43 protein-coding genes and 1 pseudogene (2 of these 44 cut by a window edge) are annotated in these 57,671 nt (G+C 70.8%); 15 read left to right on the top strand and 29 right to left on the bottom strand.

Annotation, left to right across the window (positions count from 1 at the left end):
• From ACIP89_RS26085 to ACIP89_RS26015, 15 genes and pseudogenes are all read right to left on the bottom strand, one after another.
• A protein-coding gene (locus tag ACIP89_RS26085) for an oxygenase MpaB family protein (RefSeq protein WP_401932802.1) crosses the window boundary here: on the bottom strand, window positions 1–749 show its 5' portion. 424 nt of this gene lie to the left of the window's left edge; only the first 749 of its 1,173 coding nucleotides appear in the window; its start codon is at window positions 747–749; the stop codon falls past the left edge of the window.
• A gap of 93 nt (window positions 750–842) precedes the next feature.
• Window positions 843–1,898: a polyprenyl synthetase family protein gene (locus tag ACIP89_RS26080; protein ID WP_402117030.1), complete on the bottom strand. Its 1,056-nt coding sequence runs from the start codon at window positions 1,896–1,898 to the stop codon at window positions 843–845.
• Window positions 1,895–2,167 carry a polyprenyl synthetase gene (locus tag ACIP89_RS26075; RefSeq protein WP_402117028.1) on the bottom strand — a complete coding sequence of 91 codons (273 nt, stop codon included), beginning with the start codon at window positions 2,165–2,167 and terminating at the stop codon, window positions 1,895–1,897. The genes ACIP89_RS26080 and ACIP89_RS26075 overlap by 4 nt, the downstream gene beginning before the upstream one ends.
• A 225-nt stretch (window positions 2,168–2,392) precedes the next feature.
• Complete coding sequence (locus ACIP89_RS26070; protein WP_402117026.1) at window positions 2,393–4,624, bottom strand: protein kinase; 2,232 nt, start codon at window positions 4,622–4,624, stop codon at window positions 2,393–2,395.
• Window positions 4,625–4,828: 204 nt separating this feature from the next.
• Window positions 4,829–5,105, bottom strand: a pseudogene (locus ACIP89_RS26065) (MerR family transcriptional regulator).
• A 73-nt stretch (window positions 5,106–5,178) separates the two neighbouring features.
• Complete coding sequence (locus ACIP89_RS26060; RefSeq protein ID WP_401928864.1) at window positions 5,179–6,117, bottom strand: aldo/keto reductase; 939 nt, start codon at window positions 6,115–6,117, stop codon at window positions 5,179–5,181.
• A 34-nt stretch (window positions 6,118–6,151) separates the two neighbouring features.
• The gene (thpR, locus tag ACIP89_RS26055) at window positions 6,152–6,760 is read right to left on the bottom strand and encodes an RNA 2',3'-cyclic phosphodiesterase (protein WP_401928862.1); all 609 of its coding nucleotides are present in this window, start codon (window positions 6,758–6,760) and stop codon (window positions 6,152–6,154) included.
• A 112-nt stretch (window positions 6,761–6,872) separates the two neighbouring features.
• Complete coding sequence (locus ACIP89_RS26050) at window positions 6,873–7,199, bottom strand: hypothetical protein (protein ID WP_402117025.1); 327 nt, start codon at window positions 7,197–7,199, stop codon at window positions 6,873–6,875.
• 49 nt (window positions 7,200–7,248) lie between these two features.
• Entirely contained in the window at window positions 7,249–8,601 is a 1,353-nt protein-coding gene (gene phnA / locus ACIP89_RS26045; RefSeq protein ID WP_402117023.1) for a phosphonoacetate hydrolase, read from the bottom strand.
• A gap of 263 nt (window positions 8,602–8,864) precedes the next feature.
• Complete coding sequence (locus tag ACIP89_RS26040; protein ID WP_402117021.1) at window positions 8,865–11,702, bottom strand: glycosyl hydrolase family 95 catalytic domain-containing protein; 2,838 nt, start codon at window positions 11,700–11,702, stop codon at window positions 8,865–8,867.
• A gap of 330 nt (window positions 11,703–12,032) precedes the next feature.
• The gene (gene phnE, locus ACIP89_RS26035) at window positions 12,033–12,851 is read right to left on the bottom strand and encodes a phosphonate ABC transporter, permease protein PhnE (protein WP_402117019.1); all 819 of its coding nucleotides are present in this window, start codon (window positions 12,849–12,851) and stop codon (window positions 12,033–12,035) included.
• Entirely contained in the window at window positions 12,848–13,561 is a 714-nt protein-coding gene (locus tag ACIP89_RS26030; RefSeq protein ID WP_401928855.1) for a phosphonate ABC transporter ATP-binding protein, read from the bottom strand. The genes phnE and ACIP89_RS26030 overlap by 4 nt, the downstream gene beginning before the upstream one ends.
• Window positions 13,561–14,469 carry a phosphate/phosphite/phosphonate ABC transporter substrate-binding protein gene (locus tag ACIP89_RS26025; protein WP_401932822.1) on the bottom strand — a complete coding sequence of 303 codons (909 nt, stop codon included), beginning with the start codon at window positions 14,467–14,469 and terminating at the stop codon, window positions 13,561–13,563. Before ACIP89_RS26025 ends, ACIP89_RS26030 begins: the two co-directional genes overlap by 1 nt.
• Window positions 14,470–14,681: 212 nt before the next feature.
• Window positions 14,682–16,793 carry an alkaline phosphatase D family protein gene (locus tag ACIP89_RS26020; RefSeq protein ID WP_402117017.1) on the bottom strand — a complete coding sequence of 704 codons (2,112 nt, stop codon included), beginning with the start codon at window positions 16,791–16,793 and terminating at the stop codon, window positions 14,682–14,684.
• Between the two features lie 229 nt (window positions 16,794–17,022).
• Window positions 17,023–18,102, bottom strand: a complete 1,080-nt coding sequence (locus tag ACIP89_RS26015; RefSeq protein WP_402117015.1) for a zinc-binding dehydrogenase — start codon at window positions 18,100–18,102, stop codon at window positions 17,023–17,025.
• A 297-nt stretch (window positions 18,103–18,399) separates the two neighbouring features.
• Here ACIP89_RS26015 and ACIP89_RS26010 point away from each other — a divergent pair, with 297 nt between their 5' ends.
• Complete coding sequence (locus ACIP89_RS26010) at window positions 18,400–19,131, top strand: GntR family transcriptional regulator (protein ID WP_401928847.1); 732 nt, start codon at window positions 18,400–18,402, stop codon at window positions 19,129–19,131.
• A 24-nt stretch (window positions 19,132–19,155) separates the two neighbouring features.
• On the opposite strand, the gene ACIP89_RS26005 is transcribed toward ACIP89_RS26010, so the two are convergent.
• Together ACIP89_RS26005 and ACIP89_RS26000 are read right to left on the bottom strand one after the other, a co-directional pair.
• Window positions 19,156–21,909 (bottom strand): beta-galactosidase, encoded by a 2,754-nt coding sequence (locus ACIP89_RS26005; RefSeq protein ID WP_402117014.1) that lies wholly within the window; start codon window positions 21,907–21,909, stop codon window positions 19,156–19,158.
• 14 nt (window positions 21,910–21,923) lie between these two features.
• Window positions 21,924–24,209: a right-handed parallel beta-helix repeat-containing protein gene (locus tag ACIP89_RS26000; protein WP_402117012.1), complete on the bottom strand. Its 2,286-nt coding sequence runs from the start codon at window positions 24,207–24,209 to the stop codon at window positions 21,924–21,926.
• Between the two features lie 439 nt (window positions 24,210–24,648).
• Here ACIP89_RS26000 and ACIP89_RS25995 point away from each other — a divergent pair, with 439 nt between their 5' ends.
• Window positions 24,649–26,397, top strand: a complete 1,749-nt coding sequence (locus tag ACIP89_RS25995) for a glycoside hydrolase family 35 protein (RefSeq protein ID WP_402117011.1) — start codon at window positions 24,649–24,651, stop codon at window positions 26,395–26,397.
• A gap of 64 nt (window positions 26,398–26,461) precedes the next feature.
• On the opposite strand, the gene ACIP89_RS25990 is transcribed toward ACIP89_RS25995, so the two are convergent.
• Both ACIP89_RS25990 and ACIP89_RS25985 read right to left on the bottom strand, forming a co-directional pair.
• Window positions 26,462–28,543, bottom strand: a complete 2,082-nt coding sequence (locus ACIP89_RS25990; protein WP_402117008.1) for a glycoside hydrolase — start codon at window positions 28,541–28,543, stop codon at window positions 26,462–26,464.
• A gap of 157 nt (window positions 28,544–28,700) precedes the next feature.
• On the bottom strand, window positions 28,701–30,146 hold the full coding sequence (locus ACIP89_RS25985) for an RICIN domain-containing protein (protein WP_402117006.1): 1,446 nt from the start codon (window positions 30,144–30,146) through the stop codon (window positions 28,701–28,703).
• Between the two features lie 404 nt (window positions 30,147–30,550).
• Between ACIP89_RS25985 and ACIP89_RS25980 the strand changes: the two genes are divergently transcribed.
• The 7 genes from ACIP89_RS25980 to ACIP89_RS25950 all read left to right on the top strand — a co-directional run bounded on the left by ACIP89_RS25980 (window position 30,551) and on the right by ACIP89_RS25950 (window position 39,344).
• Complete coding sequence (locus ACIP89_RS25980) at window positions 30,551–31,534, top strand: LacI family DNA-binding transcriptional regulator (RefSeq protein WP_401928835.1); 984 nt, start codon at window positions 30,551–30,553, stop codon at window positions 31,532–31,534.
• A gap of 405 nt (window positions 31,535–31,939) precedes the next feature.
• Complete coding sequence (locus ACIP89_RS25975; RefSeq protein ID WP_401928833.1) at window positions 31,940–32,866, top strand: carbohydrate ABC transporter permease; 927 nt, start codon at window positions 31,940–31,942, stop codon at window positions 32,864–32,866.
• A 3-nt stretch (window positions 32,867–32,869) separates the two neighbouring features.
• Window positions 32,870–33,859, top strand: coding sequence for a carbohydrate ABC transporter permease (locus tag ACIP89_RS25970; RefSeq protein ID WP_402117004.1), 990 nt, complete (start codon window positions 32,870–32,872; stop codon window positions 33,857–33,859).
• A 62-nt stretch (window positions 33,860–33,921) separates the two neighbouring features.
• Complete coding sequence (locus ACIP89_RS25965) at window positions 33,922–35,253, top strand: ABC transporter substrate-binding protein (protein ID WP_402117002.1); 1,332 nt, start codon at window positions 33,922–33,924, stop codon at window positions 35,251–35,253.
• 332 nt (window positions 35,254–35,585) lie between these two features.
• The gene (locus ACIP89_RS25960) at window positions 35,586–36,626 is read left to right on the top strand and encodes a substrate-binding domain-containing protein (protein WP_401928829.1); all 1,041 of its coding nucleotides are present in this window, start codon (window positions 35,586–35,588) and stop codon (window positions 36,624–36,626) included.
• A gap of 97 nt (window positions 36,627–36,723) precedes the next feature.
• Window positions 36,724–38,310 carry a sugar ABC transporter ATP-binding protein gene (locus ACIP89_RS25955; protein WP_401928827.1) on the top strand — a complete coding sequence of 529 codons (1,587 nt, stop codon included), beginning with the start codon at window positions 36,724–36,726 and terminating at the stop codon, window positions 38,308–38,310.
• The gene (locus ACIP89_RS25950; RefSeq protein WP_401928826.1) at window positions 38,307–39,344 is read left to right on the top strand and encodes an ABC transporter permease; all 1,038 of its coding nucleotides are present in this window, start codon (window positions 38,307–38,309) and stop codon (window positions 39,342–39,344) included. Before ACIP89_RS25955 ends, ACIP89_RS25950 begins: the two co-directional genes overlap by 4 nt.
• A gap of 116 nt (window positions 39,345–39,460) precedes the next feature.
• Here the strand turns inward: ACIP89_RS25950 and ACIP89_RS25945 are convergent, their stop codons facing one another.
• The 8 genes from ACIP89_RS25945 to ACIP89_RS25910 form a co-directional block, all read right to left on the bottom strand.
• Window positions 39,461–41,449 (bottom strand): hypothetical protein, encoded by a 1,989-nt coding sequence (locus ACIP89_RS25945; RefSeq protein WP_402117000.1) that lies wholly within the window; start codon window positions 41,447–41,449, stop codon window positions 39,461–39,463.
• A 69-nt stretch (window positions 41,450–41,518) separates the two neighbouring features.
• Complete coding sequence (locus tag ACIP89_RS25940; protein ID WP_402116998.1) at window positions 41,519–42,190, bottom strand: ThuA domain-containing protein; 672 nt, start codon at window positions 42,188–42,190, stop codon at window positions 41,519–41,521.
• 77 nt (window positions 42,191–42,267) lie between these two features.
• Window positions 42,268–43,239, bottom strand: a complete 972-nt coding sequence (locus tag ACIP89_RS25935; protein ID WP_402117078.1) for a hydroxyacid dehydrogenase — start codon at window positions 43,237–43,239, stop codon at window positions 42,268–42,270.
• Window positions 43,240–43,299: 60 nt separating this feature from the next.
• On the bottom strand, window positions 43,300–44,247 hold the full coding sequence (locus tag ACIP89_RS25930; RefSeq protein WP_402117076.1) for a carbohydrate ABC transporter permease: 948 nt from the start codon (window positions 44,245–44,247) through the stop codon (window positions 43,300–43,302).
• A gap of 8 nt (window positions 44,248–44,255) precedes the next feature.
• On the bottom strand, window positions 44,256–45,152 hold the full coding sequence (locus ACIP89_RS25925) for a carbohydrate ABC transporter permease (RefSeq protein ID WP_401928820.1): 897 nt from the start codon (window positions 45,150–45,152) through the stop codon (window positions 44,256–44,258).
• Window positions 45,153–45,264: 112 nt separating this feature from the next.
• On the bottom strand, window positions 45,265–46,569 hold the full coding sequence (locus ACIP89_RS25920) for an ABC transporter substrate-binding protein (RefSeq protein WP_402116997.1): 1,305 nt from the start codon (window positions 46,567–46,569) through the stop codon (window positions 45,265–45,267).
• A gap of 113 nt (window positions 46,570–46,682) precedes the next feature.
• Window positions 46,683–47,771, bottom strand: a complete 1,089-nt coding sequence (locus tag ACIP89_RS25915; protein ID WP_401928816.1) for a substrate-binding domain-containing protein — start codon at window positions 47,769–47,771, stop codon at window positions 46,683–46,685.
• 237 nt (window positions 47,772–48,008) lie between these two features.
• Complete coding sequence (locus ACIP89_RS25910; RefSeq protein WP_401928814.1) at window positions 48,009–48,614, bottom strand: class I SAM-dependent methyltransferase; 606 nt, start codon at window positions 48,612–48,614, stop codon at window positions 48,009–48,011.
• Between the two features lie 297 nt (window positions 48,615–48,911).
• Here ACIP89_RS25910 and recA point away from each other — a divergent pair, with 297 nt between their 5' ends.
• A complete protein-coding gene (gene recA / locus ACIP89_RS25905; RefSeq protein ID WP_401928812.1) occupies window positions 48,912–49,988 on the top strand; it encodes a recombinase RecA in 1,077 nt (358 codons plus the stop codon).
• 37 nt (window positions 49,989–50,025) lie between these two features.
• Window positions 50,026–51,291 carry a DUF6357 family protein gene (locus tag ACIP89_RS25900; protein ID WP_402116995.1) on the top strand — a complete coding sequence of 422 codons (1,266 nt, stop codon included), beginning with the start codon at window positions 50,026–50,028 and terminating at the stop codon, window positions 51,289–51,291.
• A gap of 77 nt (window positions 51,292–51,368) precedes the next feature.
• Here the strand turns inward: ACIP89_RS25900 and ACIP89_RS25895 are convergent, their stop codons facing one another.
• Window positions 51,369–52,298: a LysR family transcriptional regulator gene (locus ACIP89_RS25895; RefSeq protein WP_401930670.1), complete on the bottom strand. Its 930-nt coding sequence runs from the start codon at window positions 52,296–52,298 to the stop codon at window positions 51,369–51,371.
• A gap of 89 nt (window positions 52,299–52,387) precedes the next feature.
• Between ACIP89_RS25895 and ACIP89_RS25890 the strand changes: the two genes are divergently transcribed.
• Complete coding sequence (locus ACIP89_RS25890; protein ID WP_402116993.1) at window positions 52,388–52,939, top strand: sugar O-acetyltransferase; 552 nt, start codon at window positions 52,388–52,390, stop codon at window positions 52,937–52,939.
• 130 nt (window positions 52,940–53,069) lie between these two features.
• Here ACIP89_RS25890 and ACIP89_RS25885 read toward each other — a convergent pair whose 3' ends face one another.
• Window positions 53,070–55,124, bottom strand: a complete 2,055-nt coding sequence (locus tag ACIP89_RS25885) for an MMPL family transporter (protein ID WP_402116991.1) — start codon at window positions 55,122–55,124, stop codon at window positions 53,070–53,072.
• Between the two features lie 271 nt (window positions 55,125–55,395).
• Between ACIP89_RS25885 and ACIP89_RS25880 the strand changes: the two genes are divergently transcribed.
• The 3 genes in view from ACIP89_RS25880 to ACIP89_RS25870 are tightly spaced (each overlapping or abutting the next) and all read left to right on the top strand, a layout consistent with a single transcriptional unit that may run on beyond the window.
• Window positions 55,396–56,655, top strand: a complete 1,260-nt coding sequence (locus ACIP89_RS25880; protein ID WP_402116989.1) for a lycopene cyclase family protein — start codon at window positions 55,396–55,398, stop codon at window positions 56,653–56,655.
• Window positions 56,652–57,380: a class I SAM-dependent methyltransferase gene (locus ACIP89_RS25875; RefSeq protein ID WP_401928802.1), complete on the top strand. Its 729-nt coding sequence runs from the start codon at window positions 56,652–56,654 to the stop codon at window positions 57,378–57,380. The genes ACIP89_RS25880 and ACIP89_RS25875 overlap by 4 nt, the downstream gene beginning before the upstream one ends.
• On the top strand, window positions 57,377–57,671 hold the beginning of the coding sequence (locus ACIP89_RS25870) for an FAD-dependent oxidoreductase (RefSeq protein WP_402116988.1). Its footprint extends 1,265 nt past the window's final position; only the first 295 of its 1,560 coding nucleotides appear in the window; it begins with the start codon at window positions 57,377–57,379; its stop codon lies beyond the right edge, outside the window. The genes ACIP89_RS25875 and ACIP89_RS25870 overlap by 4 nt, the downstream gene beginning before the upstream one ends.

Raw genomic sequence — 57,671 nt, 5'->3', positions numbered from 1 at the left:
CGGACCATGTAGAGGTCGAGGTACGCGCGGGCCTCGTCGAGCGTCTTGGGCACGGCTTCCTGGTCGACGCCGAGCATGGCGCCGACGACCCGCCAGGCGTAGTAGTAGGCCTCCGCGCCCTCCACCGACATGTGGATGCCCAGCCGGTGCAGGCTGTCCAGCACGAGCATCGAGAAGAACATCTGCCCGCCGATCATGTCCTCCTGGCAGATCGGCGTTCCGAGCACGTCGGTGTCCCACCGGCCCTCGCGTCCGAGGTGATGGCGGATGGACGCGTGCAGGAGGCGGACCTTCTGGGCTGCCGGGATGAAGCGGCTGCCGGCCTCGAAGGCGTCGGGCCGCATCAGGTAGACGGTGAACTGCCCGGTCTCCGCCATCCGTTTGGAGGGGTACTTCAGCCCGTGCGCGGCCGACAGCAGCTTCGCCACGTGCGGGACGACGTAGCAGGCGGGCATGGAGGCGAAGGACAGTGCGGTGGAGATGTGCACGTTGTTGTCGATGAAGAACAGCCGGGCCCTCTCCATCTCCTCCCAGTCCACCCAGGCCGGTGGGGTCCGGGTCGCCTCCAGGTACTCGCGTGCGACGTCGGGCAGCCCGTCGGGCAGCGGAGCGCCCGCGGTGGAGACGTAGCGCATCAGGGTGTTGAACGTGCCCACCTCCCCGCGTGCGAAGAGGGCGGCGACGGTGGCGTCGGCGAGCTCGTCACCGCCTGTGCGCAGGGCGTCCATCGAGGCATCGGTGTAGGTCATGGCAGGGTTCCTGCTTTCCACGGAATCGTCCGCGGCCGGCGGGAGCGCCGGCCGCGGAGGGCGGCACGGCCTTGAGCCGCCCCGGTGCGGGCGTCAGGCGGTGCGGAGCGCCGCGGAGCGGGTCAGCGCGGTCAGGGCCGCGACGGCGTGCGTCGGCACATCCAGCTCGCTCAGGGCGTCGAGCGCCTCCTCGACCCGCGCTTTGATCATGTCCTCGATGCGGGCGGGCGCGCCGAGCCGACGCATCACCTCGCGGACCTCCTCCAGTTCCTCGCCGCTCAGGCCGCGTCGGCCCATGAGGGCGCGCAACCGCTTCCGATCGCCGTCGGCGGCCAGCCGCCAGGTCTCCGCCAGCAGGGCCGTGGGGCGGTGTCCCCGCACATCGTCGGCGCCGGCCTTGCCGGTCAGTGCCGGGTCTCCGAACAGGCCGAGCAGGTCGTCCCGCAGCTGGAACGCCTCGCCGAGCGGCAGCCCGTAGGCGCGGTAGCCGTCGCACAGCCGCGTCCCGGCCCCGGCCAGGGCCCCGCCGATGAGCAGGGGCTGCTCGACGGTGTACTTGGCGGTCTTGTAGCGGATGACCTTCAGCGACGCGGCGGTGTCCGGACCGGCTCCGGTGCGCAGGATCTCCAGGCACTCCCCCGCGATCAGTTCGCGGGCCATCAGCGACCACAACGGGCGGGCCCGGGACAGATAGGCGGCCGGCAGACCGCTCGTGGTGAAGAGCTGCCCGGCCAGCGCCATCAGCAGGTCCCCGACCAGCATCGCCAGTGACCTGGCCGAGGCGTCGGCGCGCGGGCGGCGGCTCACGGCACCGCGCAGGGCGATGTGCGCGGTGGGCCGCCCGTGCCGCAGCGGGCTGTCGTCGATGAGGTCGTCGTGCACGACGGCGGCGGCATGCACCAGTTCCATGGAGGCCGCCGCCCGCACCAGTGCGTCACTGTCCGGCTGCCCCGCCCCGCGCCAGCCCCAGTAGCAGAACGCCGCCCGCAGCCGCTTGCCGTCCGCGACCGCCGCCTCCAGCTGCCCGGCGACCGGGCCCAGCAGCGGGTCGATCGCCGCGAACCCGTCGGCCTCCTCGGCGACGAAGCCGTGCAGTGTCCCGTCGACGCGGGCCCTGAACGCGGCGGGATCCCACCGGCCGGACGTCATCGCCCGGCCTGCCGGTCCTGGGCACGCCTGGCCAGGATCTCCAGGTGGGCCGGCGGGACGGCCGCGTACCGGTCCAGCACCAGGCGCCCGCGCGCCGTGAGCTCGTGCTCGGCGTCAGCGGCCAGCTCCGCACCGTCGGAGCGGCGCAGCAGTCCCCGCACCGCCCCCAGGGCCGTACCCAGCGTGCTCACGGCCAGATCCGCCAGCCCTGCCGCCAGCAGCACCGCCTGGCCGTCCGGGCCGCCCCACCGGTCCTCTTCCCGCGTCATCCCGTGTTCCCCCACCCTGCGCGCGTCCAGGCGGCACCGGTCGCGCACCGCCCCTGCGAGCATCGCGCCCTGGCCGGCCGGGGAGCGGAACAACTCACGATCGAGTGATCACGTCGCTCAACCGTGCGGATCTCGCACCGGACGGAATCTCTCCGCACAGGCGGCCGAGCGGGTGGCGGGGATGCCCCGCCCGGCCCGGGAGACCCCGGCGGGTGCCGCCGGGGGTCAGCCCGACTTCGGCGGGTGCTGCGCGTCGAAGGCGAAGAGGGTGTTCTTGTCCGCGGCCACCACCAGCGCCCGCCCCACGACGGTCACCCGCGGGTCTGCGCCCGACTCGCCCGTGAGGCCGTCGGCCTGCGGGTCCGTCGACCACAGGGCCTTGCCGTCGGACGGCGACAGCGCGACCACCCGGCCGGTGGCCGAGCTGAAGTACAGCGCGCCGCCTCCCGCGACGGGACCCGACGCGCCCTCCACGTTCGTCTGCCGCGACCACTTCTCCCGGCCGGTGGCGGGGTCGAACGCGGTGACGAGCCCGGTCTGTCCGCTCACGCAGAGGGTGCCGCCGGCCATGCCCGGCGTTCCCTCGTACGTCCTGGCCAGTGGGGCGTACGTGACCTTCCGCGAGCTCGGGTCGACCCGAGCCACACCCCGGTAGCCGACCATCGCCGCGCCCTCCCTGCGCTCCTGGAGGAGTACGAGCCTGCCGTCGGCGACGCCCACCGGGACGGCGGGACCGTGGACCTCGATGGGCCTGCCCAGCGTCCCCGAGGCCCGGTCGACCGTGTACAGGGCGGGGTGGCGCACCTCCAGGGCGTCCACCTCCGCGTTCGTCGCGCACATCGCCATGAGCCGCGGGCCGGCCGGGACGGAAGCGCACTGCGTACCCGAGGGGAACGGCGTCGTCCAGACGGTCTTCCCGCTGTGCGCGTCCCGGGCCTCGAAGCGGGAGTTGGAGGCGTCCACCGTCACGACGGCGGAGCCGGCCACCACGGCGTCCTGGGTGCGGCCCGTGACGGCGGTCGACTGGGCGCCGGAGGGCACGGACCACAGCTCGCGGCCGGTGTCCGCGTCGAGGGCCACCACCTCGCGGGGCGGGCCCTGCGGGGCGTCCTCGTCGGCGAAGCGGTAGCCGAGCACCGTGTCGTCGGTGGCGCCGACCAGGTGCATGCCCTGGACGGGCACCCCCGGACTCTTCGCCGTCCACACCCGCGAGCCGTCCTGGGCCCGGACACGGGCCGCGACCACGCCGCCGCCACCGCAGAACAGCGCCTCGCCGCGCGAGACGCACCGCAGTTCGTCGGGGATGTCCGCGCGGCCGCCCGGCACGGTCTTGTGCCACGGCCGGAAACCGGCCGGAAGAGCGGCACCCGGCGCCGCGACGGTGGTGCCCCTGTCGTCATCGCTGTCCGCGCCGAAGCCGCCCGCGTTCAGCGCCGCGGCTCCCCCGCCGATCGCCGCGACCGCCACGGCGGCGGCCAGCACGGGGCGCCAGTTGCGCCGCAGCCGGCGGGCGACGGGGCTGCCGGTACTGCCCGTACCGGGACCGTTCGGGCCGGACCGCGCCCCGGTGTCACGCGTCGCGAGGTGGTGCTGGGTGATCATGTCGCGGGTACGGCCCGCGCCGGCTCCGTTCGCCTCGGTGCCACCGAGGTCGGCGGGCAGGTCCCGCAGCAGCACGAGGAGTTCGTCCGCCGAGGGGCGCCCCTCGGGATCCTTGCCCAGGCACGACTCGACGACCGCGCGCAGGGCCGTCGGCACGGCGCCCAGCGACGGTTCCTCGTGCACCACCTGATATGCCGTCATGTACGGGCTGTCCGCGTCGAAGGGCCCGTGTCCCGTCGCCGAGTACACCAGCAGGGTCCCCAGCGAGAAGACATCGGAGCGCGGCCCGACCCCGCGCGGGGCCTGGAGCTGCTCCGGCGACATGAAGGGCGGCGTCCCGATGACCCGCCCCGTCATCGTCAGCGTCTGCTGGTCCGCGGCGCGCGAGATGCCGAAGTCGATGACGCGCGGCCCCTCGGGCGAGAGCACGACGTTGGAGGGCTTCAGGTCACGGTGGACGACCCCCGCCCGGTGGATGTCGCGCAGCGCCTCCGCCAGCCCGATGGCGAGCAGCCTCAGCTCCGCCCCGTTCAGCGGGCCCTTCTCCGCGATGTGCTGGGCGAGCGTGTGGCCCTCGATGTAGGTCGTCGCCATCCACGGCTGCTCGGCCTCCGGGGCGGCGTCGACCACGGCGGCGGTGAACGCGCCGCTCACCCGTCTGGCCGCCGCCACCTCCTGCCGGAAGCGGATCCGGAACTCGTCGTCCCCGGCGTACTGCTGGTGGATCAGCTTGATCGCGACGGGCCGCCCCGAGCTGGTACGGCCCAGGAAGACCGTGCCCATGCCACCCGAGCCGAGCCGCGCCTCCAGCGGATAACCGCCGATCTCGGCTGGATCACCTCCGCGAAGCGACACTCTCCCCGACCTCCCGTCCCCCGTGCACCTCTGCCACCACGGGCCTGCGTACCTGTGCTGCACACAAACTAGCCGCTAGGCGGTCCGCGGGAGCAAAGCGGGGGACGAAAGGGGAGCTCAGAGCTGTTTCACAGCCGGATCCTGGGTGCGACGAGCGGGCGCCGGAGCCCGCCCGCGGGGCCTTTGGCGCTCAGCTGTGGCTGCTCAGCCGCGGTAGGCGATCTTCCCGTCGAAGACCGCCATCGCCCGCCGCAGCGCCGCCACCCGGCGCTCCAACGCGGCACGGTGCCCGCGCGGGGTGCCCGGCGCGCAGGAGGGCGACGAACCCCCGCGGTTCCGCGATCCCGAGGCCGGCGTCGCGGAAGCAGGTGACCGGGCCGGGCCAGAGGACGTCGTCGCCGGTGTACTCGCGGCGCCCGCCGGCGGAGGCCCGGATCGGGCCGATGAGCGCCTCGCGTTCCCAGTAACGCAGGGTGCCGATGGAGACACCGGTGCGCCCGGCGGCTGCCGCAGGGGGACGGCGGCGGTCATGGACTCTCTCTGTGTGGCTACCGCTATCGCGCCCGGACGAAGCGCTCCATGTGGTCGTCACCGAGCCGCACCTCGCGTGCGGCGAGTGCCTGTTCGATCTGCTCCACCCGGCTCACGCCGACGATGGGATCGATGCCCTGCCGCATCAGCCAGGCGAGCACGACCTGGTTCCCTGAGGCCGAGACGTCCTCGGCCGTGTCGTCGAGGACCGAGAGCACCCGGGTGTTCCCGGGGTGGTCGTAGGTCTGCGGCAGGGGCCTGTCCGCGCGCGCGTAGGAGCCCCACATCAGCGAGGTGTACGACCACACGGTGAGCCGGTGCGCCTCGGCGAGGTCCAGGTCGTCGGCGGTGAGCAGCCGGTGGCCGGCCTCCGCGAGCGGGGTGAGGGGGCGGGGCTGGACGAGTGAGTGGCGCAGCTGGAGGGCCGTCCACGGTTCCACGCCCTGCTCCTGTGCGAGTGACCGGGCGCGCTCGACCCGCCAGGCCGGGTGGTTCGCCGCGCCGACCCGTAGCGCCGTTCCCTTGGCGACCAGTTCGCCGAAGGCACCGACCGTCTCCTCCAGCGGCACGCCCCGGTCCTCGGCGTGGGCCCAGAGCATGTCGACGTGGTCGACCCCGAGACGCCCGAGGCTCGCCTCCGCTCCGGCGCGGACGGCGTCGGCGGAGAGCCCTTCGGCGCTCTGCGGCCAGGAGTGCGCGACGAGCGGGTTCTGCCGGACCTTCGTGGCGATGCGCACCGTGTCCCGGGCGCCGGGGCGGGCCCGGAGCCACGCGCCGATGACGCGCTCGCTGGCGCCGCCGACGCCGCTGGGGTCGGCCCAGAAGGAGTAGCAGTTCGCGGTGTCCAGCCAGACACCGCCGCCCGCGACGAAGGCGTCGAGGATCGCGAAGGCCTGTCCGGGGGCGACGTGGGTGCCGAAGCCCATGGTTCCGAGGACGATCTGAGGAGCTGTGGTGTTCATGTCCTCCACTCTCGGATCTGGAGCGCACTCCAGGTCAAGTGCCTTCGCGGGAAAGGTTCTGCGCCTCGCCCCCGAGGGCCCAGGCCTCGATGTCGCGGTAGCGGATCGGTCCGGCGCCGCGGCCGGCGTTGCTGCCGACCAGGTGCAGATGTCCGGCCGGCCACGGGCTGCCGGTGAATCCGGTGAGCCGGGCGGCGATCTCCGCCGTCGAGGACCGGTCGTCCCGTCGCGCGCGGGCCAGGGTCAGGTGCGGGCGCAGCGGCCGGTCCTCGAACGCGACTCCGCAGTTCCTGACCAGGGCGCGTACGTCGGCGGCGAGCGCCTGCAGCCCGTCCAGGTCCCCGTCGACGCCGCTCCACAGCACCCGGTCGTCGAACGTCCCGCTGCCGCGCAGTGCCAGCGAGAGGGGCCGGCGGGCCGCCGCGAGCCCGGCCAGCGGCGGGCGCAGGAGCGGGACGGTGGAGACGGGGAGCTCCCCGAGGAACGCCAGGGTGATGTGCCAGTCCTCGATGCGGTTCCACCGCATGTGGGGGTGCGTGTCGTAGGCGGGGCGGAGCTCCCGGGCGAGTTCGGCTTTCGCGTGGTCGGGCGGGGCCAGGGCGATGAACACGCGAACGGTCGTGGGCTGGGTCTGTTCGTTCACACCGGACTTCGTATCGCATGGCGCCCGGTTGTGGCGAAGCCGGTAGCGGCGTCGGTGCCGGGCGACCGCCGCCCGGCACCTCGTTTCGCACCGCCCCCGGGGCCTTCGGGCGTCACTCGGCGTGGAGCCGGGACCCGTCGATCGCCCGGAAGAAGCCGTTGTCACCGGTGTAGTGGAAGCGGACGTGCGCCGAGGTGGCGCCCGGCGGGATCGGGACCTCGATGGACTGCTCCTGCGAGGTGTGACGCACTCCGTCCGGCAGGGCCGGGGCGGCGTGGGCGGCGGGCACGTGGACGGGCGTCGTGGTGGCGGCCGCGACCGTGGCTGCGCCTGCCGCGAGCACCGTGCGGCGGGCTATTCCGGCGAACGCCTGCACCAGCAGGGCCGATGTCCACGGAGTCAGCGGCGAGGGCTTGAGCACCGCCGTGCAGCCGGCCACCGGATCCGGGGACGCCGGGTCCTCCTGGCGGTGGCCGCGTCGCGTCGCGTCAGCCGGTCGGGGCCGGGCCGCTCTCCTGCTCGGCGACCAGCGTGGTGGCCACCCAGAGGGCGTCGTAGTTGTGGATGCGGGCCGGGTCGCCGAACGGCTTGTCCAGCAGCTCGGGCCGCGCCGGACGCCGGTTGATCAGGAACGGGATCTGGAGTTCGCCCAGGGCACCGTGGGACCGCAGGGGCGCGTCGAGCCCGCTGAGGTCGTGCCAGGAGGGGGACCGGCCGAGCGCGGTACCGGCCTCCGCGAGGACCACGATGTCGCCGATGCGGTCGGCGGGCAGGGCGTAGCGCTCTGCGGCCTCTTCACGGCCGTACACCTCCTGCACCCCCTCGATGGCCCGCAGCGACGCGATGGTGGAGGTGCGCGCGGCCCCGGCCGGCAGGTAGACGCTCGCGAAGGAGCCGAGCGCTCCGTGGTGCACGGTGTACGGGTCGGTGATCGGCAGGATGACCCGCAGGCCCTCCGGCTGGACGCCCTCGGCGATGCGGAGAATCGCGCGGACCTCCTCCTCGACGTAGACGACCCGCGCCACGCCCGCGTCGTCCGTCTTGGCGCTCATGCCGTGATCGGCCGTCAGGAGGACGGTCGCGCCGAGGCCGGCCAGCCGGCCGGCGTAGTGGTCGATCTTCTCGTACAGGTCGTTGGCCGCCTCGGTGCCGGGCGCGTTCTTGTGCTGGATGTAGTCCGTCAGCGACAGGTACATCAGGTCGGCGCCACGGGTCTCCATGATCCGTACGCCCGCGGCCAGGGCGAATTCGCTGAGGTCTGCGGAGTAGACGCTCGGCAGCGGCCTGCCGACGAGTTCGAGCACCTGGTCGATGCCGTTGTCCTCGACGGTGGCCAGGTCGGCCTTCTCCGCCGAGAAGCAGATGCCGCGGCGGGACGGCGCGACGAACTCGCCGGAGCCGTCGAGCGAGGGCCCGTCCTCGACGAGCCCGGCGCCGAGCAGCCTGCGGAGCTTGTCCTTGGCGGTCACGACGACCACGTCGAGGCCGGCCTCGTTCGCCGCCCCGAAGACGGTGGGGACCCGCAGGAACCGCTTGTCGTTCATCAGCACCTCCTCTCCCAGCTCGGTGTCGAAGATGTAGTTGCCGCTGATCCCGTGCACGGCCGGAGGGCAGCCGGTGGCGATGGACACGTTGTTCGGATTGGTCAGGGCGGGCATCGCGCAGTGGGCGGGCCAGGACGTGCCCTCTCCTTCGAGCACCTTGGTGAGCCAGGGCATGCGTCCGGCCGCCATCGCCTCGATGTGGTAGTCGGGCTCGCTGCCGTCGATGCAGATCACCACCACCGGCCGGCGGGGTTTCGCGTAGGTCCTGCCGTTGACGCTGAACGTCCCTGATGTCACGAAGAGCTCCCTGCTGCGTGCGGTGTGGCCGACATCCTGCTGCCCCATGAGCGTGCTGGCAGGAGCTGCCAGCAGGAACCCGTCTTTCGGCTATCGCCCCATAGTCCGAGCCCACGGCCCGTCCGGCGCCGTTCCCCGCGCTCCCCCTGCCGGCCCCTCGGCCAGGGCGGTGGGCGGCGTGATCCGGCCACTGCCAGCGCAGCCCGAGGGCCCGGCCGCCGGAGCCGGGCCCTCGGGCTGACGTACGGAGAGCGCTCGTCATTTCACTTGCCGACGCGCCGCCACTGCTGGCCCGTGCCGCCATCGGCCTCCTGCTGCTCGACCGCCGCGCCGTTGGCGGTCGAGCCGTCGGCTATGCCGAGGACCTTGCCGCTGCGCACGCAGGTGAGTGTGACGTAGCCGTCGCCCGCGTCGGCGATCGTCCAGCGCTGGCTGGTGCTGTGCTCCGGAGTCCACTGGGTGATCTTCGCGCCGGCCTCGGAGACGCCGCCCCAGACCGCCCAGACCATGGGTGTACTGCCGTGGGTGGTGTAGATCTCGTACTGCTCCGAACCCACCGGGATGAACCGGAACTGCTGGTTCACAGCCGGACTCGGGGTGTACTGGATCAATGCGGCGCCGTTCTCGGTGGAGGCACCGGAAACGTCGGCCGCCTTGCCCGAACGGCGGTTGACCAGCTGGAAGACGGAAGTCTGGGCGGGCGGTGCGACCGTGACGGACCCGGCGGCGGGGATCGTGATGTGACTGCTCCACTCCCCGAAGACGATGTCGGTGGACCTGCCCGCCGCGCCGCGCAGTGTCGCCTCTGTGACCTGGCCGTCCTTCCACCGCATATCGAGTGTGAAGCCCCCGCGCACCCCGGCCCCGGTGACGGACCCGGCAGCGGCCCAGGCTCCCGGGAGGGCCGGCAGCAGCTCCACCCGTCCGGGGCGGGACTGCACCAGCATCTGGATCATCGCCACGGGCGTGCCGAAGTTGGCGTCGATCTGGAACACGGAGCTGCTGCCGAAGCTGTACATGTCGAACATGTTGATCGCGCTGCCGTTGCTGAAGTCGACCGACGGCCGCAGCACGTCGAGGACGAGTTCGTACGCCAGGTCCGCGTGCTTCAGCTTCGCCCAGCAGATGGCCCGCCAGGCGCTGGCCCAGCCGAAGCTCGCCATGCCGCGCGCCTCAAGCAGCTTCGTGGCCGCCATGACGAGCTCGGCCGGTGAGTCCTGGAGGTTGATGCGGTCGCCGGGGAAGAGCCCGGCGAGCGGTGACAGGTGGCGGTGCGTCGTCTCACCGAGGTTGTCGTCGCTCATCCACTCCTCCAGCCAGCCGCTCGTGGCGCTGACCTCCGGCAGGTAGAGCTTGCCCTGGAGTCCGGCGACCGTGGAGGCGTACGAGGCGTCCTTGCCGAGTTCGGCGGCGGCGGCGCGGTAGTTGGCGAACAGCTGTCTGACCAGTTCCTGGGCGTACGTGATGCCCCGGGCGTCCTCCGGGCCGTGCTCGGGCGACCAGTCGTGGTCGTCGACCAGGACCTCCCGTCCCGCCACGGTCGTCGTGACGAGCCGGGACTCCCAGAACTCGCAGGCGCCCTTGAGCAGCGGGTAGATCCTGCTGAGGTGGGCACGGTCCTGGGTGTACTCGTAGTGCTCGTACAGGGAGTTGCACATCCACGCGTTGCCGGCCGGGTGCCACCACCAGCCGTTGCCGCCCCAGACGTTGGTGGAGATGCCGAGGGTCCAGCCCGCCACCTTGCCCGAGGTGTTGCGGAAGCGGTTGCGGGAGTCCTGGAAGAGGTTCTTGGTGGCCGCCCGCCATCCGGGCAGCTGGGCTACGCAGTAATCGGTGAACGCGTCGAAGCACTCGGGCAGTCCCGCGCGGTCGGGCAGCCAGTAGTTCATCTGGACGTTGATGTCGCTGTGGTAATCGCTCATCCAGGACGGGGCGTTGGTGTCGATCCACAGACCCTGGAGGTTGGTGGGGAGACTGCCGCGGGAGCCGCACACCGCCAGGTAGCGTCCGAACTGCAGGTAGGTGGCCTCCAGTTCCGGGTCGGGCGCGGAGCCGGTGGCGGCACGGGCCGCGAGCCGCTCCGGCGTCTCCATCGCCCGCTGCGCGGCGGACGAGGTGCCCAGGTCCACGGCCATCCGCCGCTGAAGGCGCTGGAAGTCGGCTACGTGTGTGGCGAGCAGGGCCGTGCCGGCGGCCGCCGCCGCCCGCGTCGCCTTGGCGCGGGCGGCATCCAGGGGTACCAGGGACGCGTCCTTGTACTCCACGGCCGCGTCGGCCTTGTAGTTGGTGCCTCCCGAGACGATCAGGACCACCTCGGAGCAGCCGCTGAACGTCACCTTCGTGCCCGACGCCGACACGGTGCCGCCGGTCCCGGCAGCCTTCACCACGGTGGCGTACTTCAGGGTGTTCGGCAGCGACGCCGAGAACGACACCTCCGCGGCGCCGGCGTTCGCGACGACGGTCTCGCCCCGGGTCCCGGACAGGGTCAGCGAACCCGTGCAGGAGCCGCCGCCGCTCTGCGTCAGCCGGATCACCACCGCGTCGTCGGGGTGGCTGGAGAACACCTCGCGCCGGTAGGTGACGCCACCGGTCCGGTACGAGACGGTCGCCAGGCCGTTGCTGATGTCCAGCGTGCGGCGGTAGTCGCTGACCGTCCCGAGGCCGTGGGCCGGGATCTCCAGCACCGTCCTGGCCAGCGTCCCGAAGGTGCCGAAGTCGCCCGTGCCGTAGGGAAACTGCCCGTCCGACTGGAGTGCGGCATTGGCGTGACCGGTCCACAGCGTCGCGTCCGCCAGCACCATCGTGTCGCGCGAGGGGTCACCGGTGAGGAGCGCCCCCAGCCGGCCGTTCCCGATGGGCAGGCCCTCCTCCGTCATCCGGTTCACGTCGCCGGGCCGGGAGTACCACAGCGTCAGCGCCTCGCCCTCCGGCACGAGCGACAGCGCGTCGGGGCGCGATACGGCGGCGGCGCCGGCGGTGAACTCGGGCAGTGACGACAGTGCGACCAGCGCGGTCATCGACGCGGCGGCGCGCAGCAGGCCGCGACGCGACATCCCGGCCTCGTCCTGGGCGGGATGCTGTGCGGGTGTTCGAGGGGACATGGACTGCGGCTCCTTCTGGGGCAGCGGTGCTCGAATCGTGGGGGTACGGCGGCTGCGAGGTGGTGCCTCGGCAGAAGGGCAGCGGCGCTAGCGCGCCCTGTCAATCCCTTCAACCGAGATTTCCTATATGATTTACCGCCGACATCACGCTCCCTGAGGGCCCCTGTCCGCACCCCGGAATCATCGGGACCGGGGGCTGTACGAGGGGACCACCTAAGGATCTGACGCCAGGAAAGTCTTGACGGCGCGAGCCGCCCGGTCAACCATCACGTCACCAATTTCCTATCTGATTCGAGAAGATGACGTCTCTGACGACGGAGTGCTGTGAGGTCAGGCCAGGCGCTGCCGCACCCACGCCGACAGCCGGTCGACGGCGACGATCAGGACCAGCACGACCAGGATGTGGGTCAGCATCTCGTCGAACTGGAACAGTTTGATCGACTGGTTGATCAGGAAGCCGATCCCGCCCGCGCCGACCAGTCCCAGCACCAGCGACGCCCGCACATTGACGTCGAGCCGGTAGAGCAGCAGTCCGATCAGCTGGGGCGTGACGGACGGCAGCAGGGCGTGCGCCGCGGTCTGGATCCTGCCCGCCCCCGCCGAGCGCAGGGCCTGCACGGGGCCGGGGTCGGCGTCCTCCAGCGTCTCCGCCCACAGCTTGCCCATCACACCGGTGTTGTGGAGGAGCAACGCCAGGACGCCGGGGAAGGGGCCGAGTCCGACAGCGGTGACGAAGATCAGGGCGAAGACCACGTCGGGCACGGCGCGCAGGAACGACAGCAGGGAACGCGCGGCCTGGTAGACCGCCGCGGAGGGGGCGGTCCCACGTGCCGCGAGCAGCGCCAGGAGCAGCGAGAACGGCACGGACAACGTCGTGGCGAGCAGGCCGATCCACAGCGTGACCAGAGCACCGTCGAGACTGGGTTCCAGGACGCCCCAGCTCAGATCGGGCGGGATCGCGTCACCCAGGAAGCCGGCGATGCCGCCCCAGCCCTCGGCCAGTGCGCCGAAGGACATCTCGGTGGTGTTCCACGCGATGACGTGAGCGGTGACCACCACGGCGGCGGCCACGGCTCCCACGGCGGCGGCCCGTGGCCGGGCTGGCTTCGCCGGGACGGGAAGCATCCGTATCTTGTTGAGTTCGGTCATGAGACGGCCTCCACGGCCGCGGCCCCGTACAGGGCGTCGACGTTCTGGCCGGGCGGCCCATTCAGGATCACCCGGCCGCTTCGCAGGCCGACCACGCGGTCGGCGTAGCGGGCGGCGAGCGAGGGCTGATGCAGGACGGCGAGGACGGCCAGGCCCGCGTCGTGGGCGAGCTCGGCCAGCAGTGCGAGTACCTGCTCGGAGGCGGCCGGGTCGAGCGCGGACACCGGTTCGTCGGCCAGCAGCACGCGGGGGCGCTGGCACAGGGCACGGGCCACCGCGACCCGCTGCTGCTGGCCGCCGGAGAGGCTGCCCGCGCGGTCGTGCGCCCGGTCGGCGAGACCCACCCGGTCCAGGCAGGCCATCGACTCCTCCCGCAGTGCGCGCGGGAACAGGGCGGGAAGGAGCGAGTGCCGCAGCCGGAGCCGGCCGAGGGCGCCCGCGCACACGTTCTCCAGGACGGTGCGCCGGCGCACGAGGTGGATGTGCTGGAAGACCACGGCGGTGTCCAGCGGTGCGCACGGCTTCCCGTCGATGCTCACGCTGCCCGCCGCCATCGGTTCCAGACCGGCGGCGGCCCGCAGCAGGGTCGACTTGCCGGAACCGTTGGCCCCGAGTACGGCGAGCAGCTCACCCCCGGCGACGTCGACGTCCACCCCGTGCAGCACCTGCCGCTCTCCGTACCGCACGGTGATACCTGACAGGGCGAGCATCAGACGTCCTTCTCGGTCAGGTCGAGGGCGGCCGCCAGGTCGAACAGCGGCTGGTACGTGGACTTGTCCACGGCGATCAGCGGCGCCGGCGGGTCGACGTCGAGGAGGGCGCCGATCTTGCCGACCTTGTCCGGCGGCAGCTTCAGCAGGGCGTCGGTGACAGCCTTCTTGAACTCCGCGTCGAGTTCGCCGCGCACGGTGATCGGGTCGTTCGGGATCGGGGCCGATTCCCACACCTTGCGGAACCGGGACGGGTCGAAGGTGCCGGCGGCGGTGGCACTCGCCAGCTGCTGGGAGTTGATCTCGGCTGCGTCGACCGTGCCCTTGGCGAGGGCCAGCAGCGCCTCCGGGTGGCCTCCGGCGTAGTTGACCTTCACGTCGTCCTTCTTCAGGCCCGCGTCGAGCATCGCCTGGCGCGGCAGCGCGTCGCCGGACGTCGATCCCACGGACGCCAGCGCGAGGGAGTGGCCCTTGAGATCCGCGACCGACCTGACGGCTTCGTCCTTCGGCACCCAGATACCGGCCGTGTAGCTGGACACCTTCCCCTTGCCGTCGCCGAAGGAGGCGATGGCCTCGGCCTTGGCCCGCCCGCTGGCGAAGACATAGCCGAGGGGGCCGAACATGGCGATGTCGAGCTTGCCGTTCTCCATGGCGAGGACCTCGGCGGAGTAGTCCTCCGTGACGGTCAGCTCCACCTCGCAGTCCAGGCTCTCGCCGAGGGCGTCGGCAAGGACCTCGGCGGCCGGGGTGAGCTTGGCGGGGTCCTCGAAGGGCTCCACGCCGAAGCGGATCTTGCCGCCGGGGCAGCCGGCGGACTCTGCCGCGTCCGAACTGCCGCCGCAGGCGGTCAGGGTCAGCGCGGCGGCAACGGTGAGCGAGGTGGCGAGGAGGAAAGGGCGGACGAGCACGGTGAGCTCCGGGTTCGAGGGCAGCGCGGGAGAAGGAGGCGGTGGTGCGAGAGGTGGGGGGGAGTCGTGCGCCGTGGCGGCTGTGCCCAACGTTTCAGGCACAGCCACCCCGGTCAACACTTGTATCGACAGGTTGCCAACTGTTCATCCGTGAGTCGGCGGGGAGTTGTCCGTCCCTCCCGGCGGTGGGCCAGAAGGGACGGAAGCGCGGCTCAGTGGCGGCTGTGGCGGGCGGTGTGACCGAGTTCGGCCGCGGTGCGGGTCACCTCGAAGAGCCGCTCACCGTCGCGGTTGATCCAGGTCGCCGTGAGGGTCGGCATGTCGAGCGTCGTGTCCGCGACCAGCTTGAGGAAGACGTGCGGCTCGACGGCGCTGTGCACCAGGTACGGGCTGGGCACGTTGAGACTCGGGATGGTGCTGTCGTGCATGGGGCTGACGATGAACTGCCACAGGTCGTAGCCGACGCGGGGGCCGTAACTCAGGGCACGGGAGACGTGGATGTCCCCGCCGATCAGGAAGCAGCCCGGGATCTTCTCCGCGGCGATGAAGTCGTAGACGGCGTCCCGCTCGTAGGAGTAGGTGGCCCAGTCGTCCTTCTCCGCGTTCTCCTTGTCGTCCCAGATCATGCCGGTGGCGATGGCCTTGAACGGGGCCGTGCTCCGGCTCAGCTGCCCGCGGAGCCAGTCCCACTGCACCGTGCCCAGACAGGTCACCTGGGTGCTGTCGGCCCAGCTCGGCGCGGTACGGCTGAACCAGCGCGGGTCCAGCAGGAAGACCTCGATCGGACCCCGGCGGAAGGATGTATAGACACCCTCGCCGTCCGTTCTCTGCTTGAGGATCTTCCCGTCCGCTGTCTGCCCGAAGGTGGGATTGGCGCGGTAGTTGACGAAGGCCGTGCGGTTCTGCCGTTTGCTCTTGTAGTCGCCGTGGAAGTCGTTGCCGCCGAAGTCGTGGTCGTCCCAGGTCGCCCAGACCGGCATGGAGGAGATCATGCGGGAGATCTCCGGCTGCACCAGGAACGTACGGTGCTTCCGGCGGGCCACTTCGAGGTCGGCGCTGTCCACGTACGGGGTGTCGCCGAGCATGACGAAGCTGTCGCAGCCCTCATCCATGATCGCCGTCCAGACGTGGTCGGGGACGGACGGGCCGCACGAGCCCATCCCCATGGTCACCACAGAGGGCCTGTCCGGGTCGGGCGAGGTGGTGAAGGATCCGGTCATCGGCGTGAAATCGGCCGCTTCCCTGACCGGGGTGAGGGCGAACTCGTACGCCGTGTCGGGCGCCAGACCCCGCAACTGGGCGATCAGCGTGTTGTCGTTGCCCGGCTCGACGGCGGTGGTGACGGTACGCCAGGGCCTGGCGCGCGTCCCGCCCAGCTCCCGGTAGGCGCAGTTCCAGCGGGCGTAGAGCGAGGGGTCGAGGCCGGGGCGGGCCCAGATCCGGGCGCTGCCCGGTTCGGTGTGGCCGACCATCGGGCCGACCGGCTGCTCGGGCGGCATCGGCGTCGGCACCACGGTGGGGGCCGTGCCGGTGCGCACCGACGCGACGTAGCCGGCCAGCGCGGTGAAGAACGCCTCGCTGTCCGCCACCGCGCCGGCCGGCTGCACGACGGCGCCCGCGCCGTTGCGGATCTTGTCCACGGTCAGGCTGGTGACGAGGAACCGGCCGGTCCCGAACTGGCCCTCCAGCAGCGCGGGCGGGAATCCGGAGGCGGAACAGGCCATCAGGACCCGCATCCCGCTCCACCGCTGAACCGTCTCGTAGCTCACCCGCGGACTGGCGTTCCGGCCGGTGAACAGCCGGCCGTTGCTGACGCGCAGCCCCTTGACGAGCGGGTGGCCGGCGTCGACCGGGTGGATCGTGTCGTAGTCGGCGTCGGTGCGCACGGCGGAGACACCGGTGGGCAGGTAGGCCACCGCGGCGCCGTACTGGTCGGACTGCGCCAGGTCCAGCACGACCCGGTGGCCGGCGACGAACCGGCGCAGTGAGTCGGCCTGGCCGGCGACGTAGTCGAGGTAGTCGTCGCTGTTGTTCGTGAAGGTGCCGAAGGCGATCAGGTCGACCTGCTGCGGCTGCTCGTCGGCCGGCAGCGCAAGATCGAGCGGCACGACCTCGAAGCCCGCGGTACGCAGCAGTTCGGCCAGGCCCAGGGCCTTGGTCCAGGGGTCCTCGTACTCCAGGACGGCGGCGCGCAGCGGGGCGGTGTCGTCGGCGGCGCGCGGTGCGGCGACGGCGGCGGAGGCCGGTCCGGCGACACCGGCCGTGAGAGCCGCGGCGACGCCGCCCGTCAGTATCTTCCGTCTGTCCAGGCCGTTGTCCGGCATGTGCGTCTCCTTGGGAAGGTCCGGTGCGCCCGGTCGGGATAAGGAGACCGGGCGGTGGGTGCCCGTTTCCGGGCCCGTGCCGCAGACGCTGGCAGAGCGAGCGGTGGGCGGCAATAGCTTGTATCGACAAGTCATTCGGAGTTCATGCGGACCATTGACATGCTGTGCACTGTTCACCCGCACCGGGGACCACGCGTTCGGTGCCGGGCCGTCGCGGGTGGGAGCCCGCTCAGCCCAGTCCCGGCAGAACGGCCTGGCGCGGGGCGTCCGCCCCCCGGGCGGCCCGTACGGCCGCGCCGAGTTCCCCCAGCGAATGAGCCCCTTCCACCAGTTCCGCGAAGGGGTGGGCGGCGTGGCGGGCGGCGAGGAACGCGACGGCCGCCTGGAGGTCCGCGGGCCGGTAGTTGTGCACACCGGTGACCGTGCGCAGCCCCCGCACCAGCCATTCGGGGTCGAGGGGGACGGTGTCCGCGGGGGAGACCGAGCCTGCCAGCACGGCGGTCCCGCCGATGCCGAGGGCGGACAGACACAGCCGGACCGCGTCCGTGCTGCCCGACAGCTCCAGGGCGAGGTCGGCCGGGCCCGGCGGTTCACCGACGTCCAGCACCCGGGCGGCCCCGAACTCTCCGGCGCGCGCCCGCCGGGCCGGGGACGGATCGACGACGCTCACGCGGGCGCCCCCGAGAGCGGCCATCGACACGGCGGTCAGGCCGAGCATGCCCGCGCCGGTGACCAGTACCTCGCGCCCCTCCAGCGGGCCGGCGGCCGCGATGACGGCGGCCACGGTGGCGGTCGCGCAGGCCGCCGGGGCGGCGACCGCGTCCGGCAGCCCCTCGGGGACGGCGACGATGGCGGTCCCCGGCCGCAGCACGCAGTGGGTGGCGAACCCGCCCGTCAGGGGCGCCTGTTCGTCCAGCGGCTCGTGCCCGTACTTGCGCAGCTCCCGGCACTTCTGCGGAAGTCCGCGCAGACAGCGCGGGCAGGTACCGCAGGAGGCGGTGACCGACCAGACCACCCGCCGGCCCGGCACGACCGGAGCGCCGTCCACGCACGACGGGGCTCCCGGGCCCACCGCCAGCACGGTGCCCACCTGTTCGTGCCCCAGCAGCGCCGGAACCGGGGAGGGGCGCCTGCCGCTCACGGTGTGCAGATCGCTGCCGCACACCGTGGCGAGGTCGATGCGCACCAGCACCTCGCCCTCGCCCGGCGACCCGGGAGTGACCGTGGTCACCAGCGTGAACGGCCGGCCGACCCCGTCCCAGCGGGCGTAGCGGACGTCGAGAAGTTCGTCGGGAGTGGTCCCAGGCATCGCGTCAACCCAATCCATCACGAGTACTGCCAGTGTGCGGACAACCTGTATAGACAGCTTTTCGAGGCTGGAGTGAAACTCTGGATGAACAGAGGATGCAGAGGCTGTTCGCCGACGACAGTCAGCCGGTCGCGTCCGGTCCGCGGCCGGTCGTGAGACCGGCCGAACCATCCGCGACAGAGGGGTATTTCTTTCTGAATCGCCCGGAAGCACCCTCGGCGGGAGCGTCGGGAGGGCCCGCCGGGCCCGTCGGGCGGGGACCGGAGGGACGGGACGAAGACCTGTAGGGTCAAGTCCATGGCCGCCACCCCTCTGCACCGGACCATCGCAGCCGACCTCCGTCATCGCATCCGTTCCGGGAGCCTCGCGGTCGGTGGATCGTTGCCGTCCGAGTCCCAGCTCTGCGAGGAGTTCTCGGCGTCGCGAGGACCGGTCCGCCAGGCCCTCGCCACCTTGCGGGACGAGGGGCTCATCGGTGGTGGGCAGGGCAAGCGTGCCGTGGTGCTGGACACTGTTCCCACCCAGCCGTTCGAGTCGTTCCTGTCCTTCACCCGCCGTGCGGAACTGACCGGCTACTCCCCCGGTCAGAGGCTGCAGGAGATCGCGTTGCGCCGCCCGGAACCGGAGATCGCCGCGGCCCTGCAGATCGACCCGGACGACCTCGCGGTGCAGCTCGTCAGATTGCGCCTGCTCGACGGACGCCCCGCGATGCTGGAACGCATGACGTACGTCGAGTCGCTGGGCCGCCCGCTGATCTCCGCGGATCTGGACGCCGGTTCCATCTACGCTCTGCTCACCGAGCAGGGGGTGGATCTGCACTCGGCCCGGCACACGTTCGACGCCGTACCCGCCAACGCCCTGGACGCGCGGTTGCTGGAGGTCCCCGAGGGCTTCCCGCTGCTCAGGGAGCGGCGCCTGACGACGGACTCCCAGGGCGCCCCCGTCGAATGGTCCGAGGACCGCTACCGCTCGGACACCGCGACCGTGACGGTCACCAACACCCGCAGTTCCCGTACCGCCATGCTCTGAGCGCGGTGCCCGGCCCATGAGCGGTCAGCGCCAGCTGACTTCGTGCTGTGGTTCCCACGTCCATGCGGGCAGGCCGGGAACGGTGCCGGAGGGGCGTGGGACGCCCTGGATCGCGTCGTCCCAGGCGGAGACCTCCAGGATCAGGTCGGCGCGGGCGGCTTCGTCGAGGTGCTTGAGATCGATGGTCCAGGGCTCGCCGTGGTAGAGGTCGTTGGTGATCCTGCTTCCCGCACCGGTCAGCGTCGCTCCGCCTCCCCGGTAGTCGAGCACCAGATGGGCCTCGGCCAGGCCGGCGAGGTCCGTCGCACCGCTGTCGACGCGCCACCGGCCGCCGCCCAGGGAGGTGAGCCGCGGAGCGGCCGGGGCCGCGGGGAGCTGGTAGGTGCGGCCCGTGAACGGCTTCCCGGCCGGAGCCGGTTTCCACCCGGCGCCCGGCGCCAGGCCTGCCGCGGGGAAGACCTCGGCGGTGATCCCGCTGCCGGCCGGGCCGCTGAACCGCACGTCCGGCTGTATGCCGGTCACGTTCGCCGGGCCGGTGAGCACGAGGCGGTCACGGCCGTCGAGCGGGGTGACGACCGCGCTCAGCGACTCGGCCTCGGTGAGCACGATGATCCTGGCGGACGGGGCCGCGGCACCGGCCCTGCGCACCAGCAGCGAGGTGCGTTGCCCGGCCGGTACGGTCGCGATGCGCTCGTTCCCGGCCACGGTCTGGCTGACCGTGCCCAGTTCGCCGGTGATTTCGGTGGTGCTGTCGAAGGCGAGCGCGCGGTCCGTCCAGTCCGGGGCCCAGTAGACCCAGGTGGGGACGGAGTCACCGGTGAGCTTCGCCAGCGGTTCGAGCGTGGCCCAGCGCAGGTCGACGCCGTTCAGGTCGGTCATGACGGGGAAGAGGTTGTACCGGCCCTGCGGCATCGTCAGCGCGGTGGCGGGCAACGTGACCGTGCCGCCGGCCGTGTTCACGCGGATCTGGACGTCGGACCTGGCCGGCAGCGCCACGTTGCGCTGGGTGTTGTTGACGAAGACGAAGCCGCGGCCTTCGGTGTCGAAGCGGCCGATGTAGCGCAGCCTGCGGGTCTGCGCCGGGTCCATGATCTGTCCGGGGTCGCGGGTGATCCGCGTGCGGACGAGTTCCCCGGCGCAGGTGGTGACGAAGGTGTGGAGGCGGCGGTAGTGCCGGTAGGAGTCCCGGATCCGGCCGAACTCGCCCAGCGGGGCCTGGAAGTCGTAGGTGAGCGGCCAGTCTCCGCTCAGGCCCGGCATCTGGGTGCCCCCGTGGAACATGTAGTAGCCCAGGTAGTTGGCGCCCCGCCCCACGCTGTCGTAGGCGTGCGCCGCTACGTACGCGCGCTCGACGAGGAAGCGGTCGTTGCCCCGCATCGGGCTGCCGGTGCCCAGCTCGCAGAATCCGCGGGGGTAGTCGAGGGTGTCGTAGGTCGACCCGCCGATGTCGGTGTTGGCGGTCCACTCGTCGGTGCCGTAGATGAACCCGGACGTGGCCGAGGTGCCGGCGCCCCGTTCCCACCCCCGGTAGGTGTAGGCGCCCTGGAGGGGAATCGCGGTGTCCTTGTCGAACCTGGAGTTGGCGGTGACGGTGTAGTAGGGCACCACCATGCCGTGGGCGGCGCACATCCGCCGCAGAGTGGTGATGTGTGCCGGATCGCCGTCGGCGAACTCGTTCTCCAGCTGGATGCCGACGACGGGGCCGCCGTCCGCCGCCCACATCCCGTCGAGCTGAGCGGCGATCCGGGCGAAGTACGCGTCGACCCTGGCCAGGTACCCCGCGTCATCGGTACGTGAACCGGGCAGGGCGAAGGAGGGGAGCCCGCCGTTCGTGGTCTCGGCGTTGATGAACGGGCCCACCCGGAGCCAGACCAGCATGCCCTGCCGCTGGGCGGCGGCCACGAAGGCCCGCAGGTTCTTGCGTCCCGCCCAGTCGAAGGTGCCTTCGGTCTGCTCGTGGTGGTTCCAGAACACGTAGGTGGCCACGATGCCCACCCCGGCGGCCCGCATCCTGCCCAGTTCCCGCTCCCAGCGCCCGGCGGGATGGCGGACGTAGTGGAACTCACCGCTCACCGGATACCAGGGCGCACCGTCGCGGGACCAGCCGTTGCGCGTCACGCCGTAGGTGATCCCGCCCGCGACGCCACCGGCGTTGGCGAGCGGTGTGTCGGGGCGCGACTCGGTGGCGGTGGCGTCCAGCCGGTAGGGCGCGGGCGTGGCCGTCCACCACTGGGACGGGTCGTCGGTGTCGGAGCGGATCTCGACCGCGGCGCCGGCCGTCGTCGCGGACTCCACGACCGACAGGAGCTTCCCGACGGCTCTGCTGACGATCTTCACCCGGCCCTGTCCGGCGTCGGTCAGCTTCCACTGCTGGTTGGCGCCGCCGCCGGCGCTCCACTGGATCACCCGCGTGCCGTCGTCGGTGCGGCCGCCCGTCACGTCGAGCACCTTGCCCGAGTTCATCGAGGCGATCGTCACCCAGCCGTCGCCCTCGTCGACCGCGGTCCATTCCTGGTTGGCGGCTCCGGTGGCCGTCCACTGGATGACCGCCGCGCCGTCGTCCGGTGCGCGGCCGTACACATCGAGCACGCAGCCGCTGTGCGCGTTGGTGAAGGTCAGCGGGGCGCCGGCCACCCGGTCCGCCGCGTACGCCCGCGCGGGCGTGATCAGGCCGCTGAGCACCGGGCCGGCGGCGAGGGCCACCGCCCCGGCCCCCAGCATCCGGATCACGCTGCGGCGGGCCGGTCCGGCGCCCACGTCACTTCTCGGGTTGTCCATGTCGGCTCCTGATGTCATTGCTTCGCCGTCGCGGGCGCGCGGGTGGAGTCGGTGCCGTCGAGGGAGTGCCCGGCGGTGACGCCGGTGTCCGGGCCGAGCGGCTTGGCGCAGCCGGGCGAGGCGGGGTCCGCGCCGACGGTGAGTCCGACCGGAACGCCTGTGGTGTCGCCGAGTTGGCTGTGCGTGACGGGGGTGATGACGGCCGTGCCCGCGGACCGGGCCGTGACCTCTCCGGTCGGACCGACAGCGGCGACGGCCGCGTTGCTGCTGGTGTAGCCGGTCGTCGGCAGCAGCGGCAGTACGTGGTCGGCGCCGTTCACCACCTCGTCACCGGTGACCTGGTCCGGGTCTGTGGCATCGAGGCCGGCTCGCAGGTTGAGCCCGTTGTCGAAGTCGTTGCCGCTGATGACGGCTCCGGAGGAGCCCCGGTAGGAGAACAGCGAGGTGGAGTACGGGGAGGCGGTGGTGACGGTACGCACGGAGGTCGTGGTGCCCGGTGCCGGGCACGGGTTCTCCGCCTCTGCGGCGAAGGCCGTGTGGCGGTCGAGACGGGCCACCCTGTTCGACGTGAACGTGATGCCGCCCACGCTCTTGGCGTCGAGGAGCCGCACGTCACCGGTGCTGAAGGTGTTGTCCTCGACCCGGATGTCACGGTGCACGGGGTGGGCGGCGTCCACGGTCCGGTTGGTCGGCTCGACGAAGATCACGGGACTGGCCGGCCGCTGGAAGGTGTTGCGGCGGATCAGGACGTCGGTGACCGGGCCGGACTCGTACCACTGGTAGGCGTCGGAGGAGATGAAGACGCTGGCCATCGACATGCCGTCGAAGACGTTGTCCTCGATGACGACCGGCTTGCGGGTGGTGACCAGGACGCCGCGCGTGGGGATGTCACGGAAGGTGTTGCCGCTGATCTCGACGGACGGGGTGTAGGTGGTGTTCTCCACCACGAAGTCCCGGGGAGTGACCGAGTCCGGGACGGTCCGGTCGAAGGTGACGACCATGCTGGTCAGGGACTTGTCGTGGTCCTGGCCCGAGGGGCCGTCGACGGACACGACTCGGGCCGTCGCGCCGGGCACCGGCAGCATGGTGCCCTTGTCCACGATCTCTACCGTGTCGCCGGGGTGGAACTGCGGGAAGCCGGCCGTCTCGTTGTGCATGTACTCCAGGCCGAGCGCGTTGGGGGCGGGGCGTCCGGTCACCTCCAGGTAGGTGCCGTGGATGTTGATCGCGTCGTCGTGAGCGCCGTCGAACACGTTGTCGCTGATGTTCACCCGCCCCTTGACCCCCGACATCTGGACGAAGTCGGCGAACCCGGCCGTGGTGCGTCCGGAGGCGGGGTCCGTCCGGAACTCGTTCCCCTTGATGGTGACGTTCTCGCTGAGCTGTCCCACGAAGCCGAAGCCGTGCAGATAGCGGGCCTTCAGCCCCTCCACGGTGACGTCCTCCGACTCCCAGAGGAGGGCCGAGGGGGTGTCCCGCGTGGTCTGGCGCATCTGGTAGACGAGCCCTCGGTCGTCCGGCGCCGCCCCGCTGCTGTAGTCGATGCGCAGCCTCCGGTCACCGAGGTCCGTCATGGCGGCCACGTCGTCGAACAGCGGATTGGAACCGCGCCAGGTGCGCTTCGCCGCGGGGTCGTGGATCTGGGTGTACTGCATGCCGTTGACTCCGGACCAGTACGGCCGGCCGGTGGCCGGGCTGGTCTCCCCCAGCCAGGTCACCTGCCGGTCTCCGACCGAGAACCCGCTGCCCGCGGGGATCTTCAGTACGCGGTAGGCGTGGCCGTCGGCCACCCCGGTCTCGCTGACGGTGGCGTCGACGACCTTCGGGGCGGTGTAGTCGAAGCTGAAGTCCTCGATGGCGACGTGGTGGGAGCGGATCGCCGCGAAGGCGGTCATCAGCCCGTGGAACCGGAGCTGCGATCCGTCGCCGTCGACGGTGACGTCGTCCATGTCCTCAAGGAGGATGCCGATCCGCTTGTCCCGGTAGGACTGGTCGGCGCCGACGGTGTTGGAGACGTACAGTTCGCGGACCTCGGCCTGCTCCGGATAGATCTGGTAGGTGCCGTGCGGGAAGACGATCCGCACCGGGCCCTCGATCGTCCTGGCGTGCCGCACCGCCTCGGCGACCGCGGCGGCGCTGTCGCTCCGCCCCGTCGGGTCTGCGCCGAACGCCGTCACCTCGACCACGGTCTCGGAGGCCGCGCGGGCGGCCTGCACGGGCAGGGGCCCGAGCAGTGCGGTGGCGGCGAGGGCCGCGGCCGCGCCCAGGGCGAGCACGGGCCGGCGGAGAAGGGGTTGCATGGGGGGACTCCTGCGGCTCTGGTGGGGGAAAGTGACAGCCAGTCGGAGAGCACTGGCCCATCCGGTGCGCGCGACCCCGGCGGCGTCCCGGCCGCTGGTGCGCACACCAGTTGGGAACGTAAACACTCCTGAGTGGGACGCGATGGCGTATAGGGGTTGCGTGTTGGATTCAGTCCAGCACGCCGCCCAACTGGCGTCAATATCTGTGCAGTTGTGTTGCACCTTGTGTGAATCAAAGCTGCCGATGGGCGCAACCGACCGGTCCGGCCACCCCTCGCATACGAGGCAGGGGCGGCCCGCACTCCCCCTGCCCGCAGCCCCCTTGGCCGTTAGATCCCCGAATGCTTGCCATCCATGAGTGTTCACGTAAACATAGCTGTCGACGGGCCCGCCCGGCCACGCGACAGCGCACCTCACCTCAGCACAGGAGCACTCGTACATGCCCCTTCTTCAGATCGACGACGGCGGCTTCACCCTCGACGGCGAACCGTTCCGGCTCCTGTCCGGCGGGCTGCACTACTTCCGCGTGCACCCCGGCCAGTGGGCCGACCGGCTGCGCAAGGCCCGGCTCATGGGCCTCAACACCGTCGAGACCTACGTGCCCTGGAACCTCCACCAGCCGCGCCCCGGCGAGTTCAGGACGGACGGCGGACTGGACATAGCCCGGTTCCTCGACCTCGCCGCCGCCGAGGGACTGCACGTACTGCTGCGGCCCGGCCCGTACATCTGCGCCGAATGGGAGGGGGGCGGCCTGCCGTCCTGGCTGCTGGCGGACCCCGGAATCCGGCTGCGGACCCGCGACCCGCGCTTCCTCGCCGCCGTCGACGACTACTTCGACCGGCTTCTGACCCCGTTGAGGCGCCACCTGACCACCCGGGGAGGCCCGGTGCTCGCCGTCCAGGTGGAGAACGAGTACGGCGCGTTCGGCGACGACAGCGCCTACCTGGAGCATCTCGCGGACTCGCTGCGCCGCCGCGGGGTGGATGTACCGCTGTTCACGTGCGACCAGCCCGACGACCTGGCGCGTGGCAGCCTGCCCGGGGTCCTGGCCACGGCCAACTTCGGCAGCCGCTCGGCGCAGGGCATGGCCGAACTCCGCGCCCGGCAGCCGACGGGGCCCCTGATGTGCACCGAGTTCTGGATCGGCTGGTTCGACCGCTGGGGAAGCCGCCACGTGATCCGGAACGCCGGCGAGGCGGCCCGGGAACTGGACGAACTGCTGGCCACCGGCGCTTCCGTGAACTTCTACATGTTCCACGGCGGAACGAACTTCGGCTTCACCAACGGCGCCAACGACAAGCACACCTACCGCCCCACCGTCACCTCGTACGACTACGACGCCCCGCTCGACGAGGCCGGCGACCCGACCGAGAAGTTCACCGCCTTCCGCGACGTGATCGCCAAGTACGCGCCGGTCCCGGCCGGGCCCGTCCCCCCGCGCGGTCCGAAGCTCGCGCCGAGGACCGTCGCGCTCACCGGGAGCGCCGGACTGCTGGAGTGCGCCGAGGCGCTCGGCACGGCTGTCACCGCACCGAGGCCGCTGACCATGGAACAGCTGGGTCAGGACTTCGGTTTCGTCCTGTACGAGACGGCCCTGGGGGCCGCGGGGCCTGCTCTGCTGGAGGTGGAGCAGGTCCGGGACCGAGCCCAGTTCTTCGTCGACGGGGTCCCGGCCGGCGTGCTGGAACGGGAGAGCCACGAGCACGCCCTGACGGTCACCGCTCCCCGCGCGGGCGCCACCCTGAGCGTGCTGGTGGAGAACCAGGGAAGGGTCAACTACGGTCCGGGCATCCACGACCGCAAGGGCCTGCTGGGCGAGATCCTGCTGGACGGCGAGGACGTCACCGGGTGGACCAGCCGGCCGCTCCCGCTGACCGACCGGAGCGCGCTGCCGTTCACGGCGGGACCGGTGCCGGCCGGCCCCGCGTTCCACCGGGGCGCCTTCGAGGCCGACGCGCCCGCGGACGCCTTCCTGCACCTCGGCGGCTGGACGAAGGGCAGTGTGTGGATCAACGGATTCGCGCTGGGCCGGTACTGGTCGCGCGGCCCGCAGCACTCCCTCTACGTCCCTGCGCCGGTGCTGCGTACCGGAACCAACGAGATCGTCGTGCTGGAGCTGCACGCCTGTCACCGCGCCCGCACCGTCGAACTCCGGGAGGGCGCCGACCTCGGCCCCACCGATGAGTAGCTCCGGCAGCGGACGTGGATGAGCCGGGCTCCGGCCCTCGGATCGCGGCCCGGCTCATCGCGTGTCAGCCGTGCCGCAGCCGCCGGCTCGCTCCCCGGCCGCGGGCCCGCTGGACGGCCGCCGCGGCGGGCAGGGACCAGGACTGGTTGCTGCCGGTCGTGGGCCGGTAGACGCCGACGGGCGCTCCGTCGTCAGTCGAGGCGTTCGTGACGTCGAGCAGTTCTCCGGTGGCGCGGTTGATCAGGGTGCTGTGGCCGTCGCCCGTGGTGGAGCGGATCCACTGCTGCGCCGTGGACGGTCCGGGCGACGCGACGGTCAGGGCGCCGCCGGACGCCGAAAGCGCCTTGCCCGTACCGGCGTTGGTGATCCGGTACGCGGCTGTGCTGCCCCAGTCGCCGGCGGACAGCTTCGTGAAGCTCCACTGCTGAGCGCTGTCGGCCGGGGCAGTGGTGCGCTGCTCGACGGTGCTCGCGCCGTCGGTGGTGGCGAGGGCCTTGCCGCTGTTGTCGTTGAGCAGCAGGCGCAAAGCTCCGGTGGGCGCGGTGGCCGCCGCCGTGTTCACGCCGCTGACCGTGGGGAGGACGAACGTGGTGACGGAGCCGGGGCCCACGACGGCCTTGAGCGTGCGGCCGGTCACGGCCGCGTCCGCCTCGCGCCGCAGGTTCTTCGTGGCGTCGGTCGTCCAGCGTTCGACGGGTCCGTCGGCGGCGGTCTCGAAGCCGTCCAGGTCCAGGGTGACTTCGCGCTCCACATCGGTGGTGTTGGTGTGGACGACGACCACACCGCCGTCCGGCCTGACCGCGGCCAGGGTCTGCGGGTCGTCGGTGTTCATGATCCGTGCGCCGGGGCGGACGAAGCGGCTGTAGTTCGCCATGGCCCAGTACTTCTTGTTCTTCCGCAGCGGCTCGGTCGCCGCGTCGTCGGGGGTGAAGTCCGTCTGGATCAGTCCCCAGTTGGAGTTCTCGTGGGCCGGTGTCATGTTCTCGTAGTCCTCGACCGCCTGCCACAGGACCCAGGCGCGCGGCTCCAGCTCGCGCACGTCGTCGTTGATGCGCCGGGCGAGGTCGAGCGCGGGGCTCATGGAGGTGAAGCTCTGCGGGACACTGCCGCCGACGTCCACCTCGGACATCCACAGCGGTGTGGCCGCGCCCTTGGCGATGTCCCGCGCCCCGGTGCGGCCGTTCGTCCCGTACGTGTGCGTGTTGAGCCGGTCCACCGTGGTGCGGACCTCGGGGGCGTACGCCTCCCAGTCCGTCCGGAACCTCTCCGGGTCGGTCTCGTCCATCGAGGCGATCGGGGTCGTGACGCCCTTGGCGTCGAGCGCGGCGCGCAGGGTGGTGATCATGCGGGCCTGGGAGGCGGGGTCCCAGTGCGATCCCTCCTGGCGGCCGCCGCTGTGCCAGTAGTCGGTGCCGGGTTCGTTGACCGGTGAGACGGAGTCGAAGGTGACGCCGGTGGCGGACTGGGCCCGCTGGAGCGCGCCGGTGAGGTAGCCGGCGAACCGGTCGTACTGGTCGGGGCGGAGGTTGTCCTCCCAGCCGTTGGCCGCGCCGGAGGTGAGGCCGCTGCTGGTCATGAAGTAGGGGGCCGAGTTGGAGAACGCCTCGAAGGTGGTGGCGCCGCGCTCCTCGGCGGCCGAAAGCCACCACTGCTGGTTCGCGTCGGCGGAGGCGTTCCAGTGATCGGCCCGGTTCGGGTCCCACCAGTCGGGGGCCTCGGGTCCGGGCCGGTTCCAGTAGCCGGGGACGTCGGCGCCGGGCCGCATGTAGGGGGTGGTCTCGGGGCTGTCGCCGCCGCCGATGTTGTAGCGGGCGATGGTGAATCCGAGGCCGTCCGCGCCGTAGAGGTCATCGGCCAGCCGGTCGCGCTGGGCGTCGGGCCATCCGCCGGTGACGTGGGCGAACCAGGCCAGCGCGGTGCCCCAGCCCTGGAAGGGCGGTTGCTGGTAGCTGGGATCGAGGCGGATCGTGAGCGCCGCGGCCGACGGCTCCGCGGCGCTCGCCGGCGTGGGGGCGGGCCCGGCGGCCGTGAGCGCGGTCACCGCGAGGGCCGTGGCGATGCCCAGAACGGTGGCGTTCCTTCCGGGCGTGCCGAAGGAACCGGACCGGGGCCGTGAGGGTGCAGGCCGGGTGCGGGTGGAAAACACGAGGTGCTCCTTGGGGACTCGGAGGCTGAGCTGTGGGGGGGGTGGCGGGGGGATCGCCGGTCCCGCGGCGCCGGCGGGAGGGGGACCGCCGGTCCCGCGGCGCGCGGCAGTGCGGGACCGGCGGTACCGCGCCCGGTGTCGCTGCGGAACCGGTCGGTCAGGCCGCCGCGCGCTCCCACTTCTGGTTGTCGCCCGAGTTGCAGGTCCACTGGTCGAGAGCCGTGCCGTCGGACCTGGACTGGTTCACGACGTCGAGGCACTTCCCGCTGTGCCGGGCGACGAGTTCGACGGAACCGGCCACGTCCGTCGCCCGTGCCTTCCACTGCTGGGAGGCGGATCCGTCGCAGGTGTTCTGCACCGCGTAGGCCCCGTCCGCCGTCGACGCACCGGCGATGTCGAGGCACTTCCCGCTGTGCCGGGCCATGATCTGGACGTAGCCGGTTCCCAGGTCCTTCATCCAGAAGTCCTGGTTGACGCCCGCGCCGCATCCCCACTGGATCAGCTGGGCGCCGTCCGCCGAGTCGTAGTCCGACACGTCGGCGCACTTGCCGCTCTGGTGCCCGGTCAGCGTCTCCCAGCTGACGTCCATACCGGCCACCGTCCCGGCCGCGGTGTCGACGGTGACCTGCGGGGAGTAGTCCATCGCCATGCTGGTGCCGCTGGGGAACGTCAGCGGCAGCCAGACGTACTGGGAGTCGGAGACCGTGCCGCCCATCGCGTTGCCCCAGCGGTCCCCCATGTAGAGGTAGCCGGTGCCCTCTGTGCCCTGGACCGGCAGGACGTACGCGGTCTGGCTCCGGTAGGCCGTGGGGTCGCCCACGTCCTTCAGACCGCTCCATGAACCGGTGACGCTGGTGGCGGTGGCGTACTTCTGCTGGTTCGGGGACCAGCCGGTGGCGCCGGAGGTGAGGAGGAAGTAGACGCCGTCGCGCTCGAACATGGCGGGGGCCTCACGCGACTGTCCCGCCCAGAGCTTCTGGACCTGGGACTCGACCGCCGTGTAGTCCGCGGTCAGCCGGTACACGTGCAGGTCGGCGTTCTCGTTGGCGGCCGAGATCATGTAGCCGGTGCCGTCCTTGTCGACGAAGGTCGTGATGTCCCGCGACATGTTGCCCAGCGGCCGGAAGCTGCCGCGCCAGGTGTAGTCGCCGTCCACCGTGGAGGACACCGCGACCGCCGCTCGGGCCTCGCCGTAGTCGGAGGCGTTCTCCTTGTGCATCCACATCACGAACTGCTTGGTGGAGCTGTTGTAGACGACTTTGGGGCGCTCGATGTTGGCCTGGTCCAGTTCCGGGTCCGAGGCCTCGGTCAGGACGTTGTTGCGGAACTCCCAGGTCCTGAGGTCGGTCGAGCGGTAGGCGGAGACGTACCGGAAGGTGTTGTCGGCGTTGCGGTTCTCGCCGAACCAGTAGTAGTACGCGCCGACCTTGAGCACGCCACCGCCATGGGCGTGCACGGGGCTGTTGTCGGATGCGGTGAACTGCGTCGCGTTGGTGATGGTCACCGCGGCGGCGTGGGCGGTGCCCACGGAGGCGAGCAGGGAGAGGAGGAGGGCGGAGAGGGCGGAGAACAGGGCCGCCCTTCCGGAGATCTTGAGTCGCATGTCGCGATACCTCGTGGTGTTCGTCGGACCGGGCGCTCCGCGCGGCCTGCGAGATCCCGGACCGCGTGGGGCCCGGAGCGTGGGGGAGTCCGGAGCACCGGCCGTTGGGGAGCTGTGGCCGGCCGATCCGGACCTTAACGATCACCGGTCTACGCAATGTTTTCGTAAACACGATGTGTCCGGAAGTGTGTGAGGGCCGCGGGATACTGTCAAGGAGTCGGGCAGAGACGGACCAGGTTTTTGACCCGCCGGTGTGTTTGCGCCAACATTGTGGAGCGGGAGCACACCGTGTGCGCACTCGCGACGGGCCTCAAGAGAAGACGGCCCTCAAGAGAAGGCGGTCGGCTGTGGCGGAGAAGGCGACGAGAGCACCCCGCTCGCGCACGCCCCGGAAGTGGCCCTCGATGGCCGAGGTCGCGGCGAAGGCGGGGGTGTCCTCCCAGACCGTCTCGCGCGTGGCCAACAACCACGACAACGTGGACGCCACCACGCGCGCCAAGGTGCTCGACGCCATGCAGGCACTCGGATACCGCCCCAACGCGGCGGCTCGTGCGCTGGTCACGGGCAAGTTCGGGGCGCTGGGCGTGGTCAGCTTCGACGTCGGCGCGCACGGGAACGCCCGGACGCTCGCCGCCATCGCGGACGCGGCCCGCGAGGCCGGCTTCTCCGTCAACTTCATGGGTATCCGCGCACAGACCGAAGCCGCCGTGCAGCAGGCCTTCCGCCACCTGATGCTCCAGTCCGTCGACGGCATCGTGCTGATCGAGTCGCAGATGCTCGACACACCTTCGCTGCGCCTGCCGCCGACCATGCCGATCGTCGTCGCGGACGGCGACACCGGGCACCGCTACCCCCATGTCGACTTCGACCAGGCCCGCGGCACCCGGAGCGTGGTCGCCCACCTGCTGGAGCTGGGCCATCGCACGGTGCACCACGTCAGCGGCCCGAGGGACTCCTTCGCCGCCCGGCGACGCGCGGAGACCTGGGAGCACACCGTCCTCGCGGCCGGAGCCCCCCTGCACCCCGCCCTGTACGGGGACTGGAGTGCCGAGTCCGGCTACCTGGCCGGCCGGACGCTGGCGAAGATCCCCGACGCCACGGCCGTGTTCGCGGCCAACGACCAGATGGCGCTGGGAGTCCTGCGCGCCATGCACGAGGCCGGGCGCAGGGTGCCGGAGGAGGTCAGCGTGGCCGGCTTCGACGACGTCCCCGAGGCCCGGTTCTTCCAGCCGCCGCTGACCACGGTCCACCAGGACTTCGACGTGGTGGGACGGCATTGCGTGACCCTGCTCCTGGAGCAGATCGAGCACCGCGCGGGCGGCCCGCACCGGCTCGCCGTCGAACCCACTCTCGTGGTCCGGGCCAGCACCGCGCCTCCGCCCGCCTGACCCCGGGGTCCCGCCACGGCCCGCCCGCGCATCCGTGGGCGGGCCGCGCTCCGGCGCGCCCGTGAGCCGGGGCCCGGGCTCACGGCTCGGCACACCCCTCGCATCCGGCGCCGCACCCCTCGTCCGAGGGTGGCAGACCGGATCGTCCGGGACCGGATGATCGGGCGTCCACCCACCCCCTTCGGCGCGCCCCGCGGCGCGGCCGGACCCTCGGCTTTCGCCCAATTCCCCTTTGTTCACCACCGCACCGTGCTTGACGCCCGTCTCGGGGTGGTGCCACCATCAGCTATCGATGATTACGTAAACATGGTTCATCGGCCCAGTCTTCTTCCGGCCCGTCGGCCCTGAGGTCTCCCCTCCCCCGCTCCGTTCCCGACCGGTCGCTCAACGACGCAAGGAACCACCATGACGCTCCTGTCGACGTCCGCCCAGGCAGCCCGGCCACCCCGGCCGAGGCGGCGCCGCCCTCGCGGGCGGTACGGCCTGACCGGATGGGGGTTCGCCGGCCCGTTCGTCGCGGTCTTCGCACTCGTCTTCCTCGCGCCGATCGGATACGCCGCCTACCTGAGCCTCTTCCGGGACCGGATGATCGGCGGCAGGTCGTTCGTGGGCATGGACAACTACCAACAGGCGCTGACCGACCCGCAGTTCTGGGAAGGGCTGGAGCGCGTCGGTCTCTTCCTGGCCGTCCAGGTGCCGATCATGCTGGGCATCGCCCTGCTGGTCGCCCTGGCGATCGACAGCGGCAGGCTGTACGGGAGGTCGTTCTTCCGCGTCGCCGTCTTCCTGCCGTACGCCGTGCCGGCCGTCGTCGCCAGCCTCATGTGGGGTTTCATCTACGGCACGCAGTTCGGGCTGGTCGGCAACATCAACGACACCTTCGGCCTGTCGCTGCCCGACCCGCTCTCCCCCTCGCTGGTGCTGGCCTCGATCGGCAACATCGTGACCTGGGAGTTCGTCGGCTACAACATGCTGATCTTCTACTCGGCCCTCAGGGTCGTGCCCCGCTCGCTCTACGAGGCCGCGGCCATCGACGGGGCCGGCGAGTGGCGGATCATCTCCTCGGTCAAACTCCCCGCGATCCGCGGCGCCCTGGTCATCGCCACGATCTTCTCCGTCATCGGCAGCTTCCAGCTGTTCAACGAGCCCAGCATCCTGCAGAAGCTCGCGCCCAACGCGATCACCAACGACTTCACCCCGAACCTCTACACGTACTCGCTCTCCTTCGCCGGACAGCAGCACAACTACGCCGCGACCGTGGCCATCGTGATGGGCGTGATCACCGCGATCATCGCCTACGCGGTCCAGCTGCGCGGCATGCGGAAGGGCTGACCCATGACCACGTCCCTCACCACCGGCTCAACCGGGTCCTCCCCTTCCTCACCCGGACACCGCTCCTCCCGTACCCCAGCGCCGGCCACCGCCCGTTCCCGTACCGGCGACTCCGCGCGGAGGTCCCGGCGGGCTCCGCACACCCCGCTCAACCCCCGCCCCAGCATCCCGCTGACCCTGGTCACCGGCGTCGTCGTCCTCTACACACTGGCCCCGCTGCTGTGGCTCGTCATCAACGCCACGAAGAACCAGCGGGGGCTCTTCGACTCCTTCGGCCTCTGGTTCGCCGACGACTTCAACCTCTGGGACAACATCACCCGGACCCTCACCTACGACGACGGCGCCTTCGTCCGCTGGTTCCTCAACACTCTGCTGTACGTCACGCTCGGAGCCGGGGGCGCCACCGTCCTGGCCGTTCTCGGCGGCTACGCCCTGGCGAAGTACGACTTCCCCGGCAGACGCGCCGTGTTCGCCGTGGTGATCGGCGCGGTGGCCGTGCCCGGTACGGCCCTCGCCGTCCCCACCTTCCTGATGTTCAGCAACATGGGCCTGACGAACACCCCTTGGGCCGTGATCATCCCGTCCCTGATCTCGCCCTTCGGGCTCTACCTGATGTGGGTCTTCGCCGCTGAGGCCGTCCCCGCCGGGCTGCTGGAAGCCGCGCGGATCGACGGATCCAGTGAACTGCGCACCTTCTTCACGATCGCGCTGCCCCTGCTGATGCCGGGGACCATCACCGTCCTGCTGTTCTCGATGGTCGCGACGTGGAACAACTACTTCCTGCCGCTGATCATGATCAAGGACCCCGACTGGTACCCGCTGACCCTCGGCCTCAACGCCTGGAACGCCCAGGCCCAGACGGCGGGCGGCGAACCCGTCTTCGACCTCATCATCACCGGCTCCGTGCTGACGATCGTGCCGATCGTGGCGGCCTTCCTGCTGCTCCAGCGCTACTGGCAGTCCGGCCTGGCCGCGGGCAGCGTCAAGGAATGACGCGGCCTCCCGCTCTTGCCCGCCCCTCCTCTCCGCCGCACCACCGACCAGGAGCACATCCCATGAGAACGCACTCCACCCGCAGGCTGCTCGGCGCGCTCGCCGTCGCCTCCGCCCTCGCGCTGACCGCCACGGCCTGCGGCGACCCGGACTCCGACGCGGGCGGCAGCTCCCCCCAGGACGTCAGGACAGCGCTTGAGAAGGGCGGGAAGGTCACCGTGTGGGCCTGGGAGCCCACGCTCAAGAAGGTGGCGGCGGACTTCGAGAAGAAGTACCCCGGGGTCGACGTCGAACTGGTCAACGCGGGCACCGGCGACAAGCAGTACACGGCTCTGCAGAACGCGATGGCCGCCGGTTCCGGTGCCCCCGATGTCGCCCAGGTCGAGTACTACGCCCTCGGCCAGTTCGCCATCGCCGAGTCCGTCGAGGACCTGGCCCCCTACGGCGCGCGGAAGTACGGCAAGACCTTCACGCCCGGTCCCTGGGACGCGGTCACGCAGGACAAGGCGGTCTACGCCCTGCCCATGGACTCCGGCCCCATGGCCTTCTTCTACAACAAGAAGGTCTTCGACAAGCACGGCGTCAAGGTGCCGACCACCTGGGACGAGTACGTCGAGGCGGCCCGCACCCTGCACAAGGCCGACCCCAAGGTCTTCATCACCAATGACACCGGCGACGCCGGAGCCACCACCAGCCTCATCTGGCAGGCCGGCGGGCGCCCCTACAAGGCCGACGGCACGAACGTGGGCGTCGCCTTCGACGACGCGGGCACCAAGAAGTACACCGCGACCTGGCAGAAGCTCCTCGACGGGAAACTGGTCGCGCCGATCAGCTCGTGGAGCGACGCCTGGTACAAGGGCCTGGCCGACGGTTCCCTGGCCACCCTCTCCATCGGCGCCTGGATGCCGGCCAACCTCACCTCCGGGGTCCCGGCGGCCTCCGGCGACTGGCGGGTCGCACCGCTGCCGCAGTGGACGAAGGGCGACCGGACGAGCGCGGAGAACGGCGGCAGCTCGCTGGCCGTGCCGAAGGCCGCGAAGAACAAGGAACTCGCCTACGCCTTCACCGAGTTCGCGACCACCGGCGCCGGTGCGAGCACCCGCGTCGCCCAGGGCGCCTTCCCGGCCACCCGCGCCGACCTGGAGTCGAAGGCGTTCCTCGACGCCCCGTTCCCGTACTTCGGCGGGCAGAAGGCCAACCAGGTGTTCGCCGAGTCGGCCCGCAACGTCGGTGCGGACTGGTCCTACCTGCCCTATCAGGTGTACGCGAACTCCATCTTCAACGACACCGCGGGCAAGGCGTACGTCTCCTCCACCACACTCTCCGACGGGCTGAAGGCCTGGCAGGACGCGAGCGTCAAGTACGGCAGGGACCAGGGCTTCACCGTCGACTAGTCCAGCCGCCGATTCCCGCTGTTTGATTCCGCCGCGCTCTCGGAACGCCTGAGCATGCCATCGACATCAATGGCATGCTCAGGCGAACTGAGAGCTTTTTCCTGCCTGTTCACAGATTCGGCCGGCGAACATCACAGGCGTATTTCAACGCGTCACGCCTCTTGACGCCGAGGGCAACGCGTTATGTTATGCAGTTAAACGTTTGAATGTGTTTGATTTCGACGATTCCGGTTCTCTACCGAGGCACCCTCAGCCCGCAGCCTCTGTCTCCCTCGAACCGGCCTCCGCGCGTCTGTGCAGCGGCGGCCGCTGTCAGCACAAAGGAGCCCCTGATGTTCCGTTCCACCTCCAGCCGCGCGGCCGCCGCGGCCGGTCTCCTCCTGACCCTCGGCCTCACCTCCGCGTGTTCCTCGGGCAAGGAGGCCACCAGCGACGACCAGGGCGGCAAGGTCAAGGGCGCGATCTCGCTCACGTATCTGCAGAAGCAGGGTGACCAGGAGTACTTCATCGGTGAGGCCGCGGGCGCGAAGGCGAAGGCGAAGGAACTCGGCATCGGCCTCAAGGTGGTGAACCTGGGCAACGACGCCAACAAGACGGTCAGCGAAGTGCAGTCGGCGATCGCGCAGAAGACGAGCGGGGTCATCATCGTCGTTCCGGATCCGGCCGTCGGCCCGCAGGTCGTACAGACCACCAAGGAGGGCAAGGTGGCGCTGCTGACCTCCGACGACCAGATCTGCGCCACGGGGCCCGACCCGGCCAAGTGCGGCAAGGACGACCTCGTCCCGCGGATCGGATTCAGCGGCGCCCAGATGGGCGGGGAGGTCGGCAAGCGCGCCGCCGCCGAGTACAAGAAGGCCGGCTGGAAGGCCGCCGACACCCGCATCATCTCGGCCTGGAAGCAGGACGTCACCGTCTGCGGCGACCGGGTGGCAGGGGCCAAGAAGGCGTTCCAGGCCGCCGTTCCCGGTGTGAAGACCATCAACGTCCCCACCGACAACACCCCCACGGGCGCGCAGGACAAGATCGCCGCGACGATCACCGCGAACTCCAAGGTGAAGAACTGGGTCGTCTGGGGCTGCAACGACGAGAACGTCATGGGCGGCGTGACCGCGCTCGCCAATGCGGACGTCAGCCCGGACAACGTTATCGGTGTCGGTCTCGGTGCCTATCTGGCCTGCAAGGAGTGGCAGTCCGACAAGCCGACCGGCATGAAGGCGGCCCTCTTCATCAACGGCAAGGACGTCGGCGCCCTGGCCGTCCAGACCATGTACGACAAGCTCAAGAAGGACAAGAAGTTCCCCGCCGAGGCCTTCGCCCCCACCACGATGGTCGACAGCACCTCGTGGAAGGGCGCCGGAGTCACCTGCAGCTGAGTGCTCCCGGCGGGCGGCCGCGCCACGCTGCCGCCCGCCGGTGACCCCACCGCGTTCCCGCCCTTGCCTGCACCCTGCCATCGAGGTGAACCGACCCATGTCCCCAGCGCAGCACCCGGCCGCCGCACCGGAACCCCCCGGCGGCCCGGCGGCGCCCCACCCCACTCCCGTCGCCGTGTCGGGCCTCACCAAGCGCTTCGGCACCGTGCAGGCGCTCGGCGGCGTCACACTCGACTTCCCGGCCGGACAGATCACCGCGCTGATGGGTGAGAACGGCGCCGGCAAGTCCACACTCCTGAAGATCCTCACCGGTGACCACCAGCCCACCGAGGGAAGCGTGGTGATGAACGGGGAGCACATCGCCCTCGACTCCCCCGCCCGCGCACGGGCCGCCGGTATCCGGATCATCCCGCAGGAACCCGAGATCATCCCCCATATCTCCGTGGCGGAGAACGTCTACGCCGGCGCCCTCCCCCGCAAGCGCGGACGCGTGCTCGACCGGGCCGAACTCAACCGGCGCATCAGGGCCGACCTGGACCGGCTGGGCTTCGCCCACGTCCTGGACCCCGCTCTGCTCGGCTCCCAGCTCACGCCCGCCCAGCGCCAGTTGGTGGAGATCATGCGCGCGCTGACCGGGGCCACGACCGCGCGGCTGATCGCCTTCGACGAACCGACGTCGTCGCTCTCCGAGCACGAGGTGGACGCCCTGTTCACACTCATCCGACGGCTGCGCGACGAGGGCATCGCCATCGTCTACGTCTCGCACCGCATGCAGGAGATCTTCCAGCTCGCCGACCGCATCGCCGTCCTTCGCGACGGCAGCCTGGTCGGCGTCCAGGACGCCCGCGCCACGAACGAGGGCGAGCTCGTGCGCCAGATGGTCGGCCGCGACCTGTCCGCCGCGTTCGTACGCCCGCACGTGGCGACCGACCGCCTGGTCCTGGACGTCCAGAACCTCACCACCGACGACGTCACCGACATCTCGCTCCAGGTCCACGCGGGCGAGGTCGTGGGCCTCGCCGGACTGATCGGGGCCGGCCGCTCGGAACTGGCCCTCGCGCTCGCCGGTGACCTGCCCGTCCGCGAGGGCTCGGTCACCCTCGACGGAACGCCGCTGCGCAGCGGCCGGCCGGGCGAGGTCATCAGCGCGGGTCTCGGGCTGGCGCCCGAGGAACGCAAGGCCCAGGCCCTGTTCCTGCAACAGTCCATCAAGGACAACACCTCGCTCGTGGTGCTGGACCGGCTGCGGCGCTTCCGCTTCGTCCGGCGCCCGGCCGAACGCCGCCTCGCGCAGGAGTACACCGACCGGCTCCGGGTCCGGGCCCCGTCGATCGACCACGAGGTGCGCAAACTGTCGGGCGGTAACCAGCAGAAGGTCGTCCTGGCCCGCTGGCTGGCCCGGAAACCGAAGGTGCTGGTCCTCGACGAGCCCACCCGCGGCATCGACGTCGGTGCCAAGGCGGAGATCTACCAGATCATCGCCGACCTGGCGGCCGAGGGGGTCGCGTTGCTGGTCATCTCCTCCGAGCTTCCCGAACTCCTGGGCCTCGCGGACCGCGTGATCGTGATGCAGAACGGCCGCGTCACGGGCGAACTCGACCGCGGTGAAGCCACCGAAGAATCCATCCTCCAGCTCGCCATGGCCGATGACATGGTCGGCACCGCCCCCGGAGCCTCCTCATGACCCTCACCAGTTCCCCCTCTCCGTCCGTGAAGGGGTCCCCCGACGACAGCCCCGCGCCGCGCCGCTCGAAGCTCCTTTCCGGCCTGGGCGGCCAGAACGTCAGCCTGATCGGTGCGCTCGCCGTCGTTCTCGTCCTGTTCGGTGTCCTGAACGACAACTACCTGAGCCTGTCGAACATGCAGGTCATCGCCGAAGCGGCGACCATCACCGGGCTGCTCGCGATCGTGCAGACCGTGGTCATCATCTGCGGCGGTCTGGACATCTCGGTCGGCTCGCAGGTGGGCGTGGCCTCGGTCGTCAGTGCCATGGTCTTCACCTCGGCGGGCTCGAACGCCTTCCTCGGCATGGCCGCGGCCGTCGGCGTCGGTGTCCTGATCGGCGCGCTGAACGGCCTGGTGATCGTCTACGGCCGGGTCAACCCCACGATCGCCACCCTGGCGGGGCTCGCCGCCTACAAGGGGCTCGCCCAGCTCCTGTCCGACGGGCGGGCCCAGGGCTACGTCCTCAACAACGACTTCTTCATCTTCCTCGGCCGGGGCAAGATCGCCGGTCTGCCGGTCATGGTCTGGATCCTGATCGTGGTGGCCGTCATCGTCCACCTGCTGCTGAAGTACACCGACATCGGGCGCAACCTGTACGCGATCGGCGGCAACGACACCGCCGCCCGCCTCGCCGGTATCAACATCAACAAGTACCTGATCTGCGTCTACGCCCTCATCGGCGTCGTCGCCGCCGTCGCAGGCATCCTGCTGACCGCCCGCACCGGCTCCGGCCAGCCCACCTCCGGCAGCGAGGGCCTCGAACTCAAGGCCATCACCGCCGCCGCCCTGGGCGGCGCCGCGCTCAAGGGCGGCAAGGGCGGGATCGGCGGCACCCTGCTCGCCGTCGCCCTGCTCGGCTGCCTGGAGAACGGGCTCACCGTCCAGGGCATCAACACCTTCTGGCAGAACGTCGCCCAGGGCGCCCTCCTCGTCATCGCCGTCGTCATCCAGCAACGCCGCAGCGGTGAGAGGGCTGTCGGGCTGCCCCACTGACCGCCTCTGCCGTCGCCGCGCCTGCCCGCGCGGCGACGGCAGGCGCGGCGACGGCAGGCGCGGCGACGGCCCGCCCAGCGCGCGGAACGCCGGACGTACGTCGTCACCGGTCGCTCTCAGCGGCGGCCGACCTCGATCCGGATCAGGTTGCGCCCGCGGATGGCGTAGAACCTGCCACGCTCGTCCACCGCGGCGCGCGGGATGCCGTACCAGTCCGCGTCGAGCGTGACCAGGTCCGTCCGCGCGAACGTCCTGCGGTCGTAGCGGACGAAGTCCGAGCTGGACGCCCCGTACACGTACCCGCGGTCGGCCAGCAGGGTCCCGTAGTCCGGCACCACCGGGCCGTGGTCGGCGGAGTGGATCACCTTTCGGGTGCGCAGGTCGATCACGAAGAAGTCGCCCTTGAAGCACATGACGTACAGGTGGTGGCCGAGCACGGTGAGACCGGTGATACCGGTGGGCTTGGCCTGCGGCGTCATCCGCCACAGCTCCCGCTTCCGGACCGGGTCCCACGCGACCAGCGTGCCGGCGGTGGAGGCGCCGTTCTGACCGCCGAGATAGGCCACTCCGTCGTGCGCGACGACCGCACGGATCATCTGGTCGTCGTCGATCGGGTTGACCGCGACCGTGGTAGTGCCCTTCTTCGGGTCGAACGTCATCAACGATCCGCCCAGATCGTAGTCGGACTGCAGCCCCATCAGCGCCAGTTGGTGCCGGTCGTCCCAGACGATCTGGTGCGGGCGGTTCTGCTTCGGCGGCAGATCGGCCAGCTTGCGGGTCCACTCGTCGTCCGTGCGCGGGTTGTACGCCAGGAGCCCGACCGCGTTGTACTGGGCGAGGTAGGCGGTGCCCCGGTGCAGCAGGATGTCCTTGGCCTCGCTCGTCGCCAGCACCCTGCTCTGCTTCCCGGTGCGCAGGTCATGCCGCGCCACGGAGTTCGTCCCGCCGACGTACACGTTGTGCGTGTCGGCGGCCACCGACATCGCCAGCTGGGGCCCGATCGGGGCGCCTGCCTCGATCAGGTCCCATGAGGTGTCGGAGCCGGTGCCCGGATCGACCTCGAAGATCAGGCCGAAGGCCGAGACGACGATCACCTTGCCGTCGCGGATCCACAGGCCCCAGATCTCTCCGAAATCGCCCTCCTCGGGCTTGATCTCGCGGAACTTACCGGTGCTCAGCTTCAGTTCGATGAGCGCGGCACCATTGAAGTACATCGTGTCGCCGAGCTTGCGCGGCAGCCGGAGGAAGGACTGCTTGCTCTGCGCGAGCGTGTACCGGTCCGGGGCATCGGCATCCATGATCGCGACGGCCGCGCCGGCGGCGGTGGTCGAGCACACGTACAGCGTGCCGTCGTAGAGAGCGACGTCACGGACCTCCACCTGCCCCGCGAACTCCTTCGGGAGGATCGAGGTGATCTTCTTCGTGGCGCGGTCCATGACGAAGAGGCCGGCCTTGGTGCTGGCCGGAGTGGCGCCGAGGGAGGCCCCGGTACCGATGTAGACCTTGTCCCGGGTGGCCAGCAGACAGCGGATCATCGGGACGTCCGGATCGGGGACCGCGATCTCGGTGAGCTCACCGGTGGCCGGGTCGTACTGACGCAGCTTGGGCCGGGGCTCCCGTCCGCCGAAGAAGATCTTGTTGTCGGGCGACGCGCTGATCGCGTACGGATCGAGGCCGGGGATCGAGTGGAGATCCTCCTTGGGCGCGTCGGCCACGGACAGGTCGAGCCGGATGAAACCGGGACCAGGGGCGGTGTCGTACTCCCTGATCGCCGAGTACAGATACCGCCCGTCCGGGTCGACGGCGAGCAGCTGTGTGCTGATCCCGGGCCCCTCGGTGACGCTGGTGACCTTCTCGGTGCCGAAGTCGAAGCCGATGATCCGTGTCGGATCGATGTTGCGCGAGGCTATGTACGCCTTGTTCCCCACCGGAATGGCGGCGGCGAGCGAGAAGTTGTTCACTCCCGGACCGAGGTCCGTGACCCGCACCCCTGGCCGCCGCGCCGCCAGGGCGTCGGTCGCGGGCAGGCCGGTGACAGCCAGTGCACCCGCACCGACGGCCCCCCACTGCATCAGCTGCCGTCGTGTGATCTGTCCGTCCTGCATGTCCAGTGCTCCTTCGTAGGGTTTCCGAGGATGCGCCCGGGGCCGTTCCGTGGCCCCGGGCCGGGTGGATCAGGCAGCGGTCCAGCGCAGGCCGCCCAGGAGGTGGCCTCGGAAGGCCGGGTCGGTGTAGGCGGCGGCCGCATGGCCCAGCGCCGTGTAGAACGAGCGGCCGGCGCCGGACTCCTTGCACCACACGAGGGGGTGGTCGGCGCCCATGCCGCCTCCCTCGTAGCCGGCTTCGTCGATGCCGGCGAGGACCTGTACGCCGGGGCGCCGCGGGTTGCTCCGGAAGTCGTACCACTCGTCGTTCCAGTGCCACCGCTGCGGCAGATGGCTCGTCGACGGATGGCTCCGGTCCTCGACCAGCACGGTGCCGGGCTGGACGTCCGGGTGGCCGGCGAAGCGCGCGCCGAGCAACTCCCCGTAGTACGGCCAGTCGTACTCGGTGCAGGCGGCGGAGTGGATGCCCATGAAACCGCCGCCCTCGGAGGTCCAGCGCCGCAGCGCCAGCCGCCCCTGCGGGGTGAGCACCTCTCCGCTGGTGGAAAGGAAGACCACCGCGCCGCGCCCCGCCAGCGAGGCGCCGGTGAAGACCGAGGGGTCCTCCGAGGTCTCCACGGTGAAGCCGTGCTCCTCCCCGAGCTCTCGCAGGGCCGCCTGTCCGGCGGGGATCGAGTCGTGGCGGTAGGCCGTGGTGCGGGTGAAGACGAGAACGTCCGACAGACGGTGGGGCTGGGACATGCTGGCGCTCCTGGTTCTGGACGTAGGGGGTGATCGGCGGTCTCACAGGGCGGGCGGCGCGGCGGCCGCCGGGGCACTCAGGCCGAGGTGGTCAGGGCCGCCCGGTTGACGGGATGCGCGAACTCCCGCCCTGCGCAGTAGCGTTCGACCTCGTCCAGGGCGCTGCGGGTGATACGCGCGAGCTCACCGCCGAGCGATCCGGCGATGTGCGGGGTCAGCAGCACGTTCGGCAGCGCGTACAGCGGTGAGGCCGCCGGCAGCACTTCGGGTTCCGTGACGTCGAGGACGGCGTGGATGCGTCCCGACAACGCCTCAGCGGTGAGGGCCTCGGTGTCGACCAGGGAGCCGCGCCCCGTGTTGACGAGCGTGGCGCCGTCCCGCAGGAGCGACAGTCTGCGGGCGTCGAGCAGGTGGTACGTCTCGGGCAGCGCGGGTGCGTGCAGCGAGACGACGTCGGAGACGGCCAGCAGCTCGTCGAGCTCGACCGGCCGGGCACCCATCGACCGGGCCGACTCGGGGTCGAGGTGCGGGTCGGCCAGCAGGACGTCGAAGTCGTGGGGCCGGAGCAGCTCCAGCACCCGGCGTCCCACCAGGGACGCGCCCACCAGGCCGATCGTCCTGCGGTAGTTACCGAAGCCCGGGAAGCGGTCCGCCCAGTCCAGGGCGTTCCGGTGCTCGCGGTAGAGCCCGCCGATCTCCAGGACGCGCTTATTGGCGAAGAGGATCGCGGCGAGGGTGTATTCGGCGACGGGTACGGCGTTGGCGGCGGCCGCCGTGGAGACGTGGATGCCGCGCTCCCAGCAGGCGTCCGTCACATGGTGCTTGACGCTGCCCGCCGCGTGCACGACTGCCTTCAGCGCCGGCATGCGGGCCAGTACGGCGCCGTCGAGCGGGCGGCATCCCCAGGACGTGATCAGGATCTCGACGGCTGCCAGGTGGGGTACGTGGTCGAAGTCCTCCGCGACGACGTGCGGTTCGATGTCGACGAGGCGGGTCAGTCGGTCGGTCGCGGCAGGCGGGAAGAGCGCTTCCCGGTGCGGCCGGCCCATCGCGAACAGGGCGCGCGGGCGGGGCGGGGTGGATGGCATGGGGATCCTCGGGACGATGGCCTACTTGACGGCGCCGGCTGTCATGCCGGACTTCCAGAACCGCTGGAGCATCAGGAAGAGGATGACCAGCGGGACCACGGACACCAGCGATCCGACGATGGCCAGGAGGTAGTCCTGTGGGTGCCCCTGGGAGAGCGCGGAGGAGTACCAGACGTACAGCCCGAGGTTGACCGGGAAGAGGTGCTTGTCGGACAGCATCACCAGGGGGAGGAAGAAGCTGTTCCAGATCTGGGTGAACTGGAAGAGGAAGATGGTCACGAAGCCCGGCGCGATCATGGGCAGGCCGATCCTGCAGAAGGTCCTGAACTCGCCCGCCCCGTCCACCCGGGCGGCCTCCAGGACCTCGTTGGGGATGTACGAGGCGCTGAAGACGCGGGCCAGGTACACGCCGAACGGGAACACGAGGCCGGGGATGAACACACCCCAGAAGGAGTTCACCAGTCCGGCTTTGGCAGCGAGCAGGTAGAGCGGGATCGCCATCGCCGTTCCGGGCACCATCACGCCCAGCAGAACGAAGGAGAAGAGCTTCTCCTTGCCGGGGAAGTTCAGTTTGTCGAACGTGTACCCGGCGGCCACGCTGAAGACGGTCGCCAGCAGCGATCCGACACCGGCGTACAGGACCGTGTTGAGCAGCCAGCGCAGGAAGATCCCGTTGTCGGTCTCGAACAGGTACGTCAGGTTGTCGACGAGCGCGAAGTCCTTGCCCGGGGCGAAGCCGTTGGTGGCGAAGAGGTCCTGGCGGCTCTTGGTGGACGAGAGGAGCAGCCACAGCATCGGCAGAAGCGTGTAGAGGGCGGCGAGGCCCAGCATGGCGGTCACGCCGGCTCTGGACAGCAGGACCGACGGCCGGTTCCCGGGGCCATGCCGCTCCGGGCGGCTCCTGCCGGTCCCGTTCCCGTCCGTCCGCTCCGGAGCCGGACAGGAGCCGTCGGGGGCAACGCGTGTCATGGTCTTGGTCACGGCTTGCTCCTGCTGCGCGAAAAGCGGGTGACGAGGAACGACAGCAGCGCGGCGAACAGCGCGATGAGCAGCGAGGCCGCTGCCGCCAGTCCGAAGTCGTTGTGGGTGAAGGCGGCGGTCTGGACGAACATGTTGGGGGTCCAGCTGCTGCCGATGGAGCTGGAGGCGCTGTAGATGACCTTCGGTTCGGTGAAGAGCTGGACCGATCCGATGACGGTGAACAGCACGGCCAGGGCGATGGCCGGGCGGATCATCGGGACCTTGATCGACAGGGCGGTACGGATCCGGCCGGCGCCGTCGATCTTCGCCGCGTCCAGGGCCTCGGTCGGCACCGCCTGGAGGGCTGCGTAGAAGATGACCATGTTGTACCCGATCCACTCCCAGACGGCGATGTTCGCCGCGGAGAGGACCGCGTTGTCGGCGGACAGGAAGTCGATGTCGAGGCCGCCGGCGTTCAGGAAGTCGATCACCGGGCTGAGTCCGGGCGTGTACAGGTAGACCCAGATGAGCGCCGCGATCAGACCGGGTACCGCGTGCGGGAGGAACAGGGCCAGCTGGAAGAAGGTCCGCGCCCTGGTCAGTGCCGAGTCGAGCAGAAGGGCGAGGACGAGCGCGCCGCCGATCATCACCGGGATGTAGATCGCGACGTACGCGGCGATGGTGAGGAATCCGCCGCGGAACGCCGGGTCCGACAGCGCGTGTACGTAGTTGTCCAGTCCGGCGAAGACCTCTTCCGTCCCGCCGAAGCCGAGACCGGAGGTGTGGGTGGTGAACAGGCTCATCCAGCCCGCGTAGACCAGCGGGGCGAGGGTGACGGCGGCGAAGAGGACGGAGAAGGGGGCCAGGAGCAGCGTGGCGGTGCGGCGCTGGGCGCGGGCTGACGGAGTTGTCATACCGGGCCTTTCTCGAAAGGGGAGCGGGAAGCGTCGGGGCGGCGGCCGGGGCCGGCCTCGGCCTTTCGGGCCGGGCAGCGGCTCACCGGGGTTCGCGAACTGCTTCGCGTAACTACGGGGCGACCTTCATCCCGCGTCGCTTCATGTCCTGGACGGTCGCCTGCTGGGCGCCGGTGAGGACGTCGAAGAGCTTCACCTTGCCTTGGGCGACCTTCGGGAGCTGGTCGACGACGGCAGTGTTCGTGGTCCCCATGACGGGGCCCCACGTCCAGCCGCTCCGGACCGCCGCGTAGGACTTGCCGCCCAGGGCGTACACGTCCTGTCCGCCGAAGTAGTCGGTGGGGAAGGCTGCCTTGGTGACCGGCACGAGCTCGGGATCTGCGGGGAACATGCTGCTGGTCCCGGAGGAGACCCATGCCTTCATGCCTTCGGGGTCCGTGGTGATCCACTTGATGAACTCCGCGGCGGCGGCGCTGTTCTCGGCACCCTTCGGTATGACGAAGGAGGAGCCGCCGTACATGGCGGAGGCCGGTTTGCCGTCCCAGGTGGGCACCGGCGCCACCGACCACTTGCCCTTCTGGTCGGCGACGGTCGCCTGCTGGGACCCCGCGCACCAGCTCGCGCAGACGTAGGCGACGGTGCGGTTCTGCTGGACGCTCGTCCAGAACGGGTCGAGGGAGCTGACCGAGCTGATGAGGTCCTGCCGGGCGAGGTCACCCCAGTAGTCGGCGACCTTCCGGGAGGGCGCGTCGTCCAGCGAGACCTTCCAGGAGTCCTTCTCCGTGCCGAACCACTGCGAGCCGGCCTGCCAGGCGAGGGCGGTCAGGAGTCCCGGGTTGTCGGTGTAGAGAACCCCGCCGCGGGCCTTCGGGTCCGCCTTCCTCACCTGCGCGGTCATGTTCCGGTACGCGTCCCACGTCCTGGGGACGCTGATCTTGTGGCTCTTGAAGAAGTCGTTGCGGTAGTACAGCATCAGCGGGGCCGCGTCGCGGGGAACGCCCCACGTCTGGCCCCCCAGCTCGACCAGCTGCCGGACGGACTTCGGGAAATGGTCCTTGACCAGGGACCCGAGCGGATCGCTCAGCGTCTCCAGCTTGCCCTGGGTGGCGAACTCGGGCAGCTGCGGGTACTCGACGACCGCGGCGTCCGGGGCGGTGCCGGCCTTCACGGCGTTGGTGAGTTTGGAGTAGTACTCCTGACCCGAGGGCACCGCCTCGAAGGTCACCTCGATGTCCGGGTGGGACCGGTTGAAGGCCTTCGCCACTTCGTCGGAGCCCTTGACGAAGGACCAGAAGGTGACCTTTCCGGTGCCCTTGTCCGCTGTGGAGGTCCCGCTGTCCGAGTCTCCACACCCCGTGGCGAGAAGGCCGATTGCCGCGACGGAGCCGACCAGTGCTGTCAGTCGTCCACGAAACATGATGTGCCACCGATCGTTTGCTTGGGTGTCACCGCAATCATTCGTTACGTACGACAGCGAGTCAATGCATCTGATTTCGTTTTTTGATAACGAAACCACTTGGCATCACTTGGCTACGCTTCGCTCCGTCGGCTGGCTCCACAGGACGCGCGGACCCGCAGTTCCGGGCGGAGCAGGATCTCCGCCAGCGGGGTGTCCGGGTCGGACAGCCGGCGCACCGCCAGGTCGAGCGCCCATGACCCCACCGCCTGCTTGGGGGGCGCGACGGCGGTCAGCGGCACGTCGCTCAGCTCCGCGACCTCGTCGTCGTAGGTGACCAGCGCCAGATCCTCCGGCACGCGCATACCTCGTGCGCGCAGGATGCCGACGAGGGCGATGGCATCGATGTCGTTGTGCACCAGCGCGGCCCGGACCTCGCCGGACTCCACGGCGCTGACCACCTCCTCGAAACGGGCGTCGGCCGGAACCGCGTCCCCGGTGGTGCTGATGAGGAACTCCGGCCCCGGCGTCAGCCCCATGGCCTTCACGGCGTCGCCGTGCCCGGCGCTGAGAAGAGCCGTGTTGGGGCTCTCGACCCTGGCGACGAGTGCCACCTTGTCGTGCCCGAGCCCGGCGAGATGGCGCACCGCGAGGGCCGCGCCGTAGGCGTGGTCGGACGCCACCTGCTCCAGCCGTCCGGCCTGTAGCCCGGCCCGGCGCTCCACCAGCACGGCCGGCACATCGAGGGTGCTCAGCCACTGCTCGGCCTCCTCCAGCGGGCGCAGGCCCGGGTGCAGCATGAGCAGCAGGCTGTTGATCCCGCCGGCCACCAGCTGGCGGACCTGCTCCTGGTTCTCCGCAAGCGACTCCCCGGAGACGGCCAGTACCACGCGGACGCCCCGTGCGCGGGCCGCGTTCTGGACGCCCCGGATCACCTCCGCGTAGTAGTAGCCGCCCGGCGGGACCACCAGACCGACGGCGTACTTCTCCCCCGCGGGGGCCGGGGCCGGTGCTTCGACGGGACCGGAGACGGGAACATCCGCCGCCAGGGCCGTGGCCCCGCCGTGCACACGGTTCAGCAGCCCCTGACCGGCCAGCTCCCGCACGTCCTGGCGCAACGTGACGGCGGAGACCCCCATCTCCTCCGCCAGCGCCTTCACGGTGATCGAACCCTGGCGCTCCACCGCGCGCAGGATCGCTTCCCGCCGCTCGTTAGCCAACACCTTCAGTCCCCTCTCGGTAACGAGTGAGTCATCGACCTTCACTCGACAGCCGAAAGATATCAATCAAAGGTGAACGATGGCCTGGAGCGGCGAACCGGCGAGTGAGAACGGCGGTCGGCCCAGGAGGCTCAGCCGGGGCCGAGTGACGCGGCGGCCACCCCTTGCGGGAGGGGTGGAGGGGACGGTCTGGTGTCACGCGCGGCGCATGACTCCTTGATCAGGACGTGCGGCACGTCCTCATCGACGGTGCACGCCGACGGCATAGCCGCCGCCGTCGTAAGGGTCGGCGTTCCAGGTGGCGAAGTGGTCGACGAGGGTGAGTCCGGCGGCGGCGCAGCAGTCGTCGTAGTCCGACAGCGTGAGGCCGGGCGGCACCGGCAGGTGGGCTTCGTCGAGGCCGAAGCCGGCGACCAGCAGGCCCCCCGGGCGCAGGGCCGCGGACAGGCGCTTCACCACCGTCGCCTCGGTGCCGGGTGCGAGCAACGGGAAGATGTTGCCCGCGGCGACGACAAGGTCGAAGCCTCCCGCGATGCCGGGGAGGTCCGGATCGAACTCGGCCAGATCGAGCTGGAACCAGGGCAGTTCCGGCGCCTGCTTCCGCGCCACCGCCAGCATCGACGCGTCAAGATCCACCCCGACGCAGTCGTACCCGAGTTCCGCGAGCCGGATCATGACCCGCCCGGTACCGCAGCCGGCGTCCAGCACCCGAGCTCCGACCGGCACGAGAGCGGCACAGAACCGCGCCTCACCGTGCACGTCCTTGCCGCTACGGGCCAGGCTCGCGAATCGTGCGGCGTAGTCCTCCCCGGACGCTTCACCGGTCAACTCTTTCCAGCGGCTCATCAAGCCAACCTACAGGGCGCCCGTAAGGCCACGCGAAGAGTGAGCCGGGGATCCGCAGACCCGAGGAGCCGCAGCAGGCGGCCGAGGCCGTCCGTGGAGCGTATGCGTCGAGTCGGCGTCCGGGGAACGAGAGGCCGGTGCGTAACCCGTCCCGCTTCCCTCCGTTTGGTACCTTTCACTGGACACGTAAATCGATCGGATGTTCGTTTTCGAAACCTCCGACACGTCCGTTGTCGGCAGCAGACGCCCACGTTCTCCGACGTGCGGCGGGCCACTCAATCGGACCGGGTGAAGCTCATGGCAGGAACCGACCACGAGAAGGCGCTGGACACCGCGCTCGCGCAGATCGAGCGGAAGTTCGGCAAGGGCGCGGTCATGCGCCTCGGCGAGCGGCCGAACGAGCCCATCGAGGTGATCCCCACCGGTTCGACCGCGCTGGACGTGGCGCTCGGTGTGGGGGGTCTGCCGCGCGGCCGTGTGGTGGAGGTGTACGGGCCGGAGTCGTCCGGCAAGACGACGCTGACGCTGCACGCGGTAGCGAACGCGCAGAAGGCCGGCGGCACGGTGGCGTTCGTCGACGCCGAGCACGCCCTGGACCCCGAGTACGCCAAGAAGCTCGGTGTCGACACCGACAACCTCATCCTGTCCCAGCCGGACAACGGTGAACAGGCGCTGGAGATCGTCGACATCCTGATCCGCTCCGGCGCGATCGACCTGATCGTGATCGACTCCGTCGCTGCCCTGGTGCCCCGTGCCGAGATCGAGGGCGCCATGGGCGACTCCCACATGGGTCTGCAGGCCCGTCTGATGAGCCAGGCGCTCCGTAAGATCACCAGCGCGCTCAGCCAGACGCGGACCACGGCGATCTTCATCAACCAGCTGCGCGAGAAGATCGGCGTGATGTTCGGCTCGCCGGAGACCACCACCGGTGGCCGCGCGCTCAAGTTCTACGCCTCGGTGCGCCTCGACATCCGGCGCATCGAGACGCTGAAGGACGGCACCGACGCGGTCGGCAACCGCACCCGCGTCAAGGTCGTCAAGAACAAAGTCGCACCGCCCTTCAAGCAGGCCGAGTTCGACATCCTCTACGGCCAGGGCATCAGCCGCGAGGGCGGCCTGATCGACATGGGCGTGGAGCATGCGTTCGTGCAGAAGGCCGGCGCCTGGTACACGTACGAAGGCGGCCAGCTCGGCCAGGGCAAGGAGAACGCCCGTACCTTCCTCAGGAACAACCCCGGCCTCACCGACGAGATCGAGAAGAAGATCCTTGAGAAGCTCGGAATCGGGGTGGCGCCGAAGGCCGCGGTCGCCGGGGAAACCGGCACCGTCCCCGTCACTGATGCCACCGGGACCCCGGTGGGAAGCGCCGTCTGACGGCTCGACGACCTCGTCGCTGGGGAAGACTGAGGCCATGAGAGACATCGTTTTCACGCGGCAGAGCGGCTGGATACCGAATGTGATCCGCGAGGACGGTGAGCTGAAGCTGATGCTCGGTGCCGGGGCCGACGCCAACCATGAGCCCCGCACGTTCACGTTCGCCATCAGGGAGGCCCATCTCGGGGTGATCCAGGAGGACCTGGCCAGACACCTCCTGCTGTGGAGTGCGGTCCTCCCACTGTGCGACGCCGCCGGAACCCGGGGCCGGCTCGATGAGAACGCCGCCATCACGCTCCTGGACCCGGTCCTCCTCGCTACGCCCGCGGACGTCGACGCGCTCTTCCGGCGCATCCCGTGGGACAGGCGTCGGCTCATCGCCCATGGGGCCGACATCAATCTGCTGGAACGGGGCCAGGTCTGCGCGGCGATGCGCGCCGCGACAGAGACGCCCAACGAGAAACGGGCTCAGGAGTACCGCGCGAACCGCCGCCGCACCGAGCGCGGAGCGGCACTCCGCCCCCTCGACACCGCGCTGCTCAAGTACACGGGCCAGTACCTGCACGGCGCTACGGTTCCCGGACGGATGCCCGACGCGGTCGACCCCGCTCTGCTGCCCGAAGTCATACGTGTGATCGCCACCGCGGAACAGGCAGCCGCCGGGATGCGGATCGGCCGTGACCCCCGGCGCGGAAGACGCGCCACGGACAAACAGGACTGGGAGCGGATGGCAACGGCGGTCGACGCGGCCGTGCGCCGTGCACACCCTGAGCTCGTCGATGAGGCGGTGCGAACCGTGGGCTTCCTGATGTGCTCGGAGGCCGCGGACCGCTCCAGGAGTTCACCCCTGGAGGACGACGCGGAGACCGCCGGCGACCACGCCCATTCCGGCGCGGCTGCGAGGAGGAGGGCCCTGTCGTTCACCGACGGCAAGGGCGTCGGGAAGAAGTGGCTCCCGGACGGTCCCCGCACGGCCACCGCGGAGTTCTGGGAGTTCGTCGGCGATCGCTCCGCCGCGGACAACGAGGTGTTCACCATCGAGGACGAGGCGATGGGCGAAGGGATCCAGCTCCACTTCTACGCGGACTCCATCGCCCGGGTCACGACCGTGCGCGAGGGAGCAGTCGACGGACCGGATCCGGAGTACCGGGTCGAGTACAGCCTGGTCGACGGGATCGGCGGGTACCGGAACCTGGTGAGCGCCTTCGTCCGCGGCGGCTGCGCCGCGCTCGGACACCACGGTCCCTGGCTGCCGGACGTCACCGAGTTCGAGCGCCTGCGCCGGCGGCGGGACACCGAGTAACCCGCCGGTGCCCGCCCTCACCGGTGCTGACAGGCTCCACGGGCGGTCCGCGGAGTACCGCTGGGCGGATGTCCCGGTCAGCGCTCCGTCCAGTCGGGCGCCCACGCGTCATCCGGGGTGCGCGGCCTTGAGGTGCGCAGATAGTCGCGTAGCGCGGTCAGTACGGGGTGCTGGTCTCCGGTGCGGGACAGCAGTACGTGTGTGTACACCGGGGTCGGTTCGCGCAACGGGATGCGCCGCAGGTCGTGGGTCTGGGGCCACACGTACCGGTCCCCGCTGCCGACGAGGGTGGCCAGCGCGTCCGAGTCGGCCAGCGCGTCCATCAGGGCCTCGTCCCCGAAGTTGGGGCCGAGCGCGTCGATGCTCAGGCCGAAGGCCTCGGACAGCGCCCGGTAGAAAGCCGCCCACTCCGTGCCGGGCCTGATCCCGGGGATCCAGATGCGGTGGCCGGCCAGGTCCGCGGGCCTGGCCCAGGGTACGTCCGCCAACGGGTGACCGGGTCCGACCAGGAGCTCCAGGGGCGCGTCCAGGAGCCGTTCGGCGCTGATCCCGGCCGGGACCTGGCCTGCCGGGAGGGCGCGGAAGGACGCGTCGACCGTCCCGTCGAGCACCGCGCGGGTGGCCTGGGCGGCGTTCTCCCTGCTGAGTGTGACGGCGTCGAGGTTCATCCCGGGGTGCGAGCGGTAGAACCGGTAGACGGCCTGGGCGGGAGCGATACGCCGGTTGAGGACGTCGACGCGCAGGGCCCGGCTGCCGGGGCGCACGGCCTGCTCGGCCTGTTCGACGGTGGTCAGTACCTTCTTGGCGTACGGCAGGAAGACCTGACCGTCCAGGCTCGGCCGGGAGCCGCGGGAGGTGCGCACCAAGAGCGTGACCTCAAGGTGCTTCTCCAGGGTCGCGATCCGTTTGGAGACCGCCTGCTGGCTGATCCCGAGCTCGTCCGCCGCCGCCTGGAACTGGCCGGTCTCGGCGACGGTCACGAACGTCCGCATCGCTTCGACATCCACCCGCCCACCCTACTTTCACAACGGTTGGTTGTTGCCGGTCGGGTGCGCGGTTGTTTGATCGCGGGTTCTTCGGGGTGTGGGATCAGCGCATGTCCACTCGCACAGACCAGATCATCCATGTCCACACGCCCGATTTCGCGCACCATATGAGGCGGGTCGTCGAGGTGACGGACGCGACGTCCCGGCTGAACGTGCTGCCGTTCAGCGACGGCGAAGGCCGCGCTGAACTACTTTCCGTTGTGTTCGGCGGTCCGCTCCCGGAGTCGGTGACGGTCTACCCGCCGTTCTTCACCGAGTGCGGGCTGAACACGACGTTCGGGGAGAACGTCTTCGTCAACCAGGGATGCACATTCATGGACAGGGGCGGGATCCGGATCGGCAGCGGCGTCATGATCGCCCCGAAGGTCGGTCTCCTCACCGGAGGGCACCCTCTGCCCCTCGCCGAGCGCCGTGAGTACCTCTCCCTCGCCCCGATCGTCATCGGGGACGACGTCTGGATCGGTGCGGGGGCAACGGTCACGCAGGGAGTGACCATCGGTGCCGGCTCGGTGGTCGCCGCGGGTGCGGTGGTCACTCGTGACGTTCCCGCGCGCACCCTGGTCGCGGGGGTCCCCGCCCGGGTGGTCAGGGCGATCGACTGAGTCCGGCCGGGCGCCGGCCCGGGGCGGGCGGCCCGCCACCCCGGCACGCACGCCGGTTCACCGCCCGAAAGCCGTGGACGGGAACCAGGGCGGTCGCACCGGCCACCCGGTCCGCTCGCTCCGCCCGGGTTCACTTGTCTCTCCCGGCCCTCGGCGGGAAGGGGGTGCGCCACCAGTTGGCGTCGCCGAGGAGCGCGACGAGGGCGGGTGCGAGCACGCCGCGGACGATGGTCGCGTCGATGACGATGCCGAGCGCGAGCGCTGTGGCAAGGATCTTGACGTCGGTGGTGGGGACGCGTGACAGGGCGACGAAAGCGAGGAACAGGATGAGGGCCGCGGAGCTGACGAGCCGGCCGGTCCGGGCGACGCCCAGCACCGTGGCGGTGTCCGTGTCGGCTCCGGCGTCGTGTTCTTCGCGGATCCGGGACAGCAGGAACACCTCGTAGTCCATCGAGAGGCCGAAGAGGAACGCGAACACGGCGATCGGGACCCAGACGGTGATCGCGCCCGACGCGGACTGCCCGAACAGAAACTCGGTACCCAGGCCGTGCTGCCAGATCAGGACCGTGATGCCGTACGCGGCGCCGAGCGAGAGGACGTTGAGCACCAGGGCCTTGACCGGCAGCCAGAACGAACGCAGGGCTCTGGACAGGAGCAGGAACGTCACGACCACGATGATGGCCAGCACCCAGGGCGCATTGCCGTAGACGGCGCTGAGGAAGTCCGCGTCCTGGGCGGGGCCGCCGCCCACCTGGGCACCGGCCTGCTCGGCGGCGGTCCTGATCTGTGCCGCCGCGTCGGCTCCGGCCTCCGTGGAGGTGTCCGCACGCGTCCACGCCTCAACGACGGAACGGCTGCCGTCGGTCCAGCCGGGTGGCGCGATGACGCCCGCCACGCCGTCGATACCGCCGAGTGCCTGACGGACCTTCGCCACGTCCTCGGTGACGATCTCGACCGGATGGGCGAGACCGGCCCCGATCGACGAACCGTCCAGCTGATCGACGGCGGAGGCGGCCGGCCCTCCCAGGGATGCCAGTGACTCCGTCGTGGGCCGGCCGAGCCGCAGGCCGAGCACCGGCGAGGCCAGTGCCAGCAGCACCACCGTGGCCGCCAGACCGGCCGCCCAGCGGTGGCGCACCACGGTGCTGCCGACCGCGTGCCACAGCCTGCTCCCGGAGGCGCGGGAGCGCCGGCCGGGCCACTCCAGCCGCCTGCCCACCGTCAGCAGGAGGGCCGGCAACAGGGTGAGGGCGGCAGCGACGCTCATCAACGGAATGAGCAGCCCGGTGAATCCGACGCTGCGCAGGAACGGGACGGGCAGGACGATCAGCGCGGCCAGGCTCACCGCCACGGTGACCCCGGAGAAGAGCACCGAGCGCCCGGCCGTGGACATGGCCCGCCGCACCGCTTCCTCGGTGTCGGCACCGCGGCCCAACTCCTCACGCCAGCGGGTCACGACCAGCAAGGCGTAGTCGATCGCCACCCCCAGACCGATCAGGGCGAGCAGGTACTGGACGATGAACGAGATGTCGGTGACACCCGTCAGGCCCCACACGATCAGGAACGTGGTGAGGATGGACGCGGCGGCGATGAGCAGCGGCATCAGCGCGAGGGCGGATCCGAACACCACCAGCAGGACGACCAGTGCGCCCACGCCGCCGAACAGCGTCTCGGCGAGCACTCCGGCACCGCCACCGCCGCCGTCCGCCTGCAAGGCGTCCTGCCCGGTCACCCGCACCGTCTCACCGGACCGCGCGGCGGCTTTCGTCAGGGCCGGGAGGGCGCGGGCATAGGGGTTCTGGCCAGGCAGCGGCCGGGGGTAGACCAGGACGATGCCGGTGCGCCCGTCGCGGGACAGCAGCGCGGATTCGTCGCCGAACGAGGCCACCCGTGCGCCGGGCACCGCGCGCCGCACATCCGCGACCAGAGGTGCCGCCGCCGAGCGCTGGACACGGGTCTCCCCGTCACCGACGACCAGCAGGACGGGTGCGTTCGATCCGCCGGAACCGAAGTGCTCCGCCAACTGCTCGTTCGCCTCGTAGCCGGGCTGGTCGGGCAGTCCGAACTCGAAGCTCAGGGCAGCGGTCGCCTTCGGTGCGGCGTAGCCGCCCACCAAGGCCAGGAGCAGCCATGCTCCGAGTACCAGGAAGCGGTGCCGGATGACGAAGCCAGTCAGTGCGTGCACGCGTGGGGTCTCTCAGGTAGGGGCTGGTTTCCGCTGGTGCGGTGATGCCTTTTGACACTTCGTCTCCACGGCCGATTCGGATGCGCAGCGATTCGGATGCGGCAACGGGGAGAGGCGGTGCGCGCGATCGGGTGGGCACGATTACACGTCGTGCGCGCGTCGCACGCGTCCGCGGTGCCGTCCCCTGCGGAAGTATCTCTGTCAGGCAGGCGGTTCTCACCCCGGACCGCCGGATTGCCGCACCAGAGACCGTTCGAGAGAGAGGCGCCCCGTGCTTCAGCCGGACGTCGTCATCGTAGGCGCCGGGGCGGCCGGGCTGACGCTGGCCCATCAACTGTGCGCGCCGGCCGATGGTGCCCCCGTGTCGGTCGTCCTCGTCGACGCGCCCGCGGGACCGTTGCGGCCACCTCCTCGCACGTGGTGCTTCTGGGAGGCCGCCGGCGGCGCCTACGACGACGTGCTGTCGGCGTCCTGGGGGCGGTTGCGCGTGACAGGCCCCGACGGGGCGGAAACCGTGACGTGCCCCCATCCGTTCCGTTACAAGATGCTCCGCTCGGACGCCTTCGAGCAACTGGTCCAGCGGCGGCTGTCGCACGCGGCAGGCTTTCGCCGGCTGGAGGCGACGGTGACCGCGGTCGGGGACGCGCCGGGGGGCGGTGGCCGGGTCGTCGCACGCGACGCCCGGGGCGAGCGGATCCTGCTGCACGGGAGGTACGTCTTCGATTCGAGGCCGCCCAGCCGGCTGCCGGCCGCGCGCACCACACTGCTGCAGCACTTCACGGGCTGGTTCGTCGAGACCGGCCGCCCGGTGTTCGATCCGGCCACGGCGGATCTGATGGACTTCCGCACCCCGCAGCCGTCGCGGGGCCTGTCCTTCGGTTACGTGCTCCCGATGGGACCGCGCAGCGCCCTGGTCGAGTACACGCAGTTCTCGCGTGCGGTCCTGGACGCACGGGGATATGAGCGGGCGTTACGTCACTACACCCGCGATGTGCTGGGCATCGGGGCCCACCGGGTCACCGCTGTGGAGCGGGGTGTCATCCCGATGACCGACGGACGTTTCCCGGTCCGGGCCGGCCGGTCGGTCTTCCGCATCGGGACGGCGGGCGGGGCCACCCGACCGTCGACCGGCTATACGTTCGCCGCTGTCCAGCGCCAGAGCCGGAGCATCGCCGCGCAGGTACGCGGCGGAAGCCGGCTGCGGGTGGCATCTCCTTACGGAGCCTGGCCGCGCGCCATGGACGCCGTGATGCTGCGGGCGTTGGACAGCGGCCGGGTGGATGGTGGCGAGTTCTTCTCCGGCCTCTTCCGCACGGTCCCGGGAGAGCGGCTGCTGCGGTTCCTGGACGGCACGTCGCGCGGATACGAGGACGTCCTGGTCGGGCTGCGCACGCCGGTCGCGCCGATGCTCCGCACCGTCGCCGAACTCCCTTTCAGGCCGAAGCGGCGGGCGCCCGTCGGAGCCCCGCCGTGGCCCGTTCCCGGCACTCCTGCCCGTACGCCTCCTGACCAGGAAACGAGCGACCCATGACACTGCTGCGTGACGGCGAACTGTCCGCCGCGTTCGACCACGGCTCCCTCGCCTACGACCGGCTCACCGCGGTCAACCCCGGCTACCGCCGCGACCTGCGGCGGTCGGCGCGCAGACTCGGGCTGACGGGCGGCGGCCGGGGCCTGCGCCTGCTGGATCTCGGCTGCGGAACGGGAGCGTCGACCGCCGCGCTCCTGACGGCGGCGCCGGATGCGGAGATCGTCGCGGTGGACGCGTCGGCGGGCATGCTCAAGCGCGCCTCGGCCAAGCGCTGGCCGTCGAACGTCACCTTCGTGCACGCGCCGGCGGAGGCCATGCGCCCCTCGCGGGTGAGCGGACGCTTCGACGCCGTGTTCGCCGCATACCTCTTCCGCAATGTGAGCGACCCGGACCAGGTGCTCGACGTGGTCCGTGAGCTGCTCGTCCCGGCCGGGCGGCTGGCCGTGCACGAGTACACGCTCGGCTCCGGCCGGATGCACCGGGCGGTGTGGTCGGCGGTCTGCGGCGCGGTGGTGGTCCCGGCCGGGCGGCTCACCGGAGACGCGGCGCTCTACCGTCACCTGCGCCGCAGCGTGCCGGAGTTCGACTCGGCCGCCGATTTCGCCGACCGGGTCCGACGCCGCGGGTTCTGTCAGGTGCGGGTCCTGCCGCTGCCCGGTTGGCAGACGGGCATCACCCACACGATCGTCGCCCAGGCGCCGAGCGCCGGACGGGAGCGGACATGAGGTACGCGAGGTCCGGTACGGACGGCCACCGCCGCGGCCGGGACCGCAGGGCCGTCATGCTCCGCGGACCCGGCGGTAGCGCTCGTCTCACCGGTGACGCGCCCTCGGTGGCCGTGATCGGCGGTGGTATCGCGGGACTCGCCGCGGCGACGGTGCTGGCCGAGCGCGGCGTGCGGGTGACGCTGTACGAGCGTGAGCAGGGTCTCGGCGGGCGGCTCGCGGGCTGGCCCACCGAGATCGCCGACGGGACCACGGTCACCATGAGCCGTGGCTTTCACGCCTTCTTCCGTC

Origin of the sequence: Streptomyces sp. NPDC088730 (genome assembly GCF_044751215.1) — a bacterium.
GTDB lineage: Bacteria > Actinomycetota > Actinomycetes > Streptomycetales > Streptomycetaceae > Streptomyces.
This window is presented reverse-complemented; position numbering and strand designations above follow the sequence as displayed.

Bases quoted from the DNA above. Each gene is read 5' to 3' on its own strand.
- ACIP89_RS26020 (WP_402117017.1), bottom strand. From the start codon at position 16,793: ATGCCGGACAACGGCCTGGACAGACGGAAGATACTGACGGGCGGCGTC.
- ACIP89_RS25965 (WP_402117002.1), top strand. From the start codon at position 33,922: ATGAGAACGCACTCCACCCGCAGGCTGCTCGGCGCGCTCGCCGTCGCC.
- ACIP89_RS25985 (WP_402117006.1), bottom strand. From the start codon at position 30,146: ATGCGACTCAAGATCTCCGGAAGGGCGGCCCTGTTCTCCGCCCTCTCC.
- ACIP89_RS26005 (WP_402117014.1), bottom strand. From the start codon at position 21,909: ATGGACAACCCGAGAAGTGACGTGGGCGCCGGACCGGCCCGCCGCAGC.
- phnE (WP_402117019.1), bottom strand. From the start codon at position 12,851: ATGACCGAACTCAACAAGATACGGATGCTTCCCGTCCCGGCGAAGCCA.
- ACIP89_RS25910 (WP_401928814.1), bottom strand. From the start codon at position 48,614: ATGAGCCGCTGGAAAGAGTTGACCGGTGAAGCGTCCGGGGAGGACTAC.
- ACIP89_RS25970 (WP_402117004.1), top strand. From the start codon at position 32,870: ATGACCACGTCCCTCACCACCGGCTCAACCGGGTCCTCCCCTTCCTCA.
- ACIP89_RS26010 (WP_401928847.1), top strand. From the start codon at position 18,400: ATGGCCGCCACCCCTCTGCACCGGACCATCGCAGCCGACCTCCGTCAT.
- ACIP89_RS25945 (WP_402117000.1), bottom strand. From the start codon at position 41,449: ATGCAGGACGGACAGATCACACGACGGCAGCTGATGCAGTGGGGGGCC.
- ACIP89_RS25900 (WP_402116995.1), top strand. From the start codon at position 50,026: ATGAGAGACATCGTTTTCACGCGGCAGAGCGGCTGGATACCGAATGTG.
- ACIP89_RS25930 (WP_402117076.1), bottom strand. From the start codon at position 44,247: ATGACACGCGTTGCCCCCGACGGCTCCTGTCCGGCTCCGGAGCGGACG.
- recA (WP_401928812.1), top strand. From the start codon at position 48,912: ATGGCAGGAACCGACCACGAGAAGGCGCTGGACACCGCGCTCGCGCAG.
- ACIP89_RS26000 (WP_402117012.1), bottom strand. From the start codon at position 24,209: ATGCAACCCCTTCTCCGCCGGCCCGTGCTCGCCCTGGGCGCGGCCGCG.
- ACIP89_RS26040 (WP_402117021.1), bottom strand. From the start codon at position 11,702: ATGTCCCCTCGAACACCCGCACAGCATCCCGCCCAGGACGAGGCCGGG.
- ACIP89_RS25925 (WP_401928820.1), bottom strand. From the start codon at position 45,152: ATGACAACTCCGTCAGCCCGCGCCCAGCGCCGCACCGCCACGCTGCTC.
- ACIP89_RS25980 (WP_401928835.1), top strand. From the start codon at position 30,551: ATGGCCGAGGTCGCGGCGAAGGCGGGGGTGTCCTCCCAGACCGTCTCG.
- ACIP89_RS25935 (WP_402117078.1), bottom strand. From the start codon at position 43,239: ATGGGCCGGCCGCACCGGGAAGCGCTCTTCCCGCCTGCCGCGACCGAC.
- ACIP89_RS25875 (WP_401928802.1), top strand. From the start codon at position 56,652: ATGACACTGCTGCGTGACGGCGAACTGTCCGCCGCGTTCGACCACGGC.
- ACIP89_RS26060 (WP_401928864.1), bottom strand. From the start codon at position 6,117: ATGAACACCACAGCTCCTCAGATCGTCCTCGGAACCATGGGCTTCGGC.
- ACIP89_RS25920 (WP_402116997.1), bottom strand. From the start codon at position 46,569: ATGTTTCGTGGACGACTGACAGCACTGGTCGGCTCCGTCGCGGCAATC.
- ACIP89_RS26015 (WP_402117015.1), bottom strand. From the start codon at position 18,102: ATGCCTGGGACCACTCCCGACGAACTTCTCGACGTCCGCTACGCCCGC.
- ACIP89_RS26080 (WP_402117030.1), bottom strand. From the start codon at position 1,898: ATGACGTCCGGCCGGTGGGATCCCGCCGCGTTCAGGGCCCGCGTCGAC.
- ACIP89_RS25955 (WP_401928827.1), top strand. From the start codon at position 36,724: ATGTCCCCAGCGCAGCACCCGGCCGCCGCACCGGAACCCCCCGGCGGC.
- ACIP89_RS25975 (WP_401928833.1), top strand. From the start codon at position 31,940: ATGACGCTCCTGTCGACGTCCGCCCAGGCAGCCCGGCCACCCCGGCCG.
- ACIP89_RS25960 (WP_401928829.1), top strand. From the start codon at position 35,586: ATGTTCCGTTCCACCTCCAGCCGCGCGGCCGCCGCGGCCGGTCTCCTC.
- ACIP89_RS26030 (WP_401928855.1), bottom strand. From the start codon at position 13,561: ATGCTCGCCCTGTCAGGTATCACCGTGCGGTACGGAGAGCGGCAGGTG.
- ACIP89_RS25950 (WP_401928826.1), top strand. From the start codon at position 38,307: ATGACCCTCACCAGTTCCCCCTCTCCGTCCGTGAAGGGGTCCCCCGAC.
- ACIP89_RS26075 (WP_402117028.1), bottom strand. From the start codon at position 2,167: ATGACGCGGGAAGAGGACCGGTGGGGCGGCCCGGACGGCCAGGCGGTG.
- ACIP89_RS25995 (WP_402117011.1), top strand. From the start codon at position 24,649: ATGCCCCTTCTTCAGATCGACGACGGCGGCTTCACCCTCGACGGCGAA.
- ACIP89_RS25940 (WP_402116998.1), bottom strand. From the start codon at position 42,190: ATGTCCCAGCCCCACCGTCTGTCGGACGTTCTCGTCTTCACCCGCACC.
- ACIP89_RS25890 (WP_402116993.1), top strand. From the start codon at position 52,388: ATGTCCACTCGCACAGACCAGATCATCCATGTCCACACGCCCGATTTC.